At 52.2% G+C, this 56,790-nt stretch carries 55 protein-coding genes, 2 tRNA genes and 1 pseudogene (2 of these 58 only partly in view); 42 read left to right on the top strand and 16 right to left on the bottom strand.

What is annotated here, in order from left to right:
- On the bottom strand, window positions 1-180 hold the beginning of the coding sequence (yafC, locus tag F0319_RS02235) for a DNA-binding transcriptional regulator YafC (protein WP_045909864.1). It extends 726 nt beyond the left edge of the window; the window shows 180 of its 906 coding nt (coding positions 1-180); the start codon lies at window positions 178-180; its stop codon lies off the left edge, out of view.
- Between the two features lie 104 nt (window positions 181-284).
- On the opposite strand from yafC, the gene F0319_RS02230 reads away from it, so the two are divergent.
- From F0319_RS02230 to F0319_RS02220, 3 genes are all read left to right on the top strand, one after another.
- Window positions 285-1,460 (top strand): MFS transporter, encoded by a 1,176-nt coding sequence (locus F0319_RS02230; protein ID WP_149366170.1) that lies wholly within the window; start codon window positions 285-287, stop codon window positions 1,458-1,460.
- 136 nt (window positions 1,461-1,596) lie between these two features.
- Window positions 1,597-2,397, top strand: coding sequence for an endonuclease/exonuclease/phosphatase family protein (locus tag F0319_RS02225; protein ID WP_024909448.1), 801 nt, complete (start codon window positions 1,597-1,599; stop codon window positions 2,395-2,397).
- A gap of 75 nt (window positions 2,398-2,472) precedes the next feature.
- Entirely contained in the window at window positions 2,473-3,246 is a 774-nt protein-coding gene (locus tag F0319_RS02220; protein ID WP_149366169.1) for a class I SAM-dependent methyltransferase, read from the top strand.
- A 52-nt stretch (window positions 3,247-3,298) separates the two neighbouring features.
- Here the strand turns inward: F0319_RS02220 and mltD are convergent, their stop codons facing one another.
- Both mltD and gloB read right to left on the bottom strand, forming a co-directional pair.
- On the bottom strand, window positions 3,299-4,663 hold the full coding sequence (gene mltD, locus F0319_RS02215) for a murein transglycosylase D (protein WP_149366168.1): 1,365 nt from the start codon (window positions 4,661-4,663) through the stop codon (window positions 3,299-3,301).
- A gap of 68 nt (window positions 4,664-4,731) precedes the next feature.
- The gene (gene gloB / locus F0319_RS02210) at window positions 4,732-5,490 is read right to left on the bottom strand and encodes a hydroxyacylglutathione hydrolase (RefSeq protein WP_149366167.1); all 759 of its coding nucleotides are present in this window, start codon (window positions 5,488-5,490) and stop codon (window positions 4,732-4,734) included.
- Between the two features lie 32 nt (window positions 5,491-5,522).
- Here gloB and F0319_RS02205 point away from each other — a divergent pair, with 32 nt between their 5' ends.
- On the top strand, window positions 5,523-6,242 hold the full coding sequence (locus tag F0319_RS02205) for a class I SAM-dependent methyltransferase (RefSeq protein WP_111965870.1): 720 nt from the start codon (window positions 5,523-5,525) through the stop codon (window positions 6,240-6,242).
- Here the strand turns inward: F0319_RS02205 and rnhA are convergent.
- A pseudogene (rnhA, locus tag F0319_RS02200) lies at window positions 6,239-6,706 on the bottom strand (ribonuclease HI). The gene F0319_RS02205 and the pseudogene rnhA sit on opposite strands and share 4 nt — an antisense overlap.
- Window positions 6,707-6,770: 64 nt before the next feature.
- Here rnhA and dnaQ point away from each other — a divergent pair.
- The 9 genes from dnaQ to F0319_RS02155 all read left to right on the top strand — a co-directional run bounded on the left by dnaQ (window position 6,771) and on the right by F0319_RS02155 (window position 15,865).
- The gene (dnaQ, locus tag F0319_RS02195) at window positions 6,771-7,502 is read left to right on the top strand and encodes a DNA polymerase III subunit epsilon (protein ID WP_048029949.1); all 732 of its coding nucleotides are present in this window, start codon (window positions 6,771-6,773) and stop codon (window positions 7,500-7,502) included.
- Between the two features lie 132 nt (window positions 7,503-7,634).
- A tRNA-Asp gene (locus tag F0319_RS02190) sits at window positions 7,635-7,711 on the top strand.
- A gap of 379 nt (window positions 7,712-8,090) precedes the next feature.
- Window positions 8,091-8,810 (top strand): FadR/GntR family transcriptional regulator, encoded by a 720-nt coding sequence (locus F0319_RS02185; RefSeq protein ID WP_149366166.1) that lies wholly within the window; start codon window positions 8,091-8,093, stop codon window positions 8,808-8,810.
- Window positions 8,807-9,820: an ABC transporter ATP-binding protein gene (locus tag F0319_RS02180; protein WP_149366165.1), complete on the top strand. Its 1,014-nt coding sequence runs from the start codon at window positions 8,807-8,809 to the stop codon at window positions 9,818-9,820. Before F0319_RS02185 ends, F0319_RS02180 begins: the two co-directional genes overlap by 4 nt.
- On the top strand, window positions 9,817-10,899 hold the full coding sequence (locus tag F0319_RS02175; RefSeq protein WP_149366164.1) for an ABC transporter ATP-binding protein: 1,083 nt from the start codon (window positions 9,817-9,819) through the stop codon (window positions 10,897-10,899). The genes F0319_RS02180 and F0319_RS02175 overlap by 4 nt, the downstream gene beginning before the upstream one ends.
- A 2-nt stretch (window positions 10,900-10,901) precedes the next feature.
- Window positions 10,902-12,416 (top strand): ABC transporter substrate-binding protein, encoded by a 1,515-nt coding sequence (locus F0319_RS02170; RefSeq protein WP_188035076.1) that lies wholly within the window; start codon window positions 10,902-10,904, stop codon window positions 12,414-12,416.
- Window positions 12,417-12,434: 18 nt separating this feature from the next.
- Entirely contained in the window at window positions 12,435-13,376 is a 942-nt protein-coding gene (locus tag F0319_RS02165) for an ABC transporter permease (RefSeq protein WP_149366163.1), read from the top strand.
- Window positions 13,377-13,378: 2 nt separating this feature from the next.
- Complete coding sequence (locus F0319_RS02160) at window positions 13,379-14,254, top strand: ABC transporter permease (RefSeq protein ID WP_111965866.1); 876 nt, start codon at window positions 13,379-13,381, stop codon at window positions 14,252-14,254.
- Window positions 14,255-14,263: 9 nt separating this feature from the next.
- Window positions 14,264-15,865: a gamma-glutamyltransferase family protein gene (locus F0319_RS02155; protein ID WP_149366177.1), complete on the top strand. Its 1,602-nt coding sequence runs from the start codon at window positions 14,264-14,266 to the stop codon at window positions 15,863-15,865.
- Between the two features lie 51 nt (window positions 15,866-15,916).
- Here the strand turns inward: F0319_RS02155 and F0319_RS02150 are convergent, their stop codons facing one another.
- A complete protein-coding gene (locus F0319_RS02150) occupies window positions 15,917-16,687 on the bottom strand; it encodes an amidohydrolase (RefSeq protein ID WP_111965864.1) in 771 nt (256 codons plus the stop codon).
- A gap of 108 nt (window positions 16,688-16,795) precedes the next feature.
- The gene (fadE, locus tag F0319_RS02145) at window positions 16,796-19,240 is read right to left on the bottom strand and encodes an acyl-CoA dehydrogenase FadE (protein ID WP_149366162.1); all 2,445 of its coding nucleotides are present in this window, start codon (window positions 19,238-19,240) and stop codon (window positions 16,796-16,798) included.
- A 239-nt stretch (window positions 19,241-19,479) separates the two neighbouring features.
- Here fadE and lpcA point away from each other — a divergent pair, with 239 nt between their 5' ends.
- Both lpcA and F0319_RS02135 read left to right on the top strand, forming a co-directional pair.
- A complete protein-coding gene (lpcA, locus tag F0319_RS02140) occupies window positions 19,480-20,058 on the top strand; it encodes a D-sedoheptulose 7-phosphate isomerase (RefSeq protein ID WP_021242877.1) in 579 nt (192 codons plus the stop codon).
- 46 nt (window positions 20,059-20,104) lie between these two features.
- The gene (locus tag F0319_RS02135; RefSeq protein ID WP_111965862.1) at window positions 20,105-20,872 is read left to right on the top strand and encodes a class II glutamine amidotransferase; all 768 of its coding nucleotides are present in this window, start codon (window positions 20,105-20,107) and stop codon (window positions 20,870-20,872) included.
- Here F0319_RS02135 and dpaA read toward each other — a convergent pair.
- Window positions 20,843-21,583, bottom strand: a complete 741-nt coding sequence (gene dpaA / locus F0319_RS02130) for a peptidoglycan meso-diaminopimelic acid protein amidase (protein ID WP_111965861.1) — start codon at window positions 21,581-21,583, stop codon at window positions 20,843-20,845. The genes F0319_RS02135 and dpaA overlap by 30 nt on opposite strands.
- Before the next feature lie 298 nt (window positions 21,584-21,881).
- On the opposite strand from dpaA, the gene F0319_RS02125 reads away from it, so the two are divergent.
- The 8 genes from F0319_RS02125 (at window position 21,882) to dinB (ending at window position 29,088) form a co-directional block, all read left to right on the top strand.
- Complete coding sequence (locus F0319_RS02125; RefSeq protein ID WP_149366161.1) at window positions 21,882-23,225, top strand: Na(+)-translocating NADH-quinone reductase subunit A; 1,344 nt, start codon at window positions 21,882-21,884, stop codon at window positions 23,223-23,225.
- Between the two features lie 3 nt (window positions 23,226-23,228).
- Window positions 23,229-24,464 (top strand): NADH:ubiquinone reductase (Na(+)-transporting) subunit B, encoded by a 1,236-nt coding sequence (locus F0319_RS02120; RefSeq protein WP_149366160.1) that lies wholly within the window; start codon window positions 23,229-23,231, stop codon window positions 24,462-24,464.
- The gene (locus F0319_RS02115; protein ID WP_111965859.1) at window positions 24,457-25,251 is read left to right on the top strand and encodes a Na(+)-translocating NADH-quinone reductase subunit C; all 795 of its coding nucleotides are present in this window, start codon (window positions 24,457-24,459) and stop codon (window positions 25,249-25,251) included. Before F0319_RS02120 ends, F0319_RS02115 begins: the two co-directional genes overlap by 8 nt.
- Entirely contained in the window at window positions 25,244-25,882 is a 639-nt protein-coding gene (locus F0319_RS02110) for an NADH:ubiquinone reductase (Na(+)-transporting) subunit D (RefSeq protein WP_008500256.1), read from the top strand. Before F0319_RS02115 ends, F0319_RS02110 begins: the two co-directional genes overlap by 8 nt.
- 6 nt (window positions 25,883-25,888) lie before the next feature.
- Entirely contained in the window at window positions 25,889-26,485 is a 597-nt protein-coding gene (gene nqrE / locus F0319_RS02105; RefSeq protein WP_023334613.1) for an NADH:ubiquinone reductase (Na(+)-transporting) subunit E, read from the top strand.
- A gap of 10 nt (window positions 26,486-26,495) precedes the next feature.
- Window positions 26,496-27,719 (top strand): NADH:ubiquinone reductase (Na(+)-transporting) subunit F, encoded by a 1,224-nt coding sequence (gene nqrF / locus F0319_RS02100; protein WP_149366159.1) that lies wholly within the window; start codon window positions 26,496-26,498, stop codon window positions 27,717-27,719.
- The gene (gene nqrM, locus F0319_RS02095; RefSeq protein ID WP_023615899.1) at window positions 27,719-27,922 is read left to right on the top strand and encodes a (Na+)-NQR maturation NqrM; all 204 of its coding nucleotides are present in this window, start codon (window positions 27,719-27,721) and stop codon (window positions 27,920-27,922) included. The genes nqrF and nqrM overlap by 1 nt, the downstream gene beginning before the upstream one ends.
- Before the next feature lie 107 nt (window positions 27,923-28,029).
- Window positions 28,030-29,088: a DNA polymerase IV gene (gene dinB, locus F0319_RS02090; RefSeq protein WP_111965857.1), complete on the top strand. Its 1,059-nt coding sequence runs from the start codon at window positions 28,030-28,032 to the stop codon at window positions 29,086-29,088.
- A gap of 77 nt (window positions 29,089-29,165) precedes the next feature.
- Here dinB and pepD read toward each other — a convergent pair whose 3' ends face one another.
- Entirely contained in the window at window positions 29,166-30,623 is a 1,458-nt protein-coding gene (gene pepD / locus F0319_RS02085) for a cytosol nonspecific dipeptidase (protein WP_149366158.1), read from the bottom strand.
- A gap of 260 nt (window positions 30,624-30,883) precedes the next feature.
- Between pepD and gpt the strand changes: the two genes are divergently transcribed.
- The 3 genes from gpt to crl all read left to right on the top strand — a co-directional run bounded on the left by gpt (window position 30,884) and on the right by crl (window position 33,150).
- Window positions 30,884-31,342 carry a xanthine phosphoribosyltransferase gene (gene gpt, locus F0319_RS02080; protein ID WP_149366157.1) on the top strand — a complete coding sequence of 153 codons (459 nt, stop codon included), beginning with the start codon at window positions 30,884-30,886 and terminating at the stop codon, window positions 31,340-31,342.
- A 104-nt stretch (window positions 31,343-31,446) separates the two neighbouring features.
- Window positions 31,447-32,691 carry an esterase FrsA gene (gene frsA / locus F0319_RS02075; protein WP_149366156.1) on the top strand — a complete coding sequence of 415 codons (1,245 nt, stop codon included), beginning with the start codon at window positions 31,447-31,449 and terminating at the stop codon, window positions 32,689-32,691.
- A gap of 57 nt (window positions 32,692-32,748) precedes the next feature.
- A complete protein-coding gene (gene crl / locus F0319_RS02070; protein WP_008500249.1) occupies window positions 32,749-33,150 on the top strand; it encodes a sigma factor-binding protein Crl in 402 nt (133 codons plus the stop codon).
- Between the two features lie 158 nt (window positions 33,151-33,308).
- Here crl and phoE read toward each other — a convergent pair whose 3' ends face one another.
- The gene (phoE, locus tag F0319_RS02065; RefSeq protein ID WP_111965853.1) at window positions 33,309-34,361 is read right to left on the bottom strand and encodes a phosphoporin PhoE; all 1,053 of its coding nucleotides are present in this window, start codon (window positions 34,359-34,361) and stop codon (window positions 33,309-33,311) included.
- 304 nt (window positions 34,362-34,665) lie between these two features.
- On the opposite strand from phoE, the gene proB reads away from it, so the two are divergent.
- The 5 genes from proB (at window position 34,666) to iteS (ending at window position 41,452) form a co-directional block, all read left to right on the top strand.
- Entirely contained in the window at window positions 34,666-35,769 is a 1,104-nt protein-coding gene (gene proB / locus F0319_RS02060) for a glutamate 5-kinase (protein WP_021242883.1), read from the top strand.
- A gap of 11 nt (window positions 35,770-35,780) precedes the next feature.
- Window positions 35,781-37,034 (top strand): glutamate-5-semialdehyde dehydrogenase, encoded by a 1,254-nt coding sequence (gene proA / locus F0319_RS02055; protein WP_149366155.1) that lies wholly within the window; start codon window positions 35,781-35,783, stop codon window positions 37,032-37,034.
- Window positions 37,035-37,145: 111 nt separating this feature from the next.
- Window positions 37,146-37,221 (top strand) — tRNA-Thr (locus F0319_RS02050).
- 843 nt (window positions 37,222-38,064) lie between these two features.
- The gene (gene iteA / locus F0319_RS02045; RefSeq protein ID WP_240168075.1) at window positions 38,065-39,213 is read left to right on the top strand and encodes an anti-phage ATPase IteA; all 1,149 of its coding nucleotides are present in this window, start codon (window positions 38,065-38,067) and stop codon (window positions 39,211-39,213) included.
- A complete protein-coding gene (iteS, locus tag F0319_RS02040) occupies window positions 39,194-41,452 on the top strand; it encodes a S8 family anti-phage peptidase IteS (protein ID WP_097761774.1) in 2,259 nt (752 codons plus the stop codon). The genes iteA and iteS overlap by 20 nt, the downstream gene beginning before the upstream one ends.
- Before the next feature lie 583 nt (window positions 41,453-42,035).
- On the opposite strand, the gene F0319_RS02035 is transcribed toward iteS, so the two are convergent.
- Window positions 42,036-42,293 (bottom strand): HigA family addiction module antitoxin, encoded by a 258-nt coding sequence (locus F0319_RS02035; protein WP_149366154.1) that lies wholly within the window; start codon window positions 42,291-42,293, stop codon window positions 42,036-42,038.
- 710 nt (window positions 42,294-43,003) lie between these two features.
- On the opposite strand from F0319_RS02035, the gene F0319_RS02030 reads away from it, so the two are divergent.
- From F0319_RS02030 to F0319_RS02010, 6 genes are all read left to right on the top strand, one after another.
- A complete protein-coding gene (locus tag F0319_RS02030; RefSeq protein WP_077258730.1) occupies window positions 43,004-43,285 on the top strand; it encodes a hypothetical protein in 282 nt (93 codons plus the stop codon).
- A gap of 281 nt (window positions 43,286-43,566) precedes the next feature.
- A complete protein-coding gene (gene traJ / locus F0319_RS02025; protein ID WP_042201482.1) occupies window positions 43,567-43,920 on the top strand; it encodes a conjugal transfer transcriptional regulator TraJ in 354 nt (117 codons plus the stop codon).
- A gap of 81 nt (window positions 43,921-44,001) precedes the next feature.
- On the top strand, window positions 44,002-44,796 hold the full coding sequence (trbJ, locus tag F0319_RS02020) for a P-type conjugative transfer protein TrbJ (RefSeq protein ID WP_001724243.1): 795 nt from the start codon (window positions 44,002-44,004) through the stop codon (window positions 44,794-44,796).
- A gap of 11 nt (window positions 44,797-44,807) precedes the next feature.
- Window positions 44,808-44,981, top strand: a complete 174-nt coding sequence (locus F0319_RS22225) for a hypothetical protein (RefSeq protein WP_180242790.1) — start codon at window positions 44,808-44,810, stop codon at window positions 44,979-44,981.
- 2 nt (window positions 44,982-44,983) lie between these two features.
- Window positions 44,984-46,378 (top strand): P-type conjugative transfer protein TrbL, encoded by a 1,395-nt coding sequence (gene trbL, locus F0319_RS02015; protein WP_149366153.1) that lies wholly within the window; start codon window positions 44,984-44,986, stop codon window positions 46,376-46,378.
- Window positions 46,379-46,447: 69 nt separating this feature from the next.
- A complete protein-coding gene (locus tag F0319_RS02010; RefSeq protein WP_001575475.1) occupies window positions 46,448-46,660 on the top strand; it encodes a hypothetical protein in 213 nt (70 codons plus the stop codon).
- A gap of 142 nt (window positions 46,661-46,802) precedes the next feature.
- Here the strand turns inward: F0319_RS02010 and F0319_RS02005 are convergent, their stop codons facing one another.
- Window positions 46,803-47,759 carry an alpha/beta hydrolase gene (locus F0319_RS02005; protein ID WP_012539955.1) on the bottom strand — a complete coding sequence of 319 codons (957 nt, stop codon included), beginning with the start codon at window positions 47,757-47,759 and terminating at the stop codon, window positions 46,803-46,805.
- 329 nt (window positions 47,760-48,088) lie between these two features.
- Complete coding sequence (locus tag F0319_RS02000; RefSeq protein ID WP_197719739.1) at window positions 48,089-48,523, bottom strand: winged helix-turn-helix transcriptional regulator; 435 nt, start codon at window positions 48,521-48,523, stop codon at window positions 48,089-48,091.
- A gap of 69 nt (window positions 48,524-48,592) precedes the next feature.
- Here F0319_RS02000 and F0319_RS01995 point away from each other — a divergent pair, with 69 nt between their 5' ends.
- Window positions 48,593-49,546, top strand: a complete 954-nt coding sequence (locus F0319_RS01995; RefSeq protein WP_040018958.1) for an aromatic alcohol reductase — start codon at window positions 48,593-48,595, stop codon at window positions 49,544-49,546.
- Window positions 49,547-49,651: 105 nt separating this feature from the next.
- Here the strand turns inward: F0319_RS01995 and F0319_RS01990 are convergent, their stop codons facing one another.
- The 3 genes from F0319_RS01990 to F0319_RS01980 all read right to left on the bottom strand — a co-directional run bounded on the left by F0319_RS01990 (window position 49,652) and on the right by F0319_RS01980 (window position 52,496).
- Window positions 49,652-50,512: an SMP-30/gluconolactonase/LRE family protein gene (locus tag F0319_RS01990; RefSeq protein WP_012540029.1), complete on the bottom strand. Its 861-nt coding sequence runs from the start codon at window positions 50,510-50,512 to the stop codon at window positions 49,652-49,654.
- A 98-nt stretch (window positions 50,513-50,610) separates the two neighbouring features.
- A complete protein-coding gene (locus F0319_RS01985; protein WP_012539997.1) occupies window positions 50,611-51,084 on the bottom strand; it encodes a DMT family transporter in 474 nt (157 codons plus the stop codon).
- A gap of 14 nt (window positions 51,085-51,098) precedes the next feature.
- Window positions 51,099-52,496, bottom strand: a complete 1,398-nt coding sequence (locus F0319_RS01980) for an amidohydrolase family protein (RefSeq protein WP_040018961.1) — start codon at window positions 52,494-52,496, stop codon at window positions 51,099-51,101.
- Between the two features lie 142 nt (window positions 52,497-52,638).
- Here F0319_RS01980 and F0319_RS01975 point away from each other — a divergent pair, with 142 nt between their 5' ends.
- Window positions 52,639-53,526, top strand: a complete 888-nt coding sequence (locus tag F0319_RS01975; protein ID WP_040018962.1) for a LysR family transcriptional regulator — start codon at window positions 52,639-52,641, stop codon at window positions 53,524-53,526.
- A gap of 196 nt (window positions 53,527-53,722) precedes the next feature.
- On the opposite strand, the gene F0319_RS01970 is transcribed toward F0319_RS01975, so the two are convergent.
- A complete protein-coding gene (locus F0319_RS01970) occupies window positions 53,723-54,616 on the bottom strand; it encodes a LysR family transcriptional regulator (protein WP_040019080.1) in 894 nt (297 codons plus the stop codon).
- Between the two features lie 116 nt (window positions 54,617-54,732).
- On the opposite strand from F0319_RS01970, the gene F0319_RS01965 reads away from it, so the two are divergent.
- From F0319_RS01965 to F0319_RS01955, 3 genes are all read left to right on the top strand, one after another.
- Window positions 54,733-55,698 carry an aldo/keto reductase gene (locus F0319_RS01965; protein WP_012539945.1) on the top strand — a complete coding sequence of 322 codons (966 nt, stop codon included), beginning with the start codon at window positions 54,733-54,735 and terminating at the stop codon, window positions 55,696-55,698.
- A 16-nt stretch (window positions 55,699-55,714) separates the two neighbouring features.
- Window positions 55,715-56,230, top strand: coding sequence for an NAD(P)H-dependent oxidoreductase (locus tag F0319_RS01960; RefSeq protein ID WP_012540014.1), 516 nt, complete (start codon window positions 55,715-55,717; stop codon window positions 56,228-56,230).
- A 93-nt stretch (window positions 56,231-56,323) separates the two neighbouring features.
- Window positions 56,324-56,790 carry the 5' portion of a flavin reductase family protein gene (locus F0319_RS01955; protein WP_040018964.1) on the top strand. The gene runs 106 nt beyond the window's last position, so the window shows 467 of its 573 coding nt (coding positions 1-467); it begins with the start codon at window positions 56,324-56,326; its stop codon lies beyond the right edge, outside the window.

Here is a 56,790-nt window from a genome sequence, read left to right as displayed (position 1 = left end):
CGTCAGGCTCAGCTGTCGCGTCGTTCGGTTGAGCAAACTCACTCCAAGCTTCATCTCCAGTTTTTTTACCGAACGGCTGATGGCTGAGTTAGCCTGTCCCAGCTGTTCGGCCGCGCGGCTAAAGCTGCCGCTTTCAACGACGGCGACAAAGATTGTCAGCTCTTCCGATGTAGCTTTCATTGTTGCACCACCTGCAAAATTCTATTGAGATTTTGACCATTTTTGTTATTTAAGCACTGGCGCATACTGCCTGTCATCTTAATCCTGATGATACGGAGTATTTTATGCCACTGGCGCTACTTGCCCTGACGATCAGTGCCTTTGCAATTGGCACGACCGAATTTGTTATCGTGGGACTGGTTCCCACTATTGCTAACCAGCTTGCGATCTCGTTACCCTCTGCCGGGCTGTTGGTGTCTATCTACGCTCTGGGCGTCGCCGTCGGAGCACCAGTGCTGACGGCACTGACCGGGCGTTTTCCGCGTAAGCAGCTGTTAGTCGCGCTGATGGTGCTGTTCACCGCCGGCAACATTCTGGCCTGGCAGGCACCGGACTACACCACGCTGGTGATTGCCCGTCTGTTGACCGGCCTTGCGCACGGGGTGTTCTTCTCGATTGGTTCCACTATTGCAACCAGCCTGGTACCCAAAGAGAAAGCGGCCTCCGCCATTGCGATCATGTTTGGTGGACTGACCGTTGCACTCGTTACGGGCGTACCGCTGGGAACGTTCATCGGACAACACTTCGGCTGGCGTGAAACGTTTCTGGCCGTCTCCTTACTGGGGGTCATCGCCCTGGTGGCCAGCCTGCTGCTGGTGCCGTCGAATATTCCAGGCCGGGCGAGCGCCAGCCTGCGCGATCAGCTGAAGGTGCTTACGCATCCGCGTTTGCTGATCATCTACGCGGTAACTGCATTGGGTTATGGCGGCGTATTCACCGCTTTCACCTTCCTGGCGCCGATGATGCAGGATCTGGCTGGCTTCTCCCCCAATGCCGTAAGCTGGATTTTGCTGGGATACGGTATTTCCGTTGCCATTGGCAATATCTGGGGCGGCAAGCTTGCGGATAAGCATGGCGCGGTACCTGCGCTGAAATTTATCTTCGCCGCGCTGGTTGTTCTGTTGATAATTTTCCAGTTCACCGCTTCGATACACTACGCCGCGCTGGTCACGGTTCTGGTCATGGGGATCTTCGCCTTTGGCAACGTGCCCGGGCTTCAGGTCTACGTTGTACAGAAAGCCGAGCTTTATACGCCTAATGCAGTGGATGTGGCTTCCGGCCTGAATATTGCCGCTTTTAATATTGGTATCGCGCTGGGCTCCATCGTTGGTGGGCAAACCGTCGAACACTTCGGATTAACCCAGACCCCGTGGATTGGAGCGGTGATTGTTCTGGTGGCCTTCCTGCTGATTGGCCTGAGTGGGCGCTTTGATAAACCTGCTCGCGTCGCGCTGGGTTAATATAAGTAAGCGCTTGCTTACAAAACTGGAAAGCGGTTTCTCAGAAATTGCGTTGAAAGTATGACCTAAAGTCCCTATAACATTAGAACCAGTCCGTTTTCCGGGCTGGTTCATGTTACAGAGGCTGTTTCCAAAAGTGCGAAAAAATACCTATGCCATGCGTTATGTTGCCGGAATGCCCGCGGAGAGGATCTTGCCTCCGGGGTCATTTGCGAGCATAAGCCAGGCATTACCCGCCGGTACACCGTTAAGTAGCGATGAGAAAATCCGCGTACTGGTGTGGAATATTTTTAAGCAGCAGCGTGCCGAATGGTTATCGGTACTCAAGAATTTTGGAAAAGATGCCCACCTGGTTCTGCTCCAGGAGGCGCAAACCACCCCGGAGCTGGTACGGTTTGCCACCACGAACTATCTTGCCGCCGACCAGGTGCCTGCGTTTGTCCTGCCGCAACATCCCTCAGGTGTGATGACACTTTCAGCAGCACATCCGGTCTATTGCTGTCCTCTGCGGGAACGCGAGCCTATCCTGCGTCTGGCGAAATCGGCGCTGGTGACGGTCTATCCGCTGCCGGATACCCGAATGCTGATGGTTGTGAATATCCATGCGGTAAATTTCAGCCTGGGCGTGGATGTCTACAGTAAGCAGTTACTTCCGATCGGCGATCAGATTGCCCATCACAGCGGGCCCATCATTATGGCCGGTGATTTCAATGCCTGGAGCCGTCCGCGCATGAATGCGCTCTATCGCTTTGCGCGCGAAATGTCGTTGCGTGAAGTTCGTTTTAGCGATGACCAGCGCAAAAAAGCCTTTGGTCGTCCTCTCGATTTTGTCTTCTATCGTGGTTTGAGCGTGCACGATGCCTCTGTTCTGGTGACTCGCGCCTCGGATCATAATCCTCTACTAGTCGAATTCAGTCCCGGCAAACCTGATAAATAATGGTGTGTCAGGTCTGCCGTGGGGCAGGCCTGCGCGGGTGCTGCCCTTTATTTTTCACTCACAAAGGACAGTACGATGACAACAACACACTCCCATCATGACAACGTAGAAAAACAGTTTGGTTCTCAGGCAAATGCCTATCTGAGCAGCGCCGTGCACGCTTCAGGTCGCGATCTGGTGCGTCTCGGTGAACGTCTGTCTGCGTTCCCGCAGGCGCACGTTCTGGATTTAGGCTGCGGGGCTGGGCATGCCAGCTTTACGGCTGCGCAGCAGGTGGCGCACGTTACCGCGTATGACTTATCCAGCCAGATGCTGGACGTTGTTGCCGAGGCGGCGAAAGCGAAGGGGCTGAACAACATCAATACGCGCCAGGGCTATGCCGAATCCTTACCGTTTGATGATGCGTCGTTTGAGGTGGTTATCAGCCGTTATTCCGCGCACCACTGGCATGATGTCGGCCAGGCATTACGCGAGGTCAAACGCGTTCTGAAGCCGGGCGGAACATTCATCATTATGGATGTGATGTCACCTGGACATCCGGTGCGCAATATCTGGCTGCAAACGGTAGAAGCGCTGCGCGATACTTCGCACGTGCAAAATTACTCCAGCGGAGAGTGGTTGTCGCTTATAACTGAAGCGGGGCTGATCGCGCGCGCGTTGATTACCGATCGCTTACCGCTGGAGTTCAGTTCCTGGATCGCTCGTATGCGCACTCCGGAAGCATTAAGCCAGGCGATCAGGCTGTATCAGGAGAGTGCATCCGCGGAGGTAAAGGCGTACTTTGAACTGCAGAACGATGGTTCATTCACCAGCGATACCATCATGGCTGAAGCGCAAAAAGCGGGATAAACAAAAAAGGCACCGAGGGGAATCGGTGCCTTTTTATCTTTCGATCGTGCTATCAGGAGTCTGGCGTAGCGCTGTTCTTCACAAACAGCGTCAGCTGGTCGCCAGGTTTCAGATTGTCAGTATCATTGTTCCAGCGCATCACATCCTTGATGTTTACGCCGTGTCGTTTTGCGATACTGGACAGTGAATCGCCCTTGCGCACGCGATAGGTAATACTATCGCTGTTGCTGGCGAGACGCTGCGCGCTGCTACCTGCACCTACCGTCAGAGTCTGACCCACTTTCAGGCCGGAGCTGCGCAGATTATTCCACTGCTGCAGATCTTTCGCATTCACGCCAAGACGTGACGCAATGCCCGAAAGCGTATCACCTGAACGAACCTTATAGCTACGGGTGTTGACTGATGAAGCATCCGCGATCAGCGTTGACTGAACGGCGGCGATTTCACCAGAAGCTAAAGACTCACGTAACTGGTCAGCATGTTTCTGCGGAACCATTACATACTGCGGGCCACTTGCCCCCAGGGTTGAGCCTTTAACGCCAGCATTAAAGGTTTTCAATTTACTTACCGACATACCCGTCATATCAGCAACCTGTTTAATATCAACTGGATTGCTGAGGCGAACACGCGCCAGTGCACGACTTTCGTCTGGTGTTGGCAGTTGTACACCATAACGCTTGCTGTTCTTGAGAATATCGCTCAGTGCCAGCATTTTCGGTACGTAAATCTTTGTTTCCTGTGGCAGTGAGAGCGACCAAAAATCGGTGGATTTACCCCGTGCTTTATTCGCTTTCATTGCCTTCAGTACACGACCTTCGCCACTATTATACGCTGCGACCGTTAACAGCCAGTCGCCGTCAAACATCTTGTTCAGACGTTGCATCATGTCGAGAGCGGCTGTCGTTGAAGCGACAACATCGCGACGCGCATCATAGTTGCGGGTCTGTTTCAGACCATAGTTTCGCCCTGTGCTCGGAATGATCTGCCAAATGCCTGCGGCATTGGCGCCAGACGTCGCGTGTGGGTCAAAAGCGCTCTCCACTATGGGTAGGAGTACCAGCTCCATAGGCATGTTACGTTTCTTAACTTGCCCGGCTATCCAGTACATATACGGCTCTGCCCGTAACGTTACATCGTGGAGATAGCTCTTATTTCTTAAATACTTCTGTTTCTGTTCGCGAATCCGGGTATTTTCCGGAATTCCCATCTTTAGCTCGTCGCTAATAGAGGTCCACAAGTCTTGATCCTGCGCGAAAGATGTTCCATCGTCCATCCAGCGCGCCGAACTTGCAAACTTCCCTGCTTCCCCTTGACCAGCTGCAGAAAGGCTCTGTGCGTGCTGTTGTACGTTGCTGCCATTCTGTGACTGGCAACCTACAAGCAGGACAGAGGCGAGTAATATCGCTTTTGCCTTCATGTGTGTGTCAATAGTTGCTTAAAAGACGAGCGATGATAACGGCGAAATTTTGAAAAGGCAACCCGCAATTATCTGAAGTTATCTTTCTTTGACCTTAACCATGCAAATCGCTGTTCTGGTTGTTGCAAATTTGTTTCTTGGTTAATTTTATTAATTAAATCAGTATCATCTGTTCGTAAAAATAAATTAATTTGGCGCTCGTTTTTCAGAATTACGGGGAGTGTTTTTTGGTTTTTTGCACGTAACTCCTTCACTTTGTGATAATAATCCTGAATCGCCCGATCCTCAGGCAACAGGCTGACGGCAAACTTCATATTTCCTAATGTATACTCATGAGCGCAACAAATAACGGTGTCATCGGGCAATGCGTTAATCTTCTGTAAAGACTGGTACATTTGCGCTGGCGTGCCTTCAAAAAGTCTTCCGCAGCCTCCGGAGAACAGGGTATCGCCGCAAAAAAGATAAGGCTTACTGTAGAAACACAGATGTCCCAAAGTGTGACCCGGGGTAGCAAATACGGAAAACTCCCACTCACGTATGAGGATATTTTCGCCTTCTTCGACAACATGCGTGATTCCCTTATCTTGTGCTTCTGCCGGTCCGTAAACCACAAGATGCGGAAAATGAGCGCGCAGTTCAGGCACGCCGCCAGTGTGATCGTTATGATGATGCGTCAACAGAATGGCTTCTGGCTGCCAGTCGTTCTCTTTTATTGCGCGCAGAACAGGGGCCGATTCTCCGGGATCCACAATGACGCATCGACGATCGTCGTCAACCAAAACCCAGATGTAATTGTCCTGAAACGCTGGAATACTGATAAGATTCATACATTACCTCTTATAGCGTGGCGGGTGTTTTGATGAAACCGGCAAGGATACCTCAGACTGTCGCAGCACCGGAACGTTGGGCGGAATTGCCCTGGGGTGAATATTATCGCGAAGCGTTAGAACAACAGCTGAAGCCCTGGCTAGCGAAAATGTATGGCTTTCACCTGCTTAAGATTGGCAATCTCAGCGCGGAAATCAATACCGAAAGCTGCGCTATCTCGCATCAGGTCAACGTCTCTCTCGGCGGATCGCCGGTTCAGGTAAAAGCAGATCCGTTGCATCTGCCGTTTGCGGAAAAATCCGTTGATGCGTGTTTACTCGCTCACACGCTGCCCTGGTGCAGCGATCCGCATCGTCTGCTTCGTGAAGCCGATCGCGTGCTTATTGATGACGGCTGGCTGGTACTTAGCGGATTCAATCCGTTAAGCCTAATGGGTCTGCGTAAGCTGGTGCCGGTGCTACGCAGGAATCCACCTTACAACAGCCGGATGTTCACCATGATGCGCCAGCTCGACTGGCTGTCACTGCTGAACTTTGAAGTGCTCTGCTACGGTGGTTTTCAGGTGCTGCCCTGGGCGCGGCAGGGTGGCGTGGTGCTGAGCACCCATCTCCCCGCCCTGGGCTGTTTGCAGTTTATCGTCGCGCGTAAGCGAACCATTCCCCTTACGCTTAACCCTATGAAGCAAAGCAAATCGAAAACGCCCATCCGCCAGACCGTCGGCGCGACGCGGCAGTATAAAAAAACCGATTAGACGTCAGGCTGATAGCCTGCATCTTCATGTGCAGGATTGGATGCCGCAGCACGCGCCAGTTCGTCGCAGCGTTCGTTTTCCGGGTGGCCTGCGTGGCCTTTAACCCACTCCCATTTAATCTGGTGCTGACCCAGCGCAGCATCAAGACGTTTCCAGAGATCGACGTTCTTGACCGGTTTCTTATCGGCGGTTTTTCAGCCGCGTTTTTTTCAGTTATGGATCCACTGGGTGATCCCCTGACGCACGTACTGACTGTCGGTACTTAACACCACGTCACAATGTTCTTTTAATGCCTCCAGCGCCACGATGGCCGCCATCAACTCCATCCGGTTGTTGGTGGTCAGAAAATAGCCTTCACTAAAGGTTTTTTCGTGCTGGCGATAGCGCATAATCGCGCCGTAGCCGCCGGGCCCTGGGTTACCGAGACAAGATCCATCGGTGAAAATTTCTACCTGTTTACGCATCTCTGGTAGACTTCCTGTATTCGAAACGTTCAGTTAAACGATAAGTCTGACATAAATGACCGCTATGAGCACTGCAATTACTCGCCAGATCGTCCTCGATACCGAAACCACCGGTATGAACCAGATCGGCGCGCACTACGAAGGGCATAAGATCATCGAGATCGGCGCCGTTGAAGTGGTGAACCGTCGTCTAACGGGGAACAACTTCCACGTTTACCTCAAGCCCGATCGGCTGGTGGACCCCGAAGCGTTCGGCGTTCACGGGATTGCCGATGAGTTCTTGCTGGATAAGCCGACGTTTGCGGATGTGGCTGACGAGTTCCTGGAATACATCAAGGGCGCTGAGCTTGTCATCCATAACGCCTCGTTCGATATCGGCTTTATGGACTATGAATTCAGCAAGCTTAATCGTGATATCCCGAAGACGAACACCTTCTGTAAGGTAACAGACAGTCTGGCGCTGGCAAGGAAGATGTTCCCCGGCAAGCGTAACAGCCTGGATGCACTCTGCTCGCGCTACGAGATAGACAATACCAAGCGAACGCTCCACGGGGCGTTGCTCGATGCCCAGATCCTGGCCGATGTCTATCTGACGATGACCGGCGGGCAGACGTCAATGAAGTTCAGTATGGAAAATGAGTCGCAGCAGACGCAGGGTGAAGCGGGCATTCAGCGTGTTGTTCGTCAGGCCAGTCGGCTACGGGTTGTTTTAGCCAGTGATGAAGAGTTGCTTAACCACGAATCCCGTCTTGATCTGGTGCAGAAGAAGGGCGGCAGCTGTCTGTGGCGTGCCTGAAAAAGCGCCGGAATGCCTGTAAAATCATCGGTTGGGCGATTTTTGCAGCAAACGATTCAAAACGCGAGAAAAAGCGTTGACGAGATCGGAGGCGCACCGTAATATGCGCCTCGTTCCCCAAACGGGAACAGTGGAGCGGTAGTTCAGTCGGTTAGAATACCTGCCTGTCACGCAGGGGGTCGCGGGTTCGAGTCCCGTCCGTTCCGCCACTATTCAGAAGGCCTGAATCAGCAATGATTCAGGCCTTCGTCGTTTCAGCGTTCTGTAATCTCATCCTCTCTCTTGTCGTTAACAAAAAGTTAATGTCTATAGTGCAATTAATTAACAATTGCACAGGTGTAGTGCGTTATTTGCACTGTTGTTGTGCATTTTGCCACCACGCCTCTCTTCAGACCTCATTCAGAATGTGTCTTTCTGTAAAAATAATTCACGCAGAATCATTTGGTTATCTCCCGCGCCCCAAAAAAAGACCGAACCAATTCAGTATTGGTTTGTTTATTGCTTAATCATTAGCACGATAAGCGTCATTCCATATCAATAACTTATCGTTAATAAAAATAAAGTCATGATGAAAGCGAGCGAACCAATATGGAAAAACCGTCACGGTTTCTGGCCAATTCCAGCACCGCGCTTGAGCAGTTGCGCGGGCTTATCAACCAGCACGAGTCAACACCAGGCATACCGCTGCCCACGGAACGTGAGCTGTCGGACACACTCGGCGTAGGACGACGTGAAGTGCGTCGTGCGCTGGATGTGCTGGAAGAAGAGGGGCGCATCTGGCGTAAGCAGGGCAAAGGGACCTTTATTGGCCCGGCGGCACCTGTTGAACCGCTGGCCCTTCAGGGATTGGTTCAGCAGACCAATCTTCTGGAAGTGATGGAAGCTCGTCTACAGCTCGAACCCGGCTTAGCCCGGCTTGCGGCACTGCGTGCCACCAGGGAAAACCTCGCGCTCATGCAGCGCATGCTGGAACGCATCGACAAGGTCAGCCCGGACGACCGCGATCTCAACGAACTCTGGGACAGCGCTTTTCACCGGGCGATTGCCGAGGCTGCGGGCAACCGTCTGATGCTCGGCCTGTTTGATGCCATTGATGCCGTACGGCGCGAGCCGAGCTGGCAGCATCTGCGTGAATTAGCCCGCACCCCCGAACGTGTCGACAGCTATAACGACCACCACCATAAGATCATGTCTGCGATTATCCATCGCCAGCCTAATGAAGCCGCGGCCGCCATGCGCGAACACCTGCTCAGCCTGCAAACCGCCCTGATTCAGGCGATCCACCTTGAGGACGACTTCACGCCATGACGACAATCCCCTTTAAGGACGCCACGCCCGTACTGCAAGTCCAAAACCTCAACGTTACGTTCGCGGGCTCGCCGGTTAGCGTGCTTGACGGTATCTCATTGACCGTCAGGGCGGGCGAAACGCTGGCGCTGGTGGGAGAGTCCGGCTGCGGGAAAAGTATCACCTCACTGGCGCTGATGGGGTTACTGCCTGCCAGCGCACAGATCGTCAGCGGGGAGATGCTGTTTCGCCGCCACGATCTGCGCAAGCTCTCGCCGCGGGAATATGCCGACCTGCGCGGGAGCGAGCTGGCGATGGTTTTTCAGGAGCCGATGACCTCGCTCAATCCGGCATTTACGCTGGGGGATCAGCTGAGCGAAGCGGTTATGCGACACCAGAACGTCTCGCGCGCAGAGGCGATGAAGGTCGCGCTGCAGATCCTCGAGAAAGTGCAGATCCCGGCGGCAGAGATGCGCCTCAAGGCTTATCCTCACCAGCTTTCCGGCGGCATGCGCCAGCGGGTGATGATTGCAATGGCGCTGATTAACCACCCCAAACTGCTGATTGCCGACGAACCGACCACTGCGCTCGACGTCACCATCCAGGCGCAAATCCTCGCCTTGCTCAACACCTTAAAAGAAGAAACCGGCACGGCGGTACTGATGATCACCCACGATTTGGGCGTGGTGGCAGAAGTCGCCCAGCAGGTAGCGGTGATGTATGCCGGACAGGTGGTAGAGCAGGGAAGCGTGGAGGCGATATTTGCCGATCCGCAGCACCCTTACACCATCGGCCTGATGGGCTCGATTCCCTCCCTTGGCGCACGCAAGGGCCAACTCTCCACCATTCCCGGCGCGGTCCCGCTCCCGGAATCCATGCCGCAAGGCTGCCGTTTTGCGACGCGCTGCCCGTTTGCGCAGTCGCGCTGCCATGATGAAAAACCGCAGCTCACCACGCTCGGCGCGGGCCATCGGGTCGCCTGCTTCCGCGTGCCGCTCGAACATCACATTGCCCTGGGAGAGACCGCATGACCACGCCCATACTTGAAGCCCGTGACCTCAGCAAGCTTTTCCCAGGGCCCAAAAAGCTCTTTACTCCGGCACGGTTTGTCACGGCGGTCGATCGCGTGTCGCTTGCCGTCATGCCGGGCGAAACGCTGGCGATTGTCGGCGAGTCCGGCTCCGGAAAATCCACGCTTGGCCGTCTGCTGCTGCGCCTGCTGGCCGCCAGCGAAGGGCGCGTGTTTTATCAGGGGGAAGAGATCACCCACGCCTCGGGCGCGCGCCTCAATCAGCTCCGCCGCGAGCTGCAGATCATCTTTCAGGATCCCTTCGCGTCCCTGAACCCACGCATGACGGTGGAGCAGATCGTCGGTGAGCCGCTGTGGCTGCACCAGAATATGAAGAAAGCGGACCGTCAGTACCACGTCGCCGAACTGCTTAAGACCGTAGGCTTGCCTGCCGCCTGGGCCGGGCGCTATCCGCACGAGTTTTCCGGCGGGCAACGCCAGCGTATCGGCATTGCGCGCGCGCTGGCCTCGGGACCGAAGCTGCTGCTGGGGGATGAGCCGGTTTCCGCGCTGGACGTCTCCGTCCAGGCGCAGGTGGTTAACCTGCTGGAGAGCCTGAAGAACCAGCTGGGGCTGACGATGGTGATTGTCGCCCACGGTCTGGCGGTGATCCGCCACATGAGCGATCGCGTGGCGGTCATGTATCTCGGGCAAATCGTCGAGCTTGCCACCGTTGACGAGATTTTTGACGCGCCGCTGCACCCCTATACTCAGGCGCTGATCGCCTCGGCGCCGCAGATGCAGCCGGGCACTGAACGCGACGCACCGCTGCTGCAGGGGGATCTGCCCAACCCGGCCAGCCCGCCGTCCGGCTGCCGTTTCCACTCCCGCTGCCCGTACGTCACCGACGAATGCCGCCAGGTCGAGCCGATCAATCAGGTGCTCGACGGTGGACGTCAGGTTGCCTGCCACCGCTGGCAGGAGATCAACCGCGATCGCAGCGTTATTCAGATCGCACCGCCATCCGCCGCATTTCTGCGCCGCCGCGCGCTGTTTGAACACGCGGTTACCCACTCGTCCCTTCCTTCAAGGAACTCATGATAATGACAATCCGTAATTCTCTTTTGACCGTACTGGGAAGCGTTATGTTGCTTGGCGCGGCGCTGCCCGCCCATTCTGAAAGCGTGCTGCGTATTGGCCTCGGGGCAGACCCGGACATGCTCGACCCGCATCTGGCGCGTACCTACTATGGCCGCTTCGTCTTTGCCTCCCTGTGCGACAGGCTGGTGGACGTGGATGAAAACCTGAAGGTCGTCCCCGGTCTGGCCAAAGACTGGGCGTGGAGTGACGACGGTAAAACCCTGACGCTCAATCTGCGCGAAGGCGTCACCTTCCACGACGGTGAGAAATTCGATGCTGCCGCGGCAAAATACAACCTCGACCGCGCCCTGACCTTAAAAGGCTCTCTGCGTAAAAGCGAGATCTCCTCCGTTGAATCGGTAGAGGTCACCGGCCCGATGCAGATTGCGCTGCACCTGAAAACGCCTGATGCCGCGCTGCTGATGCAGCTCACCGACCGCGCGGGCGCGATGATGGCCCCTGAGGCGGCGAAAAAGCCTGACTTTGCCGCCCATCCTGTCTGTTCTGGCCCGTATAAATTCGACAGCCGCGTGTCCCAGGACCGCATCGTTTTGAGCCGCTTCGACAACTACTGGAACAAAGACGCCTACCACTTCGACAAAATTATCTATCTGCCGATCCCTGATGCCTCCGTGCGTCTGGCGAACCTGCGCGCGGGGGATCTCGACCTGACCGAAGGCATCGCCGCCAGCGACGTGAAAACCGTCGAAGCCGACAGCAAGCTGGCGCTGGCGAAGGTGACCGGCCTGGGCTATCAGGGCATTACCTTCAACATCAACAACGGCAAGGTGCCGGCCAACGATCCGTTCAAGGACGCCCGCGTGCGTGAAGCCTTCTCGCAGGCTATCGACCGCGATGCGTTAAACCAGGTGGTCTTTGAAGGGCTGTATACGCCAGCCAACCAGGCGTTTTCCACGGTGAGTCCGTATCACGTCAACCTGCCGGTCCCGCCGCGTGACGTCGATAAAGCCAAAGCCCTGCTCAAAGCGGCAGGCGTCACCGCGCCGCTGACCGTCAACCTGCTGGTGCCGAACAACCCAACCTCGCAGCAGGTGGGGCAGGTGCTGCAGGCGATGGTCGCCGAGGCGGGCTTTAATCTGAACCTGCAGATGACCGAATTCGCCACGCTGCTCGACCGCCAGCAGAGCGGGGATTATCAACTGAGCTTCTCCGGCTGGTCGGGGCGCCCGGACCCGGACGGCAGCATCTACGGCTTTATCAACAGCAAAGGCACGCTTAACGATGGCCGCTACAGCAACGCGCAGGTCGATGAGTGGCTGATCCAGGCGCGCCAGAGCACCGACCAGGCCGCGCGCCAGCCGCTGTACGACAAGGTGGTGAAGCAGCTGCAAACGGATATGCCGATTGCCTATCTCTATTTCGAGCCGCGTATTTTTGGCCTGAACAAAAGCGTGCAGGGCTTTAAGCCATACCCGGACGGCATCGTGCGTCTGGCGGGTTTGACGCTGGCGAAATAAACGTCCTGAGGAGAACCCATGCTGGAACTGATTTGCAAACGTCTGCTGCTGGCTATTCCGACGCTACTGCTGGTGAGCATGATGGTGTTCGGGCTGCAAAAGCTGCTGCCCGGCGACCCGCTGATTGCAATGGCCGGTGAGGAGCGCGATCCGGCGGTCATCGCCCAGCTGCGCGCGGAGCTGAACCTGGATGCGCCGATCCCGGTTCAGTATTTCCACTGGCTGACGCGGGCGCTGCAGGGCGATCTGGGCGTTTCCTTGCGCACGCACGAGCCGGTGACCGAGCTTATCGCCAGCAAGCTGCCGGTCACGCTGGAGCTGTCGCTGCTGGCGATGATTATCGCGCTGGTGTTTGGCATCAGCATGGGGATCCTCGCGGCGGTGAACAAAAACAGCTGGGTCGATCACGGGGCGAACTTCGTGGCGATCTCGGGGATCTCGATCCCGCACTTCTGGCTGGGGATCCTGTTGATTCTGGTCTTTTCGGTAAACCTGCAGTGGCTCCCCGCGTCCGGCTATGTGCCGTTCAGTGAAGATCCGCTCCAGAACCTGCGCACGCTGCTGCTCCCCGCATCCGTGCTCGGAACGGGTCTCGCGGCAACGCTGATGCGCCACACCCGCGCCTCGATGATTGCCGTGCTGAAGGCGGACTATATCCGCACCGCGCGGGCGAAAGGGCTACTGCCGAAAGCGGTGATCCTGAAGCACGCCTTTCGCAACGCGCTGGTGCCGGTAATCACCCTCACCACGCTGCTGTTCGGCGAGCTGCTGGGCGGCGCGGTGCTGACCGAGCAGGTTTTCACCATTCCGGGCTTCGGCAAGATGATCGTTGACTCGGTTTTCAACCGTGACTACGCGGTGGTGCAGGGCGTGGTGCTGATTGTGGCAATCGGCTTCCTGATGCTCAACCTGCTGGCGGACGTGCTCTACGTCCTTATCAATCCGAAAATGCGAGGGTAACCATGGCGGAACTGACGACGCAAACCGTTGTGCCCGCGCTGCCGCGGGCGCAAAACCGGGTGCTGAAGAAATTCCTCGGCAATAAAAGCGCGGTGATCGGTGCGGTGGTGGTGGGTTTCTTTGTGCTGGTGGCGCTGCTGGCGCCGTGGATCGCCCCGTTCGATCCGGTTAAAGCTAACTTCCTGGCGGTGCGCAAAGCGCCGTCGGCGATGTACTGGTTCGGCACCGACGAGCTGGGGCGCGACATTCTATCCCGCATTATCTGGGGGGCTCGCACCTCGCTGATGGCGGGCTGTATGTCGGTCGTTATCGCGGTGGTTATCGGCGTGCCGCTGGGGCTGGTGGCGGGCTACTTCCAGAAGATGTGGGACGGCGTGATCTCGCGGTTTATCGAGGCGCTGCTGGCGTGTCCGTTCCTGATCATGGCGATCGCGCTGGGGGCGTTTTTGGGCCCGAGCCTGACGAACGCCATGATCGCCATCGGTCTTTCGGCGATGCCGATCTTCGCCCGCCTTACGCGCGGTCAGGTGATCGCTATTCGCAACGAAGAGTATATCGACGGCGCGCGGGCGATTGGCCTGCCGGATCGCTGGATCATCATCAAATACGTCCTGCCCAACGTGATGTCGCCGATCCTGGTGCAGGCCACGCTGGCGATTGCCTCAGCGATTATCGCCGAAGCCAGCCTGTCGTTTTTAGGGCTGGGGCAGCAGCCACCCAATCCGTCCTGGGGGTCCATGCTCAATACCGCGAAAGGTTTCCTTGAGCAGGCGCCGTGGATGTCCGTTTTCCCCGGCGTGGCGATTTTCCTTGCCGTGCAGGGCTTTAATTTACTTGGCGACGGGCTGCGCGATGCGCTCGATCCGCGCCACGACTAAGGAGTCATGATGACCAAAGCGCTTGATTTTACGTCCGGTTACGCTTCACGCCGCCCGCCGATGATGGGCCATAATGCTGTTGCCACGTCGCAACCCCTGGCGGCGCAGGCGGGGATGAAGATGCTGCAGCTGGGCGGCAACGCCGTTGATGCGGCCATTGCCACCGCGATGGCGCTGACGGTAGTAGAGCCGACTGGTAACGGGATCGGCAGCGACGCCTTTGCCATCGTCTGGGACGGCGAAAAGCTGCACGGCCTGAACGCGTCCGGTCGTTCGCCTGCGAGCTGGCATGCGGATCTGTTTGCCGGTAAAACCGCGGTGCCGGAAATCGGCTGGGACGCGGTGACCGTGCCGGGGGCGGTATCCGGCTGGGTCGCGCTGGCGGAACGCTTCGGCACGCTGCCGCTGACCACGCTGGCGCAGCCCGCCATTGACTACGCGCGCAACGGTTTCCCGGTTTCCCCGCTGATTGGCCATCTCTGGCAGCGCGGCTATAGCAAGCTGAAAGATCAGCCGGGCTTCAGCGCCTGCTTCGCGCCGGAAGGCCGCGCCCCGCGCGTGGGGGAAATCTTCCGTAACCCGGCGCAGGCGAACTCGCTGGAGCTGATCGCCCGCACCAACGGCGAAGCCTTTTACCGCGGCGAGCTGGCGCAGAAAATTGCTGCCTTCGCCAAAGAACATGGCGCGCACCTGACGGCTGAGGATATGGCGAGCCATCGCGTGGACTGGGTAGAACTGCTATCGCGGGACTTCGCGGGTGGTTCGGTGCAGGAGCTCCCGCCTAACGGTCAGGGGATCGCCACGCTGATTGCGCTCGGCATTCTGGAACAGTGCGGCATTGAGAAGCATCATCCGGATTCCGTGCAGTCCCTGCACCTGTCCATTGAGGCGATGAAGCTGGCGCTGGCGGATCTCGACCGCTACGTGGCGGATGAAGACCATATGGCGTTCGCGGCGAAAGAGCTGCTGAGCGACCATTATCTGAAGTCACGCGCGGCGCTTATCGATCATGACAAGGCGTCCGATTTTGTCTACGGTTCCCCGACCCAGAGCGGCACGGTCTACATCAGCAGCGCGGACGCCAGCGGAATGATGGTCTCGTTTATTCAGTCCAACTATATGGGCTTTGGATCAGGCATCGTGGTGCCTGACACCGGCATCAGCCTGCAAAACCGGGGCTGTGGTTTTTCGCTTGATCCCAGTCACCCGAACGCGCTGGCGGGCAGCAAGCGCCCGTTCCACACCATCATTCCGGGCTTTGCGATGGACGGCAACGGCCAGCCGCTGATGTCCTTCGGCGTGATGGGCGGCCCGATGCAGGCGCAGGGGCACATGCAGATGGCGCTGCGCATTATGCTGCACGGGCAAAACCCGCAGGCGGCAATCGACGCCCCGCGCTGGCGCGTGGTGCAGGGCAGGGAGGTGATCGTTGAATCGACGTTCGATCGCAACACGATTGCCGCCCTGCGCGAGCGCGGACATCAGATCGTAGTGGAAGATCCGCTTCAGGATTACAACTTCGGTGGCGCGCAGGTAATTTACCGCCTGCCGGAAGGACACTACGTGGCCGCGACGGAAAGCCGCAAGGACGGGCAGGCGCTGGTGAGTTAATATTTTATCCTCCCTCTCCCTTTGGGAGAGGGGCGGGGTGAGGGGATAATTTCACTCAATGCTAAACGGATCCGCATCCTGCCACGCCGGGAACTTCTCCCGATACTCCTTCAGCGCCGTCAACGACAGTTCGGCATCAATGCGCGTTGCCTGGTGCGGCTCGGCGGTGGCGATGATCTCGCCCTGCGGGTTCACCACCCGGCTGTCGCCGCGATAGTGATGCCCGTTGCCGTCCGTCCCCACGCGGTTGCAGCCCACCACGTACGCCTGGTTCTCAATCGCGCGCGCCACCAGAAGCGACTGCCAGTGCAGGGAGCGCGGTGCAGGCCAGTTGGCAACATACAGCGCCAGGTCGTAATCGTTGCGGTTACGCGACCACACCGGGAAACGCAGGTCGTAGCAGACCAGCGGCAAAATACGCCAGCCGCGCCATTCAAACACCACGCGCTCGTTACCGGCTTCATAGTGATGATGCTCATCCGCCATGCGGAACAGGTGGCGTTTATCGTAGAAATGCACTTTCCCTTCCGGCTCCACCAGCAGGAAGCGGTTCACCGGCCCGCGTTCGGTCTGCAGAGCGGCGCTTCCGGCAATCAGCGCGTTGGTCTGCTGCGCTTTGGCATGCATCCAGGCGACCACCTCATCCTGAGGCATTGACTGTTTTGCCGCTTCCATGGCGAAGCCGGTGGTGAACATTTCCGGCAGGACAATCACATCACGCCCGGTAATGCCTTCCAGTTGACGATCAAAGTGGCGCAGGTTGGCGGGGCCATCCATCCACACTAAAGGTTGCTGCAAAATAGAAATCTTCAGACCAGGCACAATTCAGACTCCTCAAACGACCACTTTTTGACACTGTAGCACGACATAACGAGAAAATGTGGCAATAAAAAACCCCGCGCGAGGCGGGGTTTGTATAAGCGAAACGCGTTATGCCGCTTCAGGTTTGCGGTGCTTCTCCGGCAGCTTTACCGGCTGCGTCGCCAGTTCGTCCGGTTCGAAATCATCCACGTTAATGCTGCGCAGACGGCTCTCTTCGGCTTTCACCAGCAGAGCGGCTTCATCTTTATTGATAATACCGCCTGCGAGTGCCTGTTTTGCCAGTTCGTCCAGACGAGTAAACGGCAGGTTTTTGCCCAACTGTTTACAGATCTTCTGATGAATCGGGTCGGCAGCCATCACGTCCAGCAGCGCCTCTTCCAGCAGACCCACCGGGTTATGCTGCGTCGGTGCCAGATACTGACCGCGACCGATGCGGGAGCGGGTTGCGCTCGGAACCTGTAGGATCTTCGCAACCTTGTGGTCCAGCTTGTCGGACGGCGCCAGATGGTGACGACCGGTCGGGAAGATCACCGCGCGCAGGGCACCCGCCACGAAGCGGTTCGGGAAGTTTGCCAGCAGATCGTCAATCGCCTGTTCAGCCTGATACATCGCATCCTGAACGCCCCAGTGTACCAGCGGCAGATCCGCTTCCTGACGGCCTTCATCGTCGTAGCGCTTCAGGACCGCCGAGGCCAGGAAGATCTGGCTCAACACATCGCCCAGACGGGCAGAGATACGCTCGCGACGCTTCAGGCTGCCGCCCAGCACCGCCATGGAGACGTCAGACAGCAGGGCCAGGTTGGCGCTCAGACGGTTCAGATGCTGGTAATAACGTTTGGTTGCATCGCCGGTTGGCGTGGCGCTGGTAAGACCGCGCGTCAGGCCCAGCCAGAAGCTACGTGCCTTGTTGCTGCCCACGTGACCGATATGTTTGAACAGCAGCTTATCGAAGGCATCCACGTCGTTGTTCTGCGCAGCGGCCATCTCTTCCAGCACGTACGGATGGCAGCGAATTGCGCCCTGACCGAAGATCATCATGCTGCGGGTCAGGATGTTCGCCCCTTCCACGGTGATGGCAATCGGTGCGCCCTGATAGCCGCGCGCCAGGAAGTTGCCTTCGCCGAGCATAATGCCTTTACCGCCAGCAATATCCATCGCGTCAATGATCGACTGCTGCGCGCGGTGGGTACAGTGGTACTTCACAATGGCGGACAGCACGGCCGGTTTCTCGCCCAGCATAATGCCGTAGGTAATCAGCGTGGCGGCGGCGTCCATCACGTAGGCGTTGCCCGCGATACGCGCCAGCGGCTCTTCGATACCTTCCATCTTGCCGATGGAAATTTTGAACTGACGGCGGATGTGGGCGTAGGCACCAATCCCCATCGCCACAGACTTCAGACCGCCGGTTGAGTTCGACGGCAGGGTAATACCGCGACCCACAGACAGACATTCTACCAGCATACGCCAGCCCTGACCGGCCATTTTCGGACCACCGATGATGTAGTCAATCGGTACAAAGATATCCTGGCCGCGGGTCGGACCGTTCTGGAACGGTACGTTAAGCGGGAAGTGACGACGACCAATTTCAACGCCTGGGGTAGAGGTTGGGATCAGCGCACAGGTAATGCCCAGATCTTCTTCGCCGCCCAGCAGTCTTTCCGGATCAGAGAGCTTAAAGGCCAGACCCAGCACGGTGGCGATAGGCGCCAGGGTGATATAACGCTTGTTCCAGGTCAGGCGCATGCCCAGTACCTGCTCGCCCTGCCACTCGCCCATGCAGACCACGCCGGTATCCGGGATCGCGCCCGCATCGGAGCCCGCTTCCGGGCTGGTCAGCGCGAAGCAAGGGATTTCCTGACCGCGTGCCAGACGCGGCAGGTAGTGATCTTTCTGCTCTTCAGTACCGTAATGCTGCAGCAGTTCGCCCGGGCCTAAGGAGTTAGGCACGCCAACGGTAATCGCCAGGATCCCGGAGACGCCCGCCAGCTTTTGCAGGACACGGGCCTGAGCGTAGGCGGAGAACTCCAGGCCGCCGTACTCTTTCTTGATGATCATCGCGAAGAAGCGATGCTCTTTCAGGTACGCCCACAGTTCCGGCGGCAGGTCGGCCATTTCATGGGTGATGGCAAAGTCGTTCGCCATACGGCACGCTTCTTCCACCGGGCCGTCAATAAAGGCCTGTTCTTCAGCGGTCAGGCGCGGCTGCGGATAGTTATGCAGCTTTTTCCAGTCCGGGTTGCCCTGGAACAGATCGCCTTCCCACCAGGTGGTGCCTGCGTCAATCGCTTCTTTCTCGGTACGCGACATTGGCGGCATCACTTTGCGGAAGCCTTTGAACACCGGCGCAGAGATCATTGATTTACGCATCGGGGCAAAGTTAAACGGCAGAAGAATGATGGCAAGAGGGACTAAAAGCCAGATATTCCAGAGACCTGCGACGCCAAGCGCAGCCGTCCAGGCCAGAAGAATCAGGCTGCTCAGGAATAAACTCACGCGGTGATAGAACAACACACCGAGCAGAACAACGGTTGCGAGAATGCTCAAAATCATCATAAAGAAAAGCTCCCTTGCTTGTAGGAGGTCTGACCACTTGTGATGATATGGTTGTAGTTGATGTGAATTCCTTTAGCAATGTGTTTACAAAATAATTACAACCTGGTTCACATTGTTCGTGTTTTAGCCGGCACAAAAAATCAAAACGCCGGACGATTCGCATGGCTTTAGCTTCTCGCTTTTCCCGCTATCCGGTACACTCCACTGTGTTATTTCATCAATACTGAAGGATTATCCTCATGTACCAGGATCTTATTCGTAACGAACTGAACGAAGCGGCGGAAACGCTGGCTAACTTTCTGAAAGATGATGCCAATATTCACGCTATTCAGCGCGCAGCGGTCCTGCTGGCCGACAGCTTCAAAGCGGGTGGCAAAGTGCTCTCCTGCGGTAACGGCGGCTCTCACTGTGACGCGATGCACTTCGCAGAAGAGCTGACCGGACGCTATCGCGAAAACCGTCCTGGCTACCCGGCGATTGCGATTTCCGACGTGAGCCATATCTCCTGCGTGGGCAACGACTTCGGTTACGATCACATCTTCTCCCGCTATGTTGAAGCGGTAGGCCGTGAAGGCGACGTGCTGCTGGGGATTTCGACCTCCGGTAACTCCGGCAACGTGATCAAAGCGATCGCCGCCGCGCGTGAAAAAGGGATGAAAGTCATCACCCTGACAGGTAAAGATGGCGGTAAGATGGACGGTACGGCGGATGTCGAAATTCGCGTTCCGCACTTCGGTTATGCTGACCGCATTCAGGAAATTCACATCAAAGTGATCCACATCCTGATCCAGCTGATCGAAAAAGAGATGGCTAAGTAAGACTTCGCTGGGGGCATTCTTGCCCCCGCTGTTGTGGAGGTGATGTATGTGCGAACTGCTCGGGATGAGCGCGAATGTGCCAACCGATATCTGCTTTAGTTTCACCGGGCTGGTGCAGCGCGGTGGAGGGACCGGGCCGCATAAAGATGGCTGGGGCATCACCTTCTACGAAGGAAAAGGGTGTCGCACGTTCAAAGATCCACAGCCCAGCTTTAATTCACCGATTGCCAAACTGGTACAGGACTACCCGATCAAGTCCCGCTCGGTGATCGCCCACATCCGCCAGGCTAACCGCGGCGAAGTGGCGCTGGAAAATACCCATCCGTTTACCCGCGAGCTGTGGGGCCGTAACTGGACCTATGCGCATAATGGGCAACTCACGGGCTATAAATCTCTGGAGACGGGCAATTTTCGCCCTGTTGGCGAAACGGACAGCGAAAAAGCCTTCTGCTGGCTGCTGCACAAGCTGACGGAGCGCTATCCCCGCACGCCCGGCAACATGACTGCCGTGTTCAAATATATCGCGACGCTGGCAACTGAACTGCGTGAAAAAGGCGTGTTCAACATGCTGCTCTCTGACGGCCGCTATGTGATGGCGTTCTGCTCGACGAATCTGTTCTGGATCACCCGCCGTGCGCCGTTTGGCGTTGCGACGCTTCTCGATCAGGATGTGGAGATAGATTTTCAGAAGGAGACCACACCGAACGATGTGGTCACTGTTATCGCAACGCAGCCGCTGACGGGCAACGAAACCTGGCAAAAGATTATGCCAGGCGAGTGGGTGCTATTTTGTCTCGGGGACCGTGTAATTTGACGCCAGCTGTGGATGGACGACTTCGTGGCTCAGCGGTTTGCTGACCACGTAACGGCCATCTACGATAGAGACCACCGGCGGCTTGTGGGTCTGCTCAAAATAGTCGTACCCTGGCTTCAGCTGTTTCCAGAAATCCGCGTAGTAAGAATATTTGTGACGCGCCATGTTGGCGTCCGTCATGCGGAACGGATAGATGCTGACCTGAACGTTAGGCTGCCCAAAGACCAGCGCGCCCGTCACGAACTGGAAAATCTCATCAATGCCGGAGTCGGTCATCGCATAACAGCCGATAGACACGCAGGCACCGTGGATCATCAGATATTTACCTTCATAACCGTGTGCACGGTCATAGGCATTCGGGAAGCCGATGTTAATGGCTTTATAGAAGCGGCTGTCAGGCTTGAGCTGGCTGCGCTGAACGTTGTAGAACCCTTCCGGACTTTTGAAATCGCCCTGACGCTGTTTTGGCCCCAGTCCGCCGGAGTAGTTACAAATTTTGTAACTATCAAGCAGCTGATATGTCTCGCCCATCTTCACAAACAGATCGAGAGTGCGTTCTTCCTTGAAGATTTGAATATAAACCGGCGATCCCATTAACTGCTGTTTATATTCCTTGCTGACCGGCGTCGTTGAGCTATTACTGCTGAGCAGTCCGGCAAACGACATGCACGGAATCAGAAGCATCGCAATGAACAATGCGATTTTACGCATACTACTAGTTCCTTGATAAAACCATGACCAACTTGCCAGGACGGCAAAAGAGACCCGAAATCAGATTATTCTGTTAGGAGCGCTCACATTAGCACCGCTATAGATTTTCGCAAGAGCCGGGCGGTGAGTTTACAAATTAGTTTTACTTAATAAACCATCAAAATTGCGATGGTTCCAGAAACTTTGCGCATTAGCTCGCAATTTGGCGCGCGCAATGGCGGATACCCTGCCCGCGGAAAGGGGAAAATGTTACACTTTGCGCCCACTGGATTGTTGTTCATGGAAACCTGCTAACCACATGTTTAAAATAAAAAAAGGACTTGATCTGCCGATTGCAGGCGTGCCCGCGCAGCACGTTTCGACAGGCGCAAGCGTCCGTCATGTCGCCATTTTGGGCGACGACTATCTGGGAATGCGCCCTTCAATGCTGGTACAGGAGGGCGATCGCGTGATCAAAGGACAGGCGCTCTTCGAGGACAAAAAAAATCCCGGCGTGATGTTCACGGCCCCCACGAGCGGCACCGTTGTGGCCATCAACCGTGGCGAACGGCGCGTTCTGCAGTCGGTGGTTATCCGCATTGAAGGCGATGAAAAGCGTGAGTTTCCCCATTATGACGCCGCAGAACTCGCTGCGCTGAACCGTGACGCCGTTCAGGCTCAGCTTCTGGCGTCCGGTTTATGGACCGCGCTTCGTACGCGTCCCTTCAGCAAATCCCCTGTTCCGGGCACGGAACCGGCCGCGATTTTCGTCACGGCAATCGACACCAACCCGCTCAGCGTGGATCCGCAGCCGGTTATTCTGGCGCAGCGCAAAGCCTTTGATGCCGGACTGACCGTTTTAACCCGCCTGACTTCGGGGAAAGTCCACGTTTGCCAGGCCGGCGGCGGCAAGCTTGGTGGGCATCCGCAAGGGCAGGTCACGTTTAATGAGTTTGCTGGCCCGCATCCGGCGGGGCTGGTCGGGACGCACATCCATTTCCTTGAGCCAGTAAGCCTGACGAAACAGGTCTGGCACCTTAATTATCAGGACGTCATCGCCATCGGTAAGCTTTTCACCACTGGTGAACTCTGCGCTGAACGGATAATCGCCATCGGTGGACCGCAGGCTGCAAACCCGCGCCTGGTGAAGACGTTGCTGGGGGCAGACATAAATGAACTGCTGGTGGGAGAAATGAAAGAGGGTGAAAACCGCCTGATTTCCGGTTCGGTCCTCAGTGGCCGCCATGCTGTCAATGCGCACGCGTATCTGGGACGTTTCCATCTGCAGGTCAGCATTGTGCGGGAAGGGCGCGAAAAAGAGCTGTTCGGCTGGGTGCTGCCCGGTGCGGAAAAATACTCCGTCACCCGGACTACGCTGGGCCACTTCCTGCGTAATAAGCTGTTTAGCTTCTCGACCAGCACGCACGGCGGCGAGCGCGCCATGGTCCCGATTGGCAACTACGAGCGCGTCATGCCGCTGGATATTCTGCCTACCATGCTGCTGCGCGATCTGCTCGCTGGGGATACCGATAGCGCGCAGGCGCTGGGCTGTCTGGAACTGGACGAGGAAGATCTGGCGCTCTGTACCTATGTCTGTCCAGGCAAATACGAATATGGACCGGTATTGCGCGAGGTGTTAACCCGCATTGAGCAGGAAGGATAACCGATGGGCTTAAAACACCTCTTTGAAAAAATTGAGCCGCACTTTACCGAAGGGAAGCTCAAAAAGTACTACCCGTTGTATGAAGCCACGACGACTATTTTCTACACGCCGGGGCTGGTGACGAAAGGGGCGGCGCACGTTCGCGATGCCATCGACCTTAAGCGCATGATGATCCTGGTATGGTTTGCGGTCTTCCCGGCGATGTTCTGGGGCATGTACAACGTTGGCTTGCAGACCATTCCGGCGCTGCACCACATGTACGATGCGCAGCAGCTGGCGCAGGTGCTTCAGTCTGACTGGCACTACCGCTTGGCCCAGTCGTTAGGGGTGAACTTCGCGCCAGACGCGGGCTGGATGAGCATGATGACGCTGGGCGCGGTGTTCTTCCTGCCGATTTACATCACGGTATTTATCGTGGGTGGCTTCTGGGAAGTGCTGTTCGCCATCATCCGTAAACATGAGATCAACGAAGGCTTCTTCGTGACCTCTATTCTGTTTGCCCTGATTGTCCCGCCAACCTTACCGCTCTGGCAGGCGGCGCTGGGCATCAGTTTCGGCGTGGTCATTGCTAAAGAAATTTTCGGCGGCACCGGGCGGAACTTCCTCAACCCGGCGCTGGCGGGACGTGCGTTCCTCTTCTTTGCCTATCCGGCGCAAATCTCAGGCGATCTGGTCTGGACGGCGGCAGACGGCTTTTCCGGCGCGACGCCGCTTTCACAGTGGGCCGCACACGGCGGCGAAACTCTGGTGAACAACGCGACGGGTCAGCCCGTGACCTGGTTTGATGCCTTTATTGGCAACATTCCGGGCTCCATCGGAGAAGTCTCTACGCTGATGATTTTGCTCGGCGGCGCGATCATTCTTTTTGGCCGCGTGGCCTCCTGGCGAATTGTTGCGGGCGTGATGATCGGCATGGTGCTGACCGCCACCCTGTTCAACGTTATCGGTTCGACCACCAATCCGATGTTCTCCATGCCGTGGTACTGGCATCTGGTGCTGGGTGGCTTCGCGTTCGGCATGATGTTCATGGCAACCGACCCCGTGTCTGCCTCCTTCACTGACAAAGGTAAATGGAGCTATGGCGTGCTCATTGGCGCAATGTGTGTCCTGATCCGCGTGGTCAACCCGGCGTACCCGGAAGGGATGATGTTGGCCATTCTGTTTGCCAATCTGTTTGCGCCACTCTTCGATTACCTGGTGGTGCGGGCCAACATCAAGCGGAGGAAGGCGCGTGGCTGAAGTAAAAAATAACGACAGCATCAGCAAAACGCTGCTGGTGGTACTGGTGCTCTGCCTGGTCTGCTCCATTGTCGTAGCCGGCTCTGCCGTAGGGTTAAAACCCCTGCAGCAGGAGCAACGTGCGCTGGATAAACAGCGCAACATTCTGGCCGTCGCCGGGCTGATGCAGGAAGGAATGAGCGCAGACGACGTTTCTGCCGTCTTTGCTGAACGTATTTCGGCGCGTCTGGTGGATTTAAAAACGGGTGAACTGCTCGATAAAGACCCGGCAAAATTCAACCAGGCGCTGGCGCTCAAAGATCCGCAGATGAGCCTGACGCTGGAGGCATCCCAAGATCCCGCGGGGATTAAGCGTCGCAGCAACCTTGCCGAAGTTTATCTGGTTCGCGATCCCCAAAAACGCATTCAGGAAGTGGTACTTCCTATTTACGGTAATGGTCTGTGGTCAATGATGTATGCCTTTGTCGCTCTTGATACCGATGGCCGCACGGTCAAAGGCATTACGTATTACGACCAGGGCGAAACCCCGGGGCTGGGTGGTGAAGTTGAGAACCCTAACTGGCGGGCACAGTTTGTCGGCAAGAAAGTGCTCGACGATAACGGCCTGCCTGCGCTGAAGGTGATGAAAGGGGCGGCTCGTCCCGGTGACGACTACGCCGTTGACGGGCTTTCCGGCGCCACGCTCACATCAAAAGGCGTGCAGCACAGTTTTGATTTCTGGATGGGCGAGCTGGGCTTTGGTCCTTTCCTGAAAAACGTACGTGAAGGAGCGCTGAACAATGGCTGATACCGGTGAACTGAAAGAAGTCAAAAAAGTACTCATTGGCCCACTGCTCGCCAATAACCCGATCACGCTGCAGGTGCTGGGCGTCTGTTCAGCCCTGGCGGTGACGACCAAACTGGAAACGGCGGTAGTGATGACGCTGGCGGTTACGCTGGTCACGGCGTTCTCCAGCATGTTTATCTCGATGATCCGCCACCACATCCCCAACAGCGTGAGGATCATCGTCCAGATGGCGATCATCGCCTCGCTGGTGATCGTGGTCGATCAGCTGCTGCGCGCCTTTGCCTATGAAACCTCCAAACAGCTCTCGGTGTTTGTCGGGCTGATTATCACTAACTGTATCGTCATGGGGCGTGCGGAAGCCTACGCCATGAAAATGCCGCCGCTGGCGAGCTTTATGGACGGCATCGGCAACGGCCTCGGCTACGGCGTGATCCTGCTTACGGTTGGGTTTCTGCGCGAGCTGATTGGCAGCGGCAAGCTGTTTGGCATCACGGTGCTGGACACGGTGCAGAACGGCGGCTGGTATCTGCCAAACGGCCTGTTCCTGCTGGCCCCTAGCGCATTTTTCATTATCGGTTTGTTGATCTGGCTGATTCGTACGTTGAGACCAGAACAGCAGGAAAAGGAGTAACCGACGATGGCTCATTACCTGAGTTTGTTTGTGCGGGCGGTGTTTGTTGAAAACATGGCGCTCGCGTTTTTCCTGGGCATGTGTACGTTCCTTGCCGTGTCTAAAAAGGTCTCCACGGCATTTGGGCTGGGCGTGGCGGTCACCGTTGTGTTGGGGCTTTCGGTTCCGATTAACAATCTGGTCTACAACTTTGTGCTGCGTGACGGCGCGCTGGTGGAAGGGGTTGATCTCAGCTTCCTGAATTTCATAACCTTTATCGGGGTGATCGCGGCGCTGGTGCAAATACTTGAGATGATCCTCGATAAATATTTTCCGTCGCTGTACAACGCGCTGGGGATCTTCCTCCCGCTGATCGCGGTGAACTGCGCCATCTTTGGTGGCGTCTCGTTTATGGTGCAGCGTGATTACAACTTCAGTGAATCCGTGGTGTACGGTTTTGGTTCCGGCATCGGCTGGATGCTGGCGATTGTCACCATGGCGGGGATCCGCGAGAAAATGAAATATGCCAACGTGCCTGCGGGTCTGCGTGGCTTAGGGATCACCTTTATCACCACCGGGCTGATGGCGCTGGGCTTTATGTCCTTCTCCGGTGTGCAGCTATAAGGGCTAACAGATGGAAATTATCCTTGGCGTGGTGATGTTCACGCTGATCGTACTGGTGCTGTCAGGGTTAATTCTGGCGGCGCGCGCGAAGCTGGTGAATTCCGGTGACGTGGTGATTGATATTAACGACGAGCCGCAGAATCAGATCCGCACGCCAGCGGGTGACAAGCTGCTCAATACGCTCTCGGGCAATGGGATCTTTGTCTCGTCAGCCTGCGGCGGTGGCGGCTCCTGCGGGCAGTGCCGCGTGACGGTAAAAGAGGGCGGTGGCGATATTCTGCCAACCGAGCTGGCGCATATCACAAAGCGTGAAGCGAAAGAGGGCTGCCGTCTGGCCTGCCAGGTCGCGGTGCGTCAGAACATGAAGATTGAGCTGCCGGAAGAGATCTTCGGCGTCAAAAAATGGGAGTGCGAGGTTATCTCTAATGATAACAAAGCCACCTTTATTAAAGAGCTGAAGCTTCGGGTACCGGAAGGGGAAGATGTTCCGTTCCGCGCCGGAGGATACATTCAGATTGAGTGTCCTGAACATACCGTGGCGTATGCGGACTTCGACGTGCCGGATGAGTACCGCGCCGACTGGGACAAATTCAATCTCTTCCGTTTTGTATCGGAGGTAAAAGAGCCGACGCTGCGCGCCTACTCGATGGCTAACTACCCGGAAGAGAAAGGCATCATCATGCTCAACGTGCGTATCGCCACGCCGCCACCGAATGTGCCGGATGCACCGCCGGGCGTGATGTCGTCATACATCTGGTCCCTGAAGCCGGGAGATAAGGTGACTATCTCCGGTCCGTTCGGGGAGTTTTTCGCGAAAGATACCGACGCGGAAATGGTCTTTATCGGCGGCGGTGCCGGTATGGCCCCGATGCGCTCGCACATTTTTGACCAGCTCAAGCGGCTCGGCAGCAAGCGTAAAATCAGCTTCTGGTACGGGGCGCGCTCCCTGCGCGAGATGTTCTACGACGACGAGTTTGAACAGCTGGCGCGTGAAAACCCGAACTTTACCTTCCACGTTGCGCTTTCCGATCCGCAGCCGGAAGATAACTGGACGGGCTATACGGGGTTCATCCACAACGTGCTGTATGAAAACTACCTCAAACAGCACCCGGCACCCGAGGACTGCGAGTTCTATATGTGTGGTCCGCCGATGATGAACGCCGCCGTGATTAAGATGCTGAAAGATCTCGGTGTCGAAGATGAGAACATCTTGCTCGACGACTTTGGAGGTTGATGATGCTGACGTTTCTGGCAACCTTTGTGGTTTTTGTGCTTGTCATCTTCGGCATGTCGTTAGGCTGGATCGTTAAGCGGAAAAGCATTCAGGGCAGCTGCGGCGGTATCTCCTCTATTGGGATGGAAAAGGTTTGCGACTGCCCGGAACCGTGCGATGCGCGGAAGAAAAGGATGGCCCGCGAACAGCAGCGCATTATTTAGTCTTGTCTGTCGGGTAAGGCGAAGCCGTCACCCGACAATTTCCACGCACGCTTCTCAACCCTCATTTGTTTACTGTATACTTATCCAGTGATAAGTGAGGGCATACTATGCGCAAAATAATCCATGTTGATATGGACTGCTTTTTTGCCGCAGTGGAGATGCGAGACAACCCGGCGCTGCGGGATATTCCCATCGCCATTGGCGGCAGCCGCGTTCAGCGTGGCGTCATCAGCACCGCCAACTATCCTGCGCGCAAATTTGGCGTGCGCAGCGCCATGCCGACGGCGATGGCCTTAAAGCTTTGTCCTCATCTCACGCTTCTGCCCGGCCGGTTTGAAGCCTATAAAGAGGCTTCCCTTCACATCCGGGAAATCTTCTCCCGCTATACCTCTCTCATAGAGCCGCTGTCGCTCGACGAAGCCTATCTGGACGTGACCGACAGCGTTCACTGCCACGGCTCCGCCACGCTGATGGCGAAGGAGATCCGCCAGACGATTTTCAACGAGCTGAATTTGACGGCGTCGGCGGGCGTCGCGCCCGTTAAATTCCTTGCCAAAATCGCCTCCGATTTAAATAAGCCCAACGGTCAGTACGTCATCACACCGGAAGAGGTGCCTGCATTTTTAAAAACGCTGCCGCTCGGCAAAATCCCCGGGGTAGGAAAAGTTTCTGCCGCAAAGCTGGAAAGCATGGGGCTACGGACCTGTGAAGACGTGCAGCAAAGCGATCTCGCCATGCTGCTCAAGCGTTTCGGGAAGTTTGGCCGCGTGCTGTGGGAGCGCAGCCAGGGAATTGACGATCGCGATGTGAACAGCGAGCGGCTCCGTAAATCCGTCGGCGTTGAGCGCACCCTCATTGAAGATATTCATGACTGGTCCGAATGCGAAATGATCATCACGGAACAGCTTTATCCTGAGCTGGAACGGCGTTTAATCAAGGTGAAGCCGGACCTGCTGATTGCCCGTCAGGGTATCAAATTAAAATTCAACGACTTCCAGCAGACCACGCAGGAACACGTCTGGCCGCGACTGAATAAAGACGATCTTATCGCGACGGCAAAAAAGGCATGGGAAGAGCGCCGGGGCGGGCGAGGGGTAAGGCTGGTGGGATTGCACGTCACGCTGCTGGATCCGCAGCTAGAACGACAGCTGGTTCTGGGATTGTAAAAAAGCCCGGTGGCGCTACGCTTACCGGGCCTGGATTTTTCACCCTCTTCCACAGGAAGAGGGCTGGGATGAAGATGTTATTTCGCAGGGATCGCTTTCAGCAGTTCAGTCAGCAGCGTCCAGTAGTGACCGACGCTTTCGATATGAACCTGCTCATCCGGCGAGTGTGGACCGGTAATGGTTGGCCCAATGGACACCATATCCATATCCGGATACGGTTTCTTGAACAGACCACATTCCAGACCCGCGTGGATCACCTGAATGTTTGGCGTGCTGTTGAACAGACGCTGGTAAGTTTCACGCACCAGCGCCATCACCGGAGAGCTTGCATCCGGCTGCCAGCCCGGGTAGCTGCCTTTTGCAGACGTTTTCGCGCCCGCCAGCGTGCCCAGAGATTCCAGCATGCTCACCACGTACTCTTTACCGCTGTCGATAAGGGAGCGGATCAGGCAGATGATTTCCGCGCTGTCGTCGCTCATGGTCACCACGCCCACGTTCAGTGAGGTTTCCACCACGCCTTTCGCCACGTCAGAGTTGCGGATCACGCCGTTTGGCGTCGCGTTCAGCAGCTGAACAAAGGTGTCACGAGACTGCACGGTCAGCGCGGCTTTATCTGTAGAAACAGATTCCAGCACTACGGTCAGGTTTTTCTCTTTCGCCGACAGTTCGTTTTTCAGGATTTCCAGGTATACGGTGGAGAGTTTTTTCAGCTCGTCCGCTTTTGCTGCTGGAACTGCTACGGTGGCGAACGCTTCGCGTGGGATCGCGTTACGCAGGGTACCGCCGTTGAAGTCTACCAGACGCAGGTCCAGCTCGGCCGCATGGCCTGCCAGGAAGCGTGCCAGCAGCTTGTTGGCGTTACCCAGACCCAGGTGAATATCGCCGCCGGAGTGGCCGCCTTTCAGACCTTTCAGCGTCAGCTTGAAGGTCTGGAAGCCCGCAGGAATCGCTTCGCGCGACAGCGGCAGGGTAGAGATGAAATCAATCCCGCCCGCGCAGCCCATGTAGATCTCGCCTTCTTCTTCTGAGTCGGTGTTGATCAGGATGTCCGCCTGCAGCCAGTTCGCCTGCAGACCGAACGCGCCGTCCATGCCCGCTTCTTCGGTCATGGTCAGCAGCACTTCCAGTGGACCGTGCTCAACGCTGTCGTCGGCCAGCACCGCCAGCGCAGAGGCCATACCGATGCCGTTATCCGCGCCCAGCGTGGTGCCGCGTGCTTTCACCCAGTCGCCGTCGATGTACGGTTGAATCGGGTCTTTGGTGAAGTCGTGAACGGTGTCGTTGTTCTTCTGTGGCACCATGTCCAGGTGCGCCTGCAGCACAACCGGTTTGCGGTTTTCCATGCCTGCGGTTGCAGGTTTGCGGATCAGAATATTGCCAACCTGGTCGCGTTCAGCATGCAGACCTTTTTCCTTCGCCCAGCCCATAATATGTTCGGCAAGCTGTTCTTCATGGTAGGAAGGGTGTGGAATGGAGCAGATTTTGGCAAAAATATCCCACAGCGGCTGCGGAGATAGTTGAGACAGTTCAGACACGATAAGTCTCCTTGTCGAGGCGCTGCAAACAGGGTTGCAGGTCACAGGGTTAGCAGGTTAATAGTTACCACAAGTCAGGCTTGCGAGATGAAACTGAGAATACCACTTTCTCTGCTGGCTGGTAGCATAAAGCATGTAAAAACTCAGGCAGAGGGCGCTAAACACTGGTTTTTAGTGCGTCAGATCTCTATAATCTCGCGCAACCTATTTCCCCCTCGAACACTTTTTAAGCCGTATAAAAACAGGCTGGGACACTTCACATGAGCGAAAAATACGTCGTCACCTGGGACATGTTGCAGATTCACGCACGCAAACTGGCTGCGTGTCTGATGCCTTCCGAACAGTGGAAAGGCATTATTGCCGTCAGCCGTGGCGGTCTGGTACCGGGGGCGCTGCTGGCACGTGAGCTGGGTATTCGTCATGTCGATACCGTTTGCATCTCCAGCTATGACCATGACAACCAGCGCGAGCTGACCGTGCTGAAACGTGCGGAAGGTGACGGTGAAGGCTTCATCGTTATTGATGACCTGGTGGATACCGGCGGTACTGCGGTCGCTATCCGCGAAATGTATCCTAAAGCGCACTTCGTCACTATCTTCGCTAAACCGGCTGGCCGCCCGCTGGTTGACGATTACGTGATTGATATCCCGCAGGATACCTGGATTGAACAGCCATGGGATATGGGCGTGGTCTTTGTACCGCCTATTTCAGGCCGTTAATACCAGTACGTAACTTTACACGCCCGGCTATGTCGGGCGTTGTTCTTTTTGGCCTGCCACGCGTTACAATAGTCTTCATATGACGTATTCATGGAGGCAACGCAATGACGCAGGCGAATCTCACCGAGACTCTCTTCAAACCCCGTTTCAAACACCCTGAAACGTCGACGCTGGTGCGTCGCTTTAATCCGGGTACCCAGCCTGCCGTCCAGTCCGCGTTAGACGGTAAAAACGTGCCTCACTGGTATCGCATGATTAACCGCCTGATGTGGATCTGGCGCGGTATCGACCCCCGTGAAATCCTCGATGTGCAGGCACGTATCGTGATGAGTGAAGCCGAGCGTACCGACAGCGAACTCTATGATACCGTGGTGGGCTACCGTGGCGGAAACTGGATCTATGAGTGGTCTAAACAGGCGATGGTTTGGCAGCAAAAAGCCAGCCAGGAAGAGGATGCCACGCGCAGCGGCAAGCACTGGCTGCATGCGGCCAATCTCTACGCCATTGCCGCTTATCCACATCTGAAAGGTGATGAGCTGGCTGAGCAGGCACAGGCGCTGGCGAATCGCGCTTACGAAGAGGCGGCTCAACGCCTGCCGGGCCAGATGCGCGAACTCGAGTTTACCATTCCGGGTGGGTCATCCATTACCGGGTTCCTGCATATGCCTGAAGGTGAAGGCCCGTTCCCGACCGTCCTCATGTGCGGCGGGCTGGATTCGCTGCAAATCGATTATTACAGCCTGTATGAGCGCTACTTCGCACCAAAAGGGATCGCGATGCTGACGCTGGATATGCCCTCAATCGGCTTCTCCTCCAAATGGAAACTGACTCAGGATTCCAGCCTGCTGCACCAGCATGCGCTAAAAGCACTGGAAAACATTCCTTGGGTTGACCACACCCGCGTGGCGGCATTCGGCTTCCGTTTCGGCGCGAACGTCGCGGTGCGTCTGGCGTATCTTGAATCTTCTCGCCTTAAAGCCGTCGCCTGCCTCGGCCCGGTCGTACACGCCCTGCTCAGCGATCCTGCCCGTCAGGGCAACGTACCTGAAATGTACCTTGATGTGCTGGCCAGCCGTCTTGGCATGCATGATGCATCAGACGAAGCGCTGCGCGTTGAGCTCAATCGCTACTCGTTAAAAACGCAAGGCTTGCTGGGACGTCGCTGCCCAACGCCGATGCTGTCGGGGTTCTGGAAAAACGATCCATTTAGTCCGGAAGAAGAGTCGCGCTTAATCACTTCGTCATCTGCGGATGGCAAATTGCTTGAGGTGCCGTTCAGCCCGGTCTATCAGAATTTCGACAAAGCACTGAAAGAGATTACGCGCTGGATCGCTCAGAGATTGTGTTAATAGATTGCTAAATTTCGCTGGTTTGGTAAAACAGTGGCTTCACAAAAGGAGATCGCAATGACGTTACCGAGTGGACACCCGAAAAGTAGATTGATTAAGAAGTTCATGGCTCTTGGCCCGTATATTCGAGAAGAGCAGTGTGAAGAGAATCGCTTTTTTTTCGACTGCCTGGCTGTATGCGTCAACGTGAAGCCTGCACCCGAAAAACGTGAATTCTGGGGCTGGTGGATGGAAATGGAAGCAGAGGAAAAACGTTTTACGTATAGCTACCAGTTTGGCCTGTTTAATAAAGACGGCAACTGGCAGGCGACCACCATTAAAGATCAGGAAGTCATTGACCGCCTGGAATACACCCTGAAAGAGTTTCACGACAAAGCGAGCGCACTGCTGGCGACTCTGGATCTCAAGTTCGAACCCGCAGATGACTTTTCCAGCGAAGCGGTGAAGCTGACTGCCTGATAGCTTCACAGCGCCGGGTGGCGGCTTCGCCTTACCCGGCCTACAAAGACTGATGGTTTTCTCCCTCTCCCTGTGGGAGAGGGCCGGGGTGAGGGCACCAGACCGCATTAATTCCCGAAAAAAAACCGGCATCAAGCCGGTTTTTTTATTCCGCATCATCAGAACTGGTAGGTCATACCCAGTGCAACGATGTCATCGCTGCTCACGCCCAGTTTATTTTTGTCGTCAATCTGGTTGATTTTATAATCAACAAAGGCGGACATATTTTTGTTGAAGTAATAGGTCGCGCCAACGTCAATATATTTCACCAGATCTTCGTCGCCAATACCTTCGATATCTTTGCCTTTAGACTGGACATATCCCAGGGACGGGCGCAGACCGAAGTCGAACTGATATTGTGCGACCACTTCAAAGTTCTGCGCTTTATTTGCAAACCCACCGGAAATTGGCGTCATATTGCGGGTTTCTGAATACATTGCAGCCAGATAAATATCGTTCGCATCATATTTCAGACCTGTTGCCCAGGCTTCTGCTTTCTGGCCCTGGCCACGCGCCAGCAGGTTCTGAGCGTTGGTACGGTCAGAGTTGGTGTAGGCGCCGCTGACGGCGAAATCGCTGCCGCCGAAGTCATAGGTCAGAGAGGTACCAAAACCGTCACCGTTCTGTTTCTTGGCGTCGCGGTTTTCGTTTTTGCCCTGGTACTGCAGGGTCATGTCCAGGCCGTCAACCGCACCGAAGAAGTCGGTGTTACGGTAGGTGGCAAGACCGGTCGCACGCTTGGTCATGAAGTTATCGGTCTGCGCGGAAGAGTCGCCGCCGAACTCAGGGAACATATCGGTCCATGCTTCGACGTCATACAGGGCACCCAGGTTACGACCGTAATCCAGAGAACCAAAGTTTTTCAGCTTCAGGCCTGCGAACGCCAGACGCGTCTTCTGAGTAGAGTCGCTCTCGGCTTTGTTACCTGCAAATTCAGATTCCCAACGGCCATAGCCCGTCAGCTGATCGTTAATCTGCGTTTCGCCTTTAAAACCGAAACGAACGTAAGTCTGATCGCCATCTTTGGTAGCATCATCGCTGATGTAGTGCATGGCTTTCACTTTGCCGTACACGTCCAGCTTATTACCATTTTTATTATAAACTTCAGCTGCGTGAACGGATGCAGAAGCCACTACGCCCATAACCATTAATGCCAGAGTGCTCTTTTTCATTTTCGATCCTGTCTTATAAACGCGCTAAAAAATTCGCTGGACGATAAGCTCATGCTTAAGTCCCGTGAAAAAACAGGAAGGGTTTTATCGTTCTGGAATGAAACTTTTATGACAAACTAAGAATAATTTTAAAAAACTGTGATTTATTATTTCGGTAATAAAACTGTCAAATTCTCCCGCTACGCTTCCTGATCCCGCGCAACAAAGTGTTTCGCGATGTGCTAAGGCAGTTGGCAACGGGGCTGACTCCTGTTAAAACGTTCGTTTGACATTACTTTCCCTTATCGTTGAACGGCAGAGAATCATGAGTGACAGCCAGACGCTGGTGGTAAAACTCGGTACCAGTGTTTTAACAGGCGGATCGCGCCGCCTAAATCGCGCCCACATTGTTGAGCTTGTACGTCAGTGCGCTCAGTTACATGCCGCAGGGCATCGTATTGTGATTGTGACCTCCGGGGCGATTGCCGCCGGGCGTGAACACCTGGGTTACCCCGAACTCCCCGCGACGATCGCCTCCAAACAGCTGCTGGCCGCCGTGGGACAAAGCCGACTCATTCAACTCTGGGAACAGCTGTTCTCAATCTATGGCATTCACGTCGGGCAGATGCTGCTGACGCGTGCGGATATGGAAGACAGAGAGCGCTTCCTGAACGCCCGCGATACCCTGCGCGCGCTGCTGGACAACAATATTGTTCCGGTTATTAACGAAAACGATGCCGTTGCTACCGCTGAAATCAAAGTGGGTGATAACGATAACCTCTCGGCTCTGGCGGCCATTCTGGCCGGAGCCGATAAATTACTGTTGTTGACCGATCAGCAGGGGTTGTTCACTGCCGATCCGCGCGCTAACCCGGAAGCCGAGCTGATTACCGACGTTCATGGTATCGACGATGCGCTGCGCGCCATCGCCGGTGACAGCGTGTCCGGCCTCGGAACGGGCGGTATGGGGACCAAGCTGCAGGCCGCTGACGTAGCGTGCCGCGCCGGTATCGACACCATCATTGCGGCGGGCAGCCGCCCTGGCGTGATTGGCGACGTGATGGAAGGCATCTCCGTCGGCACCCGCTTCCACGCTCAGGAATCTCCGCTGGAAAACCGTAAGCGCTGGATATTTGGCGCGCCGCCTGCGGGCGAACTCGTCGTCGATGAAGGGGCAACCGCCGCGATTCTGGAACGAGGAAGTTCATTACTTCCTAAAGGAATTAAAAGCGTGACAGGCAACTTCTCCCGTGGTGAAGTGATCCGTATTCGTAACCTCGAAGGCCGCGACATCGCCCACGGCGTAAGCCGCTATAACAGCGATGCCCTGCGCCGCATCGCGGGTCACCATTCGCAGCAGATCGACGCCATTCTGGGCTATGAATATGGCCCGGTTGCCGTGCATCGCGATGACATGATTATTCGTTAAGGAGCCAGAACATGCTGGAACAAATGGGCGCCGCCGCGAAGGCCGCCTCTTATAAACTGGCGCTCCTTTCCAGCCGCGAGAAAAACCGCGTGCTGGAAAAAATCGCTGATTATCTGGAATCACAGTCTCAGGAGATTTTGCTCGCCAACGAGCAGGATTTACTGGAAGCGCGCCGCAACGGTCTGAGCGAAGCGATGCTCGACCGTCTGGCGTTGACCCCGGCCCGCCTGAAAGGGATTGCCGACGATGTTCGTCAGGTATGCAATCTGGCCGACCCGGTAGGGCAGGTGATTGACGGTGGGCTGCTGGACAGCGGTTTACGCCTGGAGCGCCGTCGCGTGCCGCTCGGCGTTATCGGCGTTATTTATGAAGCCCGACCAAACGTGACGGTGGATGTCGCCTCCCTGTGCCTGAAAACCGGCAACGCCGCCATTCTGCGCGGTGGGAAAGAGACCTGGCGCACCAACGCCGCGACGGTGAAAGTCATTCAGCAGGCGCTGGAAGAGTGTGGCTTACCGGCGGGTGCCGTGCAGGCAATTGAGAGCCCGGACCGCGCGCTGGTCAACGAAATGCTGCGCATGGACAAATACATCGACATGCTGATCCCACGCGGCGGCGCGGGCCTGCACAAGCTGTGCCGCGAGCAGTCGACGATTCCGGTGATCACCGGCGGTATCGGCGTGTGTCACATCGTGGTAGACGACAGCGCTGAGATTGCACCGGCGCTGAAGATTATCGTTAACGCGAAGACCCAGCGTCCGAGCACCTGTAACACCGTGGAAACGCTGCTGGTGCATCAGGACATTGCAAACGCCTTCCTGCCGGCCCTGAGCAAACAGATGGCCGAGAGCGGCGTGACGCTGCATGCTGACGCCAATGCGCTCGCGCTGCTTCAGGATGGCCCGGCTAACGTCGTTCCCGTCAACGCGGAGCAGTACGACGACGAGTTCCTGTCACTGGATCTGAACGTGAAAATCGTGAGAGATCTCGACGACGCCATTGCGCACATTCGTGAGCATGGCACGCAGCATTCTGACGCCATCCTGACGCGTACGCTGCGCAATGCCGATCGCTTCGTGAACGAAGTGGATTCCTCTGCGGTGTATGTGAATGCCTCCACCCGCTTCACCGACGGCGGTCAGTTCGGCCTCGGCGCTGAGGTAGCGGTCAGCACGCAGAAACTGCACGCGCGCGGTCCGATGGGCCTCGAAGCGCTGACCACGTATAAGTGGATCGGCTTCGGTGACGATACGATTCGTGCGTAAATAATCACGGGTGATGCAAAAGTAGCCGTTTGATTCAAAAGGGCATTGACGCATCACCCGGTTAGATCTAACCTTTTGCCCCGTGGTTACACTCGTAACCGGCCTTTCAGGGCCGATATAGCTCAGTTGGTAGAGCAGCGCATTCGTAATGCGAAGGTCGTAGGTTCGACTCCTATTATCGGCACCATCTTTTCCAATGAAATCATATAATTACTGTTGCATTGTTTTGCTTTTCTTAACACGAATGTGCATTTTTGCGCGTTGTGAGTGTGGCAAAATTGTGGCAGGTACAGTGAGATTGTTCGTGGCCCAATGCAAGGGTATGCTAACAGCATGTCTTACCTTGAAGCTCCCCTCTATCTTGTCTTTTGAGCAATATTATTACTTTGATGGCTTCTGGTTACGGATGTTGACAATCCAGTGCTTGCCTGCACGGATGGGGCGAAAAGATGTCACTACAAAAGCATACATTCAAACACTTTTACTAGTCCATTTCGGTATTTGCATTCTTGACTAACCACTTGCATTTTACTTAGCCATGTCTGACAAAAAAGCATCCAATACCCTGCTAAATTGACAGTTAGCTTTGAGCGCGGAGCGAAAGCTGGTCCAGTATGCCAACTAGAAAAGGTGACAGAAGTGCTAACGATTCAAGCCGGCTTGATGTGAGTTACTTAGTCGGAATGAACTCAGAAAATAGCGTCAAGCAGCTGAGCTTTCCTGTGGTCTTAAAAGCAATAACTGAAAGCACGTCTTATACTACAAATCCGCTATAACATATTAACCGCACTTATGATTTTTTCTTAAATTCAATAGGTTAATCATAGTTGTTAGGTCAACAAAAATCAGTAGCTTTAAGCGCTTAAGCCTTCCCTAAGGAAAATAGAGCAGACTAACTATATGAAACCCCACCCTCGACAAAACCTCATAGATCGAAACGATTCGTCAAAAAAACGCTACAACACACCAAAATTGCGATACAATTACGGTAAAATATGACTCATGCTGCGATTGTAAAAGGTAGTGCTAAGTGGAATATATATCTGAAGTTCTGAAAATTTTAGAAGGGGCATTGAAGGCAAACGCGTCAATGTCTAATAATTATGCTGGTCTTCTAGCTGACAAACTCGATGAGAGGGGAGAAGCCCGATACGCGAAAATGATTCGTGATAAATTGAATAAAATGCCCACTGCTCTGGTTAGCGCTCAAAAAGGTGATGGTGGCTTTTCATTTAATGATTTACCAGTGGACAATGATAGTAGATTAAATACTGTTGACGTCAGCATTCCAACATTACATGAAGACAAGATTATTTTGTCAGAGAGTGCAACTGAGGTCATCGATGATTTCATAGCAAATATTGATAATTATGATAAATTATATAAATTCAATGCGGCACTTCCAAATAGAATAATATTATTTGGAAAACCCGGAACAGGTAAGACAAGACTTGCCAGACACATCGCAGCCCGTTTATCGTTACGAATGTTAACTGTGCGTTGCGATACATTAGTTAGCAGCCTTCTAGGGCAGACAAGTAAAAATCTTAGAAAAGTATTTGAATATTCCTCGACAGTCCCTTGTGTGCTTTTTTTAGATGAATTTGATGCGCTCGCATCAGCCCGCGGGAATGAAAGGGATATCGGTGAGTTACAAAGGATCGTTATCGCATTATTACAGAATATTGATTCTCTTCCCGAAAATGTGATTGTGATTGCTGCGACTAACCATGAGAATCTTTTAGATCCAGCAATTTGGAGGCGGTTCTCATTTAAGTTACCGATGTATACACCAGATGAAAATATTTTGACTGAAATATGGAGAGACAAGCTTGGTCAATTCATCAGCAAAGATGTAGATATAAATTACATTGCAAAGAAATCATTGGGAGTGACTGGCTCAACTGTTGAGCAAATTTCACTTGATTGTAAAAGGAAGGCGATACTTTCAAATAATAATAATGTTGACGAGGTATTACTCCTTAAAAAAATCGCATTTACAATGGCTCAGGATCAAAATATTTCCTTGAAGAGTAAAGAAGATGAAATTAGATGGTTGAGAAGTTGGGACGAAAAAAAGTTTTCACTGAGAGTATTATCTAAACTATATAACCTATCTGTTCGCGGGATAGGAAACATTGTTAAGGAAAATAATTATCATGGTAAACAGAGTATCTAAAAAGAGAAACCCGTTCTTCCACATTCCTTACAACCCACGAGATCTTACTGGGGTAGAAACGAAGGGTGGGGGTGGGAAGTTATTTGTTAATGTAGATGAAAATTACCGAGTGAAGTTAGCAAATGAGCTAGACTCATCTTTTGAGGCATTATCTGAAGAATCAAGGGATTATCCAGAATTACTTAAAACTTTAGTTTTCAAGATTCGAGATGAAGCTATTGCTAAATCTCATAGACCAATGACATTAGCAAGTGATGGCAATCTTGAAATTGCTGGGCATGGGAAAATAAATGAAATGCTCGTTGCTGCACACTCTGCGAGTTATAGAAGTCTTAAGACTGCTATACTGAACAGGCAGACTAAAGCTATAAAAAACAACCTAAGCGCAATCGAGTCAATTGAGCCATGGACAGCTGAACGAAAAACATCACTTTCTTCAGATGAACTTGTACGCATGAAAAGTATTTATGTGCGTCTATTTAGATATAATGGTGATGACGCTAATCAAAAAAATATAGATGCTTTCCGAGAAATCTTAGATGAAGAGGGGTTGATGTACGATGAAATAATTCAGCCAAGAAATAGCTTTATTTTCAATATTAAAGAGTTAAGTACAAATGATAAAGTTTCTATTGATAAACTTCTCAAGTTTCCTGGAGTTAAATCTGCCTATCCAGTGCCGATTGTAATTCCAGAACAAACTGATTATCTGAATGCCCAAGGAAATAGTGAGATCCTTCCTCCACCTGTAAATGGTTTGCCGATTGTTGCTGTATTTGATACTGGGGTCAGTAACGCAGCAACAGCTTTGTCACCCTGGATAGTGGGAAATGATTTATACGTATTGCCTCCTGAAACTGATTATGAACACGGAACAATGGTTTCTTCTTTGATAATAAATTCAAGGAAAATAAATAACAACCACAGTTGGCTTCCTGATAGCCAATCTAGAATTTATAATGTCTGTGCTTTAGAATCTGCAGGAAGTGATACCGCCCTGCTAACTGAAAGGCTTAAAGCAGCAATTGCTAAAAGACCAGATATAAAGGTTTGGAATTTGTCACTAGGTGGAGGCTCCTATAAAAACGAAGAGTTTAGTGACTTTGCCATCGAATTAGACCATCTTAGCGATCAATATGGTGTTTTATTTGTTGTTGCATCAGGGAATTACATTCCTTACAATTACAACCCACCTCTATCAGTTCGTAGATGGCCAGTAAATGGTACATATCCAGATTTATTATCCTCCCCCTCAGAATCAGTTCGGAGTTTAACTGTTGGTTCTATAGCACATTTAGAGACTCATGACTCTTACGTTAAAGTCGGTGAACCAACGCCATATTCTCGTAGAGGACCTGGGCCTGTCTTTACACCAAAACCAGATGTAGTTCATCTTGGTGGAGGTGTGCACCAAGCATGGTGCTCTGGCAATACAAGCTTAAATGTCATAGGTCCAGACAATAGAGTATATGGTGGTTTTGGGACTAGTTTTTCAGCTCCTATTATTTCTAGTATGGCTGCAAATACTTGGCGTTCACTCGAAGGCAATCCCAATATTTCAGTTTCTCCAAGCCTTGTAAAGGCTTTGATTATACATGCTGCGCAACTTAACTCACCTAAATATGACGCAACGGAAAGACGTTATTATGGTGCAGGAAGACCACAAGGTGTTTTGGAATCATTATATGATAGTGATGATAGCTTCACTTTGGTTTTTCAGGCATCTTTAATTCCGAATATGAAATGGAGGAAATCAAATTATCCTATTCCACAATGTCTTATTCAGGATGGAAAATTCAAGGGTGAAATAATTATCACCGCCTCCTATAACCCGCCTTTAGATCCTAATGCTGGTAGTGAATATGTTAGAGCCAATGTCGAACTAAGCTTTGGCGTACTGGATGGGGAAAGTATGAAAGGCAAAGTGCCTATGGAAGGAGAAAAAGGAAGTAGCGGTTATGAATCAGCCCAAATTGAACATGGTGGAAAATGGTCGCCTGTTAAAATCCACAGACAGCGATTCCCGAATGGTATTTCTGGAGATGTTTGGGGTCTACAGGCCAAAGTGATGCTAAGGGCAAATGAACCAGTACTTCCTAATCCTTTAGATGTGAATATTATTGTCACCATCCGCTCTTTAGATGGAAACAACTCCGTCCACTCAGATGGAATTAGAGCACTTGACGCGACTAACTGGATCAAAAATCAATTATCCAACCAGTTGCCAATTAATGTTTAAATGATAATCTTTAGCCATGTTATCTTGATTTTTGTGACGTGGCTAATAACCTCTTTCAACAATTAATTAGATTAATCACGGTCTAAGTGACTTGCTTCCCATAAACGAACATAACATTATGTAAGCAACGTCTGCACATAGAAGTCTTTCAGATTTAAGACCTATATCCTTACGTTCCCGAATTTGAGTGGTCGGATTTTATTGGCGATGATCGAGTAATCTGCAAAGGTCATAAGGGTAAATTCAAATGGGCGGTCAGGTCAAATGCAACTACGTATCCATTAGTATTTTCGGGTAATTAGATGTAAGATCTTAACGTCTAATGTAGGATGTTCTATGCAAGCCAGAGTCCCCAAAAAGAAGCCCGATCTTACCAATCGGGCTTCTTTATATCGACTTTCAGTGTCGCCTGTACCACTGCTAAAATGATTTGTCCGGTCAGGACTGGGTCCCATCATCTAGGATTCGATTTTTTAACCCTCAGTTGTCCGAGTGTTATCGTATTTTAATAAGTCGCTAGTAATGCATGTGTATTTTTCAAAGAAAAATATGTATTAGGATTAAGTAATCTAATTGAATGCCCTTACTTTTGTTTATTAAACCATGTCTCATGTAGCTCTTGCAATTTCATCCAAAAAGATGCATCTGTGTTGAAAATTATCGAGAGTTGAGTTGCTTCTTCAAGCGTTATATCTCGCTCATTTTTAATTATTTCCCAAATTTTTTCATATGTCGTATCCATCAGTTCAGCAAGTCTTGCGGGAGGCATATTCAATGGTTTCAAGAATTCTTCGTATAAAATCTCGCCGACAGTTGAAGGTGCAGCATTTATCGTCTTCATATCTCCCCCTTTTTTTCAAACGTCATAGGATTCCATGTAGTAATTTGTTTAGCTAAACAAATCAGAGAGTAAGGTTAGTTGAAGTATTTTTCTTACTAAAATTCGATATATCCGTTGTCAGAAATGAAACATTTACCAACAGTGTTTGTTATAAAGGTTAGCTAACCAAACTTCTAAATCATCTACCTTGCCTTGCTATTTACATTTTGTTTCATTTTATTTATTGCTATTTAGTTTAGCTAAACAATTTATATTTATCATGTATAAGCTGTGTATTTATCCACAGATTCTGTTAATAATATTGTGCATAACCTGTTTCTTTATTTTCTATATTATTGACATATGAAGTAGTGTTTATTGACATTTGAGGTAGAGTTTCATGACATATGAGGTACGGTACTAATCAAAAATCATCATAATAAACAATTAAATATATCTCTTTTCCACACCCTTCTAACCAGATCTTTAACCCTATATATAACCAAAAAGATTAAAAGAATTATTAAAACCTTAGCGTCGTTCAAAAAACGCCCAAAAAAAACAAATTCCCTTCAGAATAAGAACCCACTGAATAAAAAACTCTGTTGACATAATTATTTTTGCCAGTAACTTTTAATTATTCTCAATTCATAACGTTGGTTTGCAAATTTTAGCAGCTAAAATTTTAGCCGCTAAAATCCTCTAATTTTTACTGAGAGATAGGTTCTTCGATGAAATCAGTTATGCCAGAACTTATAACCGTTGAAGAGTTGGCTTTTGCGTTAAAGAAAACCGTAAAAAGTATACGCAGTGATGCAACGCGAAATCCAAAATGTCTGCCACCAAGGTGCCGTCTTCCAGGTAATAAACGCCTTCTCTGGCGTAGAGAAGATGTCAAGGACTGGATAGATAAATCCGTTGAGTCAAAGAAAGAGAATGATGATATATCGAAAGAGATAAATAAGTCTCAAAGGAAACGTGGCAGACCACCAAAGCTCAAGCCGCAAGAATAAAAATATTCCTTGGGGTATTCAAATAAGTTTCCTTTCAATAAACACATATGCTGCACACTTTTACATGACTAATCCTGCACAAATGCTTTAGGAAAACACACTGAGTACACAGGAATACACAATACATACACAGATTCACAACGGCAAATGTAGGGCAGGACATGTAAAGTAGGCCCACCGTAAACGGTGCTTCTACTTTACCTTCCCTTATTCGCAGCTGGGCTGCTCAACGGAGTCCTGCTCTGCGAGGCTGATCGGCTACCGCCTGTATGGAGAATGATATGACCGTTTCTCAGACTAGAAAAAATAGTACACCAATCAAAGTTTATTGTTTGCCAGATGAAAAAGCGCAAATCCAGGAAAATGCAGAAGCATCTGGCTTAAGTGTAGCAAGTTTCATTCGTAAAGTAGCAATGGGTTATCAGGTTGAGTCTATTGTAGATATTGAACAGGTTGTAGAGCTTAGCCGAGTAAATGCTGATCTTGGTCGACTTGGTGGGTTACTTAAACTGTGGTTAGCTAATGATCCACGCACAGTTGATTTTCCACCCTCATTGATAAAAACGTTGCTTGCTAAAATAGAATCAACCAGACAAGAACTAAGAAATATTATGGATAGAATCTTGGACAAATAAATTTATGGTTTCCTAAATATCTGTATCTGTTAAAAGTACGAGTTTTCAATATCAATAATCAGTTAAAATTGAGGTGGGCAAATGAAGTTAATGCTCCGAGTATTTTCATCACTGAGAGGGATTTTAGCAGCTAAAAAATCATTAGCAGCTTCCTTCCTGGCGTCCATCATGGCATTACCGGCGACAGCCGGTATCCCTGTAATCGATGGTACTAATGTGGTGCAGACCACAATCAGCGCAGTCAACAACGTTCAGGCTGTGGCAAAACAGATCCAGCAGTACCAGACGCAGCTGCAGCAGTATGAAAACATGCTCAAAAATACAGTTGCACCTGCTGCCTATATCTGGGATCAGGCCAATTCGACCATCAACAAATTGTTGCAGGCGCAGGACACCCTTAATTACTATAAAAATCAAGCCGGAAGTCTTGATTCATATCTGAAACGTTATCAGGACGTGAATTACTACCGCTCATCACCGTGTTTTAACAGTAATGTTGAATGTACTACGGATGAAATTAGCGCACTTCGTAAAGCTGAGCAGAACAGTTCTGAGGCACGTAAAAAGGCCAATGACGCCGTGTTTAAGGCTCTCGACGAACAGCAGGAAACACTGCAAAGCGATGCTGATAACCTTGCAGATTTGCAAACTCAGGCAACCAGCGCACAAGGGCAAATGGAAGCTATTCAGGCCGCTAACCAGCTTGCCAGTGCTCAAACGAACCAGTTGCTGCAAATCCGCTCGCTTCTGGTGTCCCAACAAAACGCTGCAGCAACAATGGCACAGGCTCAGGCCGATAAAGAGGCCCAACAAATAGTAGCTGATGAAAAAGCGTTAGCTGGCGAGAACACACCAAGCCCGAAGCGAATTTGGTGAGGGGTAGCTGAATGAAAGATAAACTTTTGGTCATTTTTATTCTAATCATTCCATTGATTCTATGCTCTTGCGATAAAAAAGATGAAGATTGTTTATCGGCGCCAGAGAATAAATTGAACGAACATAACTACGATAAATGTGCCCTGCGCAGTAATAACAATCCTAGCCCTAAGCGAGAATGGTAATTATGAGAATAGTAAGCAAACTCACTTTTTTGGGAATGAATTTTTTGTTTTCTGTAAATGCTTATGCTGGTCAATTAGATAGTAGCGGATTACTTGATACGTTATTAGATAAGTTTCAGCAAGTAGCCAGCACATGGTCATTAGTAATTGGTGATTATGCAAATTGGCTCTTCTGGGGGCTGGTATTATTAAGTATGGTTTGGACATTTGGTATGTTGGCGATGCAAGGGGAAGGTTTAATCAGTGCACTTGCAGAAATAGTTCGTTTTTTTGCCGTGATTGGTTTTTTTTATTATCTTTTAATTAACGGCCCAGCCATATCACAATCTATAATTAACTCAATGAGACAACTTGCAGCAAATGCTTTAGGAACAAGTACTGGTATTTCACCCTCCAGCATAGTTGATATGGCTTTTGTGATATTAACAAAGGTCAGTTCAGCAGCATCAATTTGGTCTCCAATGATTTCGACCATTATGATAACCGTCGCGATAATAGTATTAGTAGTAATGGCGCTTATCGCGATAAATATGCTAATAATGTTAGTTTCTGCATGGGTGTTGTGTTATGCAGGAGTTATTTTGCTTGGGTTTGGTGGCTCGAAATGGACTTCTGATATTGCAATAAATTACTTACGCACAGTATTATCGATTGGTATTCAGTTATTTACGATGACGTTAATCATTGGGATTGGGCAGTCATTTATAGATCAGTATTTTTCTATTATTAAAAATGATATTCCTGATCTTAATAGTCTTATTGTTTTACTTCTGGCGTCAATTATTCTTTTAGTATTGACGAATAAATTACCGTTGTTGTTATCAGGCGTTGTTGGAGGAGCATCCTTACAAGGGATCGGTGGTTTTGGAGCAGGTATGATTACTGGCGCTGCTACTACTGCAATCAGTGGCGCTGGGGCAATGGCAATGAGCGCTACAGCTCAAGTCAGTGGTGGTGCTTCCGCTCTAAAAGCAGCATTTGAATCTGCCCAAGCGGCGATGGCCGAAGAATCTGGTTCTGGTTATAAAGGTGGTTCAGGTGGAGGATTTGGCGGCGGGGAAGATACCGGTTCCGTAGATACTTCTGGAGGACAACCATCAGGCGGTTCCGGTGGTTCTTATGCAGGGAGCAATACAGGTAGCGTCAGCGGAGGAAGCCAGGGGTTTGCTTCATCATTCTCACGAGCTGGCCACATGGCTTCTCACATGGCGAGCGGGCTGTCTAATGGAGCTGCGGAGTATCAGATGATGAAGGGAAGTACTAATTCTATCCAATCACAACAGACCGTTGGTGGGGAAATAGCGAATCAAATACGTAAACACACCGCCGATCGTCAGAGTAACCACGAACAGGATGAGTTTGAGGGTGATAGTTTAACTGGCAGTAAAAAATCTTGATTTAGACGCGTCAGTTAGCGCGGTAACGTTAACTGACGCTTCCACTAAACACCTGTAAGGAGGTGGATAATGGCTGATTATAATAGCTTTGTTTTGGAAGGAATAAAAATTATTTTTGCCGATAACAACAAGGAGTTTATTAAAGAGATTTGTGAACCATTGATAAATATTCTATGCATCGAAGAGTATTATTCTGCTACCGGAATTTATAATTATGATGATGCTGATGAGCAAACTGAGTTACTTAAAAATGCATTAAGGGACTATAAAATGGCTCACTAGTGAAAAGAGGCTAACTTGTATTAGCTCAAACTTGATCTTACACTTTTACTGCATAGGGCTTAACCTAAGCTGACAGTCCGCTCTGTGCCAAAAGCGGACGTTGCTACCAAACAGTCTGAGTGATTCAGCAAAGCGTCAGTCGTCATATATTTTCAGGACAAAGATGCACGCGGAACCAGTCAACAACCCTATTTATGACAACGGGTTGATACCAGTGATCATCACCGTGTTCTGCGCCTTCGATAAGGACGTAGTCCGCTTTGTTTCCCGATTCCAAAAGGGCTTTGTAAAGCGTTGCGCTCTGTTTAGGTGATACTAATGTATCCTTACTTCCATGCATTATTAGGAACGGAGGTTTACATCCCTTGAGACGCCCTATGGGGCTTGCATTTATCGCTTTTTCAGGTACAGAACTGATTGACGCACCTGCAAAATTCTTGAAAGCCACACCATTAATTAGCAGTGACTCCGTGACTGCAGGAGACTGATGCACTTTTTGTCGGAGATCCGGAAAACCGTCACCTATGTTACGCAGATCTGATATTCCGTAAAGCGTAGCGACAGCCTGCACATCAGCGGACTGGCTGAGAAAATCGCCGTGATCGAATGACTTATCGCCATTAGTGGTACCAAGCATCTGCGCCAGCCAGCCTCCAGCAGAATCGCCAATTACACCAATTCGTGAGGGGTCAATTCCATAATCATGGGCATGTTGACGAAGGTATCTTACTGCTGCTTTAGCATCTATCACTGGCGCAGGGAAAGTATCAGGAATTGTCCTGTATTCTGCCGCTGCAACAACAAAGCCAGCCTCCGCTAAAGCCATGCGCATTTCCACAAATTTGTTGTGTTCAGCGGTCATAAACCCTCCCCCAGGAAAATAAATGATACCTGGTTTCAAAATGTTGGTACGAGGAACAAGAAAAGACATATGCAATTGTCTGACAGAACGAGTTTTTTTTACTGTCTCATAAACCACATCACTAATATTATCTATAGGGGTTTTAGTCAAGGCGACTTGGATAATTTTTGCCCCATGAACATAACCAGGAAGATCATGATAATTAGATGATATTTCATTATTTTCTTTAGAAATCATAAAAAAACACCAGTTTTTAAATATTGTTTCACCAGCCCACCTATAATTCTGAAAGGGTAGGCCATCCTGTCAGATAATTCTCAAGGCCGAATTAATGGTAGCAAAAAATAAAATTCGCTTTAACACCCATTTGAAATATGTACAGACTAACATTGATGTCAGGCATACGTAAAATATAATCCTCTGTAATTACACCATCCCGACCAAGCTTGGTGAAATCGGTTCTGTCTCCGGATGACTACTGTATACATACATATCGGAAGGCTCATCAATTCAAACACTTGTATTATCTACAAATCACAAAAATTGATATTTATATTCATAGCCAGTTACGCCCTTGGGTTATTGTTATTTTTTTCATATCTCAACCGGTCTTCACGAAAGCGATCAGCATTATCGACAATCCAGGTCCACAGCGGGATCATTCGCACAAGTAACTCCATACCTGTATCGGACAGCTCGTATTCGACTCGTGGCGGGATTTCACTGAAATCATGGCGAATAACCAGTCCGTCGCGCTCAAGCTGTCGTAATGTACGTGTCAGCATGCGCTGAGTCACTCCGTGCATACGCCTGCCAATTTCGGCGTGACGTAGTCTGCCATAAACGCCAAGCGTGTTGACGATACCCAGTGACCATCGACTGCCTGCATGAGCCAGTACCTCCCGCCGCAAGCCATCATCATCGTCTTTCAGACCCTTACAAACAGCCTGCGAATACTGAAGAATTTCGTCCCGATCCATTTCACAGATTCCCGGTATCATACGTGTACCTTCTTTTTTAGCCTGTTATGAATTGCTAGAGTGGCGCAACAATTCATTTAAGGCCAGATTATGAACAAAACTGATCTTAACGCTACGTCTGAGAAAATCCTCGTGCTCGGTGCCGGTGAGCTGGGCCTCCCCGTTCTGCGAAATCTTGCCCTTCGGGCAAAAGATGTGAAGGGAACGAAAATCAGCGTACTGCTGCGCGAAAGTACCGTAACGTCAGATGAACCTGTAAAAAAAATAGTTATCACGGAAATCAGAAACCTCGGTATTAATATAGTCACGGGCGATCTCGTCATGAGTTCTGTCGACGATTTGGCCAGCCTCTTTGCGCAATTTGACACAGTCGTTGGCTGCACGGGGTACGCGGCCGGAATAAATACACCAATGAAACTGGCGCAGGCGGCCCTGCAGGCGCGGATTCCACGCTATTTTCCATGGCAGTTTGGTGCCGATTTTGATGCCATCGGACGCGGCAGCCCACAAGACATCTTCGACGCGCAGATTGACGTGCGTGATTTACTACGCAGCCAGCATGAAACTGAGTGGGTCATCATTTCGACCGGCATCTTCATGAGCTATTTGTTCGAACCAGACTTCGGTGTGGTCGATCTGCAGAACGATACTGTTCACGCACTCGGCAGCATTGACAACACCATGACGCTGACAACACCTGATGATATCGGGATGCTGACGGCAGCGATCGTATTTACAACTCCTCGCATCCGTAATGAAATTGTGTATATCGCCGGTGATACACTGACCTACGCAGAGGTTGCAGATAAGCTGCAATCAACGCTTGGCCGCCCTTTCGACTGCACGGTATGGAGCGAACAATATCTGATGGATAAACTGGCGCTCAACCCACAAGACATGATGTCTAAGTATCGTGCCGTTTTTGCGCAGGGGCGGGGAGTTGCATGGGATAAAAAGCAGACATTCAATGAACGCCATAACATTCGGGTCACCGATGTGGCAGCCTGGATTAATGCAAACCTGACCCCGGGCAGCTCGCTATAAACGTATTTAAGCTGCTGTAATAAATACCAGAGTCTTTCTCCTGCCTATCCGAATACGGTGATGAGAAAGACTCTGTTCCCCCTGTTGGCACTGATAGCAAAGCGGTTATGCTGTGTGCGCTGAAAACCGGCTCTCCGGTAAACCGGGGAATACGGCTGATTTCGCTCTCAGCAGCGCTCCATCATGCCTTGACGGCACAGAAAGACCCACGCTGGCACTGGTACAATACAGCGTTGTGAATGCTTCTCCCGCGAGTGTCGGACAAGTGCTCTGAATTCCTGGAGAGGGCAGGATACGGTCCGTCGTTCCGTCCGGACGATAACGTACAACACGGCTTCCTCCCCATTCGGCATTCCAGATATAGCCCATTGCGTCCACGCAGGAGCCGTCAGGCGCCCCCTTTCCTTCTGTTACAGTGAACACGCGCTGGTTATTCATAGAGGGGTAATCACAGCACATTATACGGCCCTGCATCGAGTCACAGTAATACATCGTGCTGCCGTCCGGACTGAAGCAGATGCTGTTCGGGATGGCCACCTCAGGCAGGGGTAGAGTCTCAATGCTGAGTGTCGCTGCATTTAGCCTGTGAAATCTTCCTATGACTTTCGCGGGGTACCCGTCATCCATGGTCCCGAAGACGAAATTACCCTCACGGTCGCACCGACCATCCCCTGTCCGTGTTCCCGGTCCTCCTGGTGACGCCACTATCGGCATAAAGGTACCTGTATTCAGATCGCAGAAGGCGAATCTGGATGCCAGCCCCATCAGTAAAACGTCAGGATTTTCAGTAAGTGCAAACGAACCGAGGCGCTCCGGCAGGGACCAGCGCATCACAACACTGGTGTCTTCTTCAAGGGCAAGCAGTTCGCTGCCTTCAATGTCAGTCCAGTAAATCCTGCGTGTCCTCTCGCACCAGATTGGGCACTCTCCCAGCAAATTTCTGGCATCAGCAGCCACTGAAAACATGTTATTTCTCCCGCATATAAAAGTTTCGCATCGCCTGACCAAAAACTTACGGCCATCTGCACTATGGCAGAGCGCCGTAAGGAGTAATTCCCACCCTGTCAGGGCAAAAAACGCGCTGAAAGTTTGTCACCAAAAAGCATGATGGCGAGACCTGCCAGCATGACCAGCATGCCCCCCAGTTTGAGCAGCGAAACCGGTCGCCTAACAGCACCCAGCAGACCGAAATGGTCAATCATTTGCGACGAGAGTAATTGCCCAACGATTGCCAGCCCTAGCAGAGCTGAAAAACCGATTTTCGGTGCCAGCACCACGTAGCTGAACAACGCACAGGCACCGATCAGGCCGCCCGCCAGACTCCACGCAGGCTGCGAAGGAATAGCAGCGAGAGAGCTAAATAACCCTCCACGTAGCAGCGAGTAAATCCCGAGGCTCAACGCCCCGGCCGTAAAGGAAAAGAACGCGGCGGTGACCGGATCCCCTCCGAGTCCTTTTGCGAGCTGACTGTTCAGGGTCGTCTGCAGGGTAATACCAAGACCCGCTGCAAAAGCTATTACGTAATAAATCGCGCTCATGCTGTTATTTCCTGTCAGTTTGCCTGTACCAGCGGCAGGAATTTCTCCGCAAAGATGTCCGGCTCATACCCGGCTGCCGCAAATAGGTGCTCGCGTGATTCATCAATGGCGGCGCGAAGGCGCTCACTGTCCACACCCAGCACTTTGCCGTTCTGCTTGACGATGCGCCCGCCGATCATCACGGTATCGATATTGCTGCGTTCAGCTGCATGTACCACCGTTCCGAATGCATTTCCGTTCGGGTAAAGGTTGAGGTCAGCCGCGTTAATCAGGATCAGATCAGCCTGTTTGCCCGGCGTCAGGCTGCCTATTTTATCCTGCAGACCGGCACAAAACGCACCATCGACCGTTGCCGATTTAAGCAGCTGCGCTGCCGGGATCGTTGTCAATGAATGATCTGATTCACAGCAGTGCTGCTTATGCATGCCCATTACGCGCTGCAGATAAAACGCCACGCGCATTTCCATAAACATGTCGGTGCTGTAAGACGTTTCGTTATCCACGCTCAGGCCAGGATTGATGCCATGACGCAGCGCAGCCTCGATGGCAAACATCCCGCTTTCAATACCGTAGTGCGAATCTGAGCGCGGGCAGACGTTTACCCGCACGCCGGCTTCACGCAGGATTTCCCAGCCCTCATCAGGCAGCGCGGTACAGTGGTTAAAGATATTGTCCGGACCCAACAGGCCCTGCTGATGCAGCGATTCAAGCTCGGAGGCCATCTCAGCACCAAAGAATTCGGTCACGATCGGCAGCCCCAGCCTGCGGGCCTCGGCCCACAATTCCGGCTCCAGCTGGGCCATGACGCCGAGCGTCACAAGACTATCAGGATTATCCCTGAAATATTTTTCCTGCAGACGCTGCCAGTTGCCAGGCCAGTGCGCTTTATCCCATTCGCCTGCTACCGGCGCACCGGACGCATGAATAGCGCGAATACCGGCATCAAGCAGGGCTTCAACGGCGGCGTCTGAATGCGCTGCGGTACGACTGTTGTGCGAGTTATCAATCATGGTAGTGATACCCGCATCAATCGCGCCCAGCGCCGTCAGGAGATTACCGACATAGATATCTGCTGGCCGGTAGTATTTCGCAAACGAGAAGTGCGTGGCGTTGCTGTAATCGTCCAGACAGGTGGCATTGGGGTTAATACGGCGTAGCTGACCTTCCCAGGCATGACGATGAGAATCGACCATTCCCGGCATGGCAATCATATTTGTTGCATCAATGACGTGAGCACCCTCGGCGTTCAGGTCCTTGCCGATTGCGGTGATGGTTGAACCTGTGACAAGAATATCGCCACGTTCATGGTTACCAACATTCTCATCCATACTCAGTATGGTTGCACCGCGGATCAGCGTTACCGGCGCATTATCCGTATGATTATTAACAATATTTCTGATGTAATCGGTCATTTGAAGCGTCTCTTTCAGGTTCAGAAGGGAAACAATACGCCTCCTGTTTAAACTGAAAAAGATGACTAACTTGTTTTCATCATTCACAATTTACGAATAATGAGTATTATCACCGTTACATGCTATTCAGGAGTGCAGTCAGGTGGATCGTATTCAGGCTATGCAGGTTTTTATAAGGGTGGCTGAGGCCGGAAGCTTTGTCCGGGCCGCGGAAACACTTTCCCTGCCTTCTTCTACTGTTACCAGCACCATCAAAAACCTGGAGAAATATCTGCAGGTGCGTCTGCTGAACCGGACCACAAGACGTGTCAGCCTTACTCCGGAAGGTCTGCAGTATCTGGCGCAGTGCCGGGAAATCCTTGCCTTAGTTGAACATACGGAAGCGAGTCTGGCCGATTTGAACAGGCGCCCCCGTGGCCGTTTACGCGTTGATATGCCCGGCGGTATAGCGCACTTCATCGTCATGCCAAACCTGAAAGAGTTCTACAGCCGTTATCCTGACATTTACCTGATGATCGGCGTCAGCGACCGGCAGGTTGACCTGGTTCAGGAGGGTGTAGACTGCGTGATCAGAACCGGAGAGTTAATTAACTCCACGCTTGTAGCCCGTCCGCTCGGGGAATTTCGCTGGATAACCTGCGCCTCTCCCGACTATCTCAGGGAGTACGGTATTCCGCAGTCACCTGAAGATTTATCTCATCACCGGGCTATTCATTATTTTTCCGGACAAAACCGGCGTACAGACGAATTGCGTTTTGTAAAGGGAACAGAAATGCTGTCCGTATCCGTTAGGGGGCAGGCAGCCGTCAACGAGACGGGACTCTATATAAAAATGTGCCTTGAAGGGTTCGGACTGGCGCAGCTTGCTGAAAATGTTGTAGCAGAACACATGGAGAAAGGAACGCTGGTTGAAGTTCTGGCCGACTGGCAGCCGCCGTCTGTTCCTGTCACGCTACTTTACCCTCATCAACGTTTTCTTTCCCCTGCTGTACGTGCATTTGCAGACTGGATAGGTGAAATATTCAGTTGATACGCCTGTCACAGCTCCCCGTTGCACATTAAAAGTCGCCAGTATTCAGGCCCCCTGAAAGAACGGCAGACTTTGTTTCTACGGGTAAGAGCATCCCGGAGCAGCGACTTCCCGCAGAAAGATTGTACTCAAAAATTCACATCTCCGTTTTATGGAGGACGCCGGCTAAGAGCGCCAGCCAAATCCGGGCCCGCTTTCAACTGAAGTGTCTGAGTAAAATACTTTCAAGGATGTGAAAAACGGTCCTGATGCGCTGCGGTACCAGGGTCTGGTAGGGCCGGTAAAGATAAAGCTGCCAGGTTTCCAGTTTCAGTTCGGGCAGGACATTGACCAGCCTGCCGTCTTCAAGGTATTTCCTGCAGGCCAGATTACTAGACTGAATGACAGCTTTACCGGCTAACGCAGCCTGGATCTCAGACTGGGAGTCGGTGGTAAAAAACTCCAGGTGGCGCGGTACAAAAGTATCAACGCCATCGAGCATATATTCGAATACTTTTCCGGTTTCAGGATTTAGCAGGCCACTGAAAGGATAGCGCTGGCGCAGATCTTCGAAATTTTCCGGCGCGCCCAGCTTCTCAATGAGCCCGGGTGATGTCATCAGTGCGTGATGAACCAGCGTAATGGGCCTGACGATAAAATTCGGGTTTGGCTCCCGCTCTATACGGATCCCCATGTCAATGCGGTTCTGAACAGTATCCAGCTTCATCATGTCTAACCGCCAGTCTATAAACAGCTCAGGATAAGGATCGAGGGAGGTAAGAAGCTCATATAACACCTGCTCGTGACCGGGAAACCGGAATAACGTGATCCTCACAACTCCCTTCATGTCATTGTCATCTCGGGCCGTCTGAAAAAGGGCCTCTGAGTCTTCAAGCAGCCGCATAGCCTTCGGCAGAAAAAGCTCACCAAAGCTGGTCAGCACAATTGATCGGGTATTCCGCTTAAAAAGTGGCTCGCCGAGCTGATTTTCCAGCTCGGCAATAGTCCGCGTCACCACTGAAGGGGAAATGGCCAGTCTGACTGCTGCTTCACGAAAGTTCATCGTTTCTGCAGCGGCAACAAAAAATTTCAGCGCATCAAGTTTATTCATCATTATTGTGGTTTTAGCAATTCTGACTTTCTAAATTAACAATTTTTCAGCAACAAATCCAGCCGTATACTGCACGTCTCAGAATCAGAAATGCTTTAAAAAAGGGTTAAATAATCATGAAAATGAGAAGGTTAGGTAGCCAGGGGCTTCATGTCTCGGAAATGGGACTGGGGTGCATGGGCATGGACCATGGCTATGGCTATTCAGTTGAAATCCGTGAGCGAACAGAGCTGATAGACAAGGCTGTAGAACTGGGCTGCAACCTTTTCGACACTGCCCCCATTTACGGATTTGAAAACGAAGAACTGCTGGGTGTTGCGCTCAGCAAACACAGGGACAACGTTATCATCGCGACCAAATTCGGCGTGACCGGAATGGAAAACATTGATGGACAGCTGGTGCCGGTATTAGACAGCCGTCCGGCGTCTGTCAGAGAGCAACTGGAAGGTTCACTCAGTCGCCTGCAAACCGACCATATCGACCTGTTTTATCAGCATCGTGTCGACCCAAAAGTTGAGCCGGAAGTGGTGGCGGGATTAATGAAAGAGCTGATCGCGGAGGGGAAAATTAAGTACTGGGGCTTATCCAATGCGCCCGTATCTTATATTCGCCGGGCTCATGCGATCTGCCCGGTCACCGCAGTCGAAGACCAGTATTCAATGATGTGGCGTAAACCTGAGCAGGATTTGTTCAAAGTCTGCGATGAACTTGATATTGGCTTTATGGCCTACAGCCCGCTGGGTAATGGATTCCTGAGTGGTCAGGTTACCGCTGATACAACTTACGGGGAAGGCGATTACCGGGGCATGATGGGGCGCTTCAAACCTGAAGTAATGGAAAATAACCAGGCGCTACTGGATTTGATTGCTCAAATCGCGGAAAGAAACAACGCAACTTCAGCACAGATTGTTCTTGCCTGGGAGCTGGCTCAGAAGCCTTACATCGTACCGATCCCGGGAACAACGAAATTACACCGGCTCGAAGAGAATTTTCACGCCGCAAACGTTCAGCTCAGTGACGCTGAATTAAATGATATCAATGAAGCTTTATCCCGGCTTGAAATTGACGAAACATTCTTCTGAAAAATAAGAGATCGACATGAAAACAACTGTATTTGTTACCCACCCCAACATTAATCAGTCACGGGTAAACTCAGCCCTGGCAAAAGGTGCAGCATCACTGACCGACGTTGAAGTGCGTTATCTGTATGACCAGTATCCGGATGGCAAAATCGACGTGGCCGCTGAACAGGCTGCACTGGAAAAGACGGATCGTATCGTGCTGCAGTTTCCTATGCAGTGGTACAGCACGCCGCCACTTCTTAAACAGTGGCTTGACGATGTACTGACGTACGGCTGGTCACATGGTGGAGAAACACAGGCGCTGCGCGACAAGCAACTCATGCTGGCCGTTTCGCTTGGTGGTGCAGAGTCTGCCTATCAGCCTGATGGCGCTGCCGGACATACGGTAGGCGAGTACCTGCTGTCTTTTGAAACCATCTCCGGGTATCTGGGTATGAACTACATCAAGCCGTTTATTACAGGCGGAAGCGCGACGATAACTGACGAAGAAATCGCAGCTCAGGTCGAACAATATAAAACGGTATTAGCCTGATTACCTTCGGGCGACCATCAGTGTTTTAACACGCCCTCAAATGTGCCGTTGCCGTTAACGGCACATTTTTTATCAATGGGAAGGAGAAATCCTGTGTCTTTACAGCCAGTTGAACTGAATAAAGCATACCGATTATTGCAGGTCGGCCCTACTACAATGATTTCCGCTAAGCATAATGGTAATGCCAATGTGATGGCCGCCGCATGGGTGAGTCTGGTAGGAATCAATAAAGTCATGGCGTATATCAGTCCGCAGGCTTACACCCGTCGATTGGTGGAAGAAAGTGGTCTGTTTGCCGTACAGATACCTGTAGTCAGCCAGATGGAAACCGTTTTGTACGCAGGTGAACACAGCTACCGTGACAGGCCTGACAAGAATCATAAAATACCGATGTTCTACCTGAAAGAATTCGATGTTCCGCTGGTAGAGGGCTGTGCTGGCTGGCTTGTATGTAATGTGATACCTAACGCGGCATATGAGCTGGAACATAATCTGTTTATGGGAGAAATTGCCGGCGCGTGGAGTGACGATCGGGTTTTTCGCAATGGGCACTGGATATT

The sequence above is a fragment of the Enterobacter vonholyi genome, assembly GCF_008364555.1.
Taxonomy (GTDB): domain Bacteria; phylum Pseudomonadota; class Gammaproteobacteria; order Enterobacterales; family Enterobacteriaceae; genus Enterobacter; species Enterobacter vonholyi.
This window is presented reverse-complemented; position numbering and strand designations above follow the sequence as displayed.

What these genes read in the sequence shown, in the direction of transcription:
- gpt (WP_149366157.1), top strand. Translation starts at nt 30,884, where the DNA reads ATGAGCGAAAAATACGTCGTCACCTGGGACATGTTGCAGATTCACGCA.
- nqrM (WP_023615899.1), top strand. Translation starts at nt 27,719, where the DNA reads ATGATGCTGACGTTTCTGGCAACCTTTGTGGTTTTTGTGCTTGTCATC.
- dnaQ (WP_048029949.1), top strand. Translation starts at nt 6,771, where the DNA reads ATGAGCACTGCAATTACTCGCCAGATCGTCCTCGATACCGAAACCACC.
- F0319_RS02165 (WP_149366163.1), top strand. Translation starts at nt 12,435, where the DNA reads ATGCTGGAACTGATTTGCAAACGTCTGCTGCTGGCTATTCCGACGCTA.
- F0319_RS01990 (WP_012540029.1), bottom strand. Translation starts at nt 50,512, where the DNA reads ATGTTTTCAGTGGCTGCTGATGCCAGAAATTTGCTGGGAGAGTGCCCA.
- dinB (WP_111965857.1), top strand. Translation starts at nt 28,030, where the DNA reads ATGCGCAAAATAATCCATGTTGATATGGACTGCTTTTTTGCCGCAGTG.
- F0319_RS01980 (WP_040018961.1), bottom strand. Translation starts at nt 52,496, where the DNA reads ATGACCGATTACATCAGAAATATTGTTAATAATCATACGGATAATGCG.
- F0319_RS02230 (WP_149366170.1), top strand. Translation starts at nt 285, where the DNA reads ATGCCACTGGCGCTACTTGCCCTGACGATCAGTGCCTTTGCAATTGGC.
- F0319_RS02125 (WP_149366161.1), top strand. Translation starts at nt 21,882, where the DNA reads ATGTTTAAAATAAAAAAAGGACTTGATCTGCCGATTGCAGGCGTGCCC.
- trbJ (WP_001724243.1), top strand. Translation starts at nt 44,002, where the DNA reads ATGAAGTTAATGCTCCGAGTATTTTCATCACTGAGAGGGATTTTAGCA.
- dpaA (WP_111965861.1), bottom strand. Translation starts at nt 21,583, where the DNA reads ATGCGTAAAATCGCATTGTTCATTGCGATGCTTCTGATTCCGTGCATG.
- F0319_RS02000 (WP_197719739.1), bottom strand. Translation starts at nt 48,523, where the DNA reads ATGATACCGGGAATCTGTGAAATGGATCGGGACGAAATTCTTCAGTAT.
- F0319_RS01965 (WP_012539945.1), top strand. Translation starts at nt 54,733, where the DNA reads ATGAAAATGAGAAGGTTAGGTAGCCAGGGGCTTCATGTCTCGGAAATG.
- trbL (WP_149366153.1), top strand. Translation starts at nt 44,984, where the DNA reads ATGAGAATAGTAAGCAAACTCACTTTTTTGGGAATGAATTTTTTGTTT.
- frsA (WP_149366156.1), top strand. Translation starts at nt 31,447, where the DNA reads ATGACGCAGGCGAATCTCACCGAGACTCTCTTCAAACCCCGTTTCAAA.
- F0319_RS02170 (WP_188035076.1), top strand. Translation starts at nt 10,902, where the DNA reads ATGACAATCCGTAATTCTCTTTTGACCGTACTGGGAAGCGTTATGTTG.
- nqrF (WP_149366159.1), top strand. Translation starts at nt 26,496, where the DNA reads ATGGAAATTATCCTTGGCGTGGTGATGTTCACGCTGATCGTACTGGTG.
- F0319_RS02175 (WP_149366164.1), top strand. Translation starts at nt 9,817, where the DNA reads ATGACCACGCCCATACTTGAAGCCCGTGACCTCAGCAAGCTTTTCCCA.
- F0319_RS02120 (WP_149366160.1), top strand. Translation starts at nt 23,229, where the DNA reads ATGGGCTTAAAACACCTCTTTGAAAAAATTGAGCCGCACTTTACCGAA.
- fadE (WP_149366162.1), bottom strand. Translation starts at nt 19,240, where the DNA reads ATGATGATTTTGAGCATTCTCGCAACCGTTGTTCTGCTCGGTGTGTTG.
- crl (WP_008500249.1), top strand. Translation starts at nt 32,749, where the DNA reads ATGACGTTACCGAGTGGACACCCGAAAAGTAGATTGATTAAGAAGTTC.
- F0319_RS02035 (WP_149366154.1), bottom strand. Translation starts at nt 42,293, where the DNA reads ATGAAGACGATAAATGCTGCACCTTCAACTGTCGGCGAGATTTTATAC.
- F0319_RS02205 (WP_111965870.1), top strand. Translation starts at nt 5,523, where the DNA reads ATGAAACCGGCAAGGATACCTCAGACTGTCGCAGCACCGGAACGTTGG.
- F0319_RS02005 (WP_012539955.1), bottom strand. Translation starts at nt 47,759, where the DNA reads ATGATTTCTAAAGAAAATAATGAAATATCATCTAATTATCATGATCTT.
- F0319_RS02220 (WP_149366169.1), top strand. Translation starts at nt 2,473, where the DNA reads ATGACAACAACACACTCCCATCATGACAACGTAGAAAAACAGTTTGGT.
- F0319_RS02010 (WP_001575475.1), top strand. Translation starts at nt 46,448, where the DNA reads ATGGCTGATTATAATAGCTTTGTTTTGGAAGGAATAAAAATTATTTTT.
- F0319_RS01995 (WP_040018958.1), top strand. Translation starts at nt 48,593, where the DNA reads ATGAACAAAACTGATCTTAACGCTACGTCTGAGAAAATCCTCGTGCTC.
- lpcA (WP_021242877.1), top strand. Translation starts at nt 19,480, where the DNA reads ATGTACCAGGATCTTATTCGTAACGAACTGAACGAAGCGGCGGAAACG.
- nqrE (WP_023334613.1), top strand. Translation starts at nt 25,889, where the DNA reads ATGGCTCATTACCTGAGTTTGTTTGTGCGGGCGGTGTTTGTTGAAAAC.
- F0319_RS02110 (WP_008500256.1), top strand. Translation starts at nt 25,244, where the DNA reads ATGGCTGATACCGGTGAACTGAAAGAAGTCAAAAAAGTACTCATTGGC.
- F0319_RS02030 (WP_077258730.1), top strand. Translation starts at nt 43,004, where the DNA reads ATGAAATCAGTTATGCCAGAACTTATAACCGTTGAAGAGTTGGCTTTT.
- iteS (WP_097761774.1), top strand. Translation starts at nt 39,194, where the DNA reads ATGGTAAACAGAGTATCTAAAAAGAGAAACCCGTTCTTCCACATTCCT.
- proA (WP_149366155.1), top strand. Translation starts at nt 35,781, where the DNA reads ATGCTGGAACAAATGGGCGCCGCCGCGAAGGCCGCCTCTTATAAACTG.
- F0319_RS01970 (WP_040019080.1), bottom strand. Translation starts at nt 54,616, where the DNA reads ATGAATAAACTTGATGCGCTGAAATTTTTTGTTGCCGCTGCAGAAACG.
- F0319_RS02180 (WP_149366165.1), top strand. Translation starts at nt 8,807, where the DNA reads ATGACGACAATCCCCTTTAAGGACGCCACGCCCGTACTGCAAGTCCAA.
- F0319_RS22225 (WP_180242790.1), top strand. Translation starts at nt 44,808, where the DNA reads ATGAAAGATAAACTTTTGGTCATTTTTATTCTAATCATTCCATTGATT.
- F0319_RS02160 (WP_111965866.1), top strand. Translation starts at nt 13,379, where the DNA reads ATGGCGGAACTGACGACGCAAACCGTTGTGCCCGCGCTGCCGCGGGCG.
- F0319_RS01960 (WP_012540014.1), top strand. Translation starts at nt 55,715, where the DNA reads ATGAAAACAACTGTATTTGTTACCCACCCCAACATTAATCAGTCACGG.
- F0319_RS02185 (WP_149366166.1), top strand. Translation starts at nt 8,091, where the DNA reads ATGGAAAAACCGTCACGGTTTCTGGCCAATTCCAGCACCGCGCTTGAG.
- mltD (WP_149366168.1), bottom strand. Translation starts at nt 4,663, where the DNA reads ATGAAGGCAAAAGCGATATTACTCGCCTCTGTCCTGCTTGTAGGTTGC.
- phoE (WP_111965853.1), bottom strand. Translation starts at nt 34,361, where the DNA reads ATGAAAAAGAGCACTCTGGCATTAATGGTTATGGGCGTAGTGGCTTCT.
- traJ (WP_042201482.1), top strand. Translation starts at nt 43,567, where the DNA reads ATGACCGTTTCTCAGACTAGAAAAAATAGTACACCAATCAAAGTTTAT.
- F0319_RS02135 (WP_111965862.1), top strand. Translation starts at nt 20,105, where the DNA reads ATGTGCGAACTGCTCGGGATGAGCGCGAATGTGCCAACCGATATCTGC.
- proB (WP_021242883.1), top strand. Translation starts at nt 34,666, where the DNA reads ATGAGTGACAGCCAGACGCTGGTGGTAAAACTCGGTACCAGTGTTTTA.
- F0319_RS02155 (WP_149366177.1), top strand. Translation starts at nt 14,264, where the DNA reads ATGACCAAAGCGCTTGATTTTACGTCCGGTTACGCTTCACGCCGCCCG.
- F0319_RS01985 (WP_012539997.1), bottom strand. Translation starts at nt 51,084, where the DNA reads ATGAGCGCGATTTATTACGTAATAGCTTTTGCAGCGGGTCTTGGTATT.
- gloB (WP_149366167.1), bottom strand. Translation starts at nt 5,490, where the DNA reads ATGAATCTTATCAGTATTCCAGCGTTTCAGGACAATTACATCTGGGTT.